This window comes from Glaesserella parasuis (assembly GCF_002015085.1).
GTDB lineage: Bacteria > Pseudomonadota > Gammaproteobacteria > Enterobacterales > Pasteurellaceae > Glaesserella > Glaesserella parasuis.
Genome location: NZ_MUXW01000018.1, coordinates 1 through 44,591, shown reverse-complemented (window position 1 = coordinate 44,591; position 44,591 = coordinate 1). Strand labels below are relative to the sequence as shown.

45 protein-coding genes, 1 tRNA gene and 4 pseudogenes are annotated in these 44,591 nt (G+C 40.2%); 36 read left to right on the top strand and 14 right to left on the bottom strand.

The window, feature by feature from the left end; all coding sequences use genetic code 11:
* Nucleotides 1-8: 8 nt before the first annotated feature.
* Together uvrC and pgsA are read right to left on the bottom strand one after the other, a co-directional pair.
* A complete protein-coding gene (gene uvrC / locus B0183_RS06180; RefSeq protein ID WP_078208522.1) occupies nt 9-1,847 on the bottom strand; it encodes an excinuclease ABC subunit UvrC in 1,839 nt (612 codons plus the stop codon).
* Between the two features lie 95 nt (nt 1,848-1,942).
* The gene (pgsA, locus tag B0183_RS06175) at nt 1,943-2,491 is read right to left on the bottom strand and encodes a CDP-diacylglycerol--glycerol-3-phosphate 3-phosphatidyltransferase (RefSeq protein ID WP_078208521.1); all 549 of its coding nucleotides are present in this window, start codon (nt 2,489-2,491) and stop codon (nt 1,943-1,945) included.
* A 154-nt stretch (nt 2,492-2,645) separates the two neighbouring features.
* Here pgsA and modB point away from each other — a divergent pair, with 154 nt between their 5' ends.
* The 4 genes and pseudogenes from modB (at nt 2,646) to B0183_RS06150 (ending at nt 6,345) form a co-directional block, all read left to right on the top strand.
* Nucleotides 2,646-3,347: a molybdate ABC transporter permease subunit gene (modB, locus tag B0183_RS06170; RefSeq protein WP_078208524.1), complete on the top strand. Its 702-nt coding sequence runs from the start codon at nt 2,646-2,648 to the stop codon at nt 3,345-3,347.
* On the top strand, nt 3,347-4,408 hold the full coding sequence (modC, locus tag B0183_RS06165; protein ID WP_035494862.1) for a molybdenum ABC transporter ATP-binding protein ModC: 1,062 nt from the start codon (nt 3,347-3,349) through the stop codon (nt 4,406-4,408). The genes modB and modC overlap by 1 nt, the downstream gene beginning before the upstream one ends.
* Before the next feature lie 218 nt (nt 4,409-4,626).
* Nucleotides 4,627-5,247 (top strand): superoxide dismutase [Mn], encoded by a 621-nt coding sequence (sodA, locus tag B0183_RS06160; protein ID WP_021112527.1) that lies wholly within the window; start codon nt 4,627-4,629, stop codon nt 5,245-5,247.
* Between the two features lie 446 nt (nt 5,248-5,693).
* Nucleotides 5,694-6,345: pseudogene (locus B0183_RS06150) on the top strand (IS1595 family transposase).
* Between the two features lie 60 nt (nt 6,346-6,405).
* Here the strand turns inward: B0183_RS06150 and B0183_RS06145 are convergent.
* From B0183_RS06145 to potA, 7 genes and pseudogenes are all read right to left on the bottom strand, one after another.
* Nucleotides 6,406-7,553 (bottom strand): annotated as a pseudogene (locus B0183_RS06145) (3-phenylpropionate MFS transporter).
* On the bottom strand, nt 7,550-8,368 hold the full coding sequence (proC, locus tag B0183_RS06140; protein ID WP_078208520.1) for a pyrroline-5-carboxylate reductase: 819 nt from the start codon (nt 8,366-8,368) through the stop codon (nt 7,550-7,552). Before proC ends, B0183_RS06145 begins: the two are co-directional and overlap by 4 nt.
* 400 nt (nt 8,369-8,768) lie before the next feature.
* Complete coding sequence (locus B0183_RS06135; RefSeq protein ID WP_035494864.1) at nt 8,769-9,389, bottom strand: YfgM family protein; 621 nt, start codon at nt 9,387-9,389, stop codon at nt 8,769-8,771.
* Between the two features lie 9 nt (nt 9,390-9,398).
* Nucleotides 9,399-10,688: a histidine--tRNA ligase gene (gene hisS / locus B0183_RS06130; RefSeq protein WP_038513671.1), complete on the bottom strand. Its 1,290-nt coding sequence runs from the start codon at nt 10,686-10,688 to the stop codon at nt 9,399-9,401.
* Between the two features lie 265 nt (nt 10,689-10,953).
* On the bottom strand, nt 10,954-11,721 hold the full coding sequence (gene potC / locus B0183_RS06125) for a spermidine/putrescine ABC transporter permease PotC (RefSeq protein ID WP_035496314.1): 768 nt from the start codon (nt 11,719-11,721) through the stop codon (nt 10,954-10,956).
* Complete coding sequence (gene potB, locus B0183_RS06120; protein ID WP_021113687.1) at nt 11,721-12,581, bottom strand: spermidine/putrescine ABC transporter permease PotB; 861 nt, start codon at nt 12,579-12,581, stop codon at nt 11,721-11,723. Before potB ends, potC begins: the two co-directional genes overlap by 1 nt.
* The gene (gene potA / locus B0183_RS06115; RefSeq protein WP_078208523.1) at nt 12,568-13,680 is read right to left on the bottom strand and encodes a spermidine/putrescine ABC transporter ATP-binding protein PotA; all 1,113 of its coding nucleotides are present in this window, start codon (nt 13,678-13,680) and stop codon (nt 12,568-12,570) included. The genes potB and potA overlap by 14 nt, the downstream gene beginning before the upstream one ends.
* 408 nt (nt 13,681-14,088) lie before the next feature.
* On the opposite strand from potA, the gene argH reads away from it, so the two are divergent.
* The 29 genes from argH (at nt 14,089) to B0183_RS05965 (ending at nt 37,319) form a co-directional block, all read left to right on the top strand.
* Nucleotides 14,089-15,465 (top strand): argininosuccinate lyase, encoded by a 1,377-nt coding sequence (argH, locus tag B0183_RS06110; protein WP_035494867.1) that lies wholly within the window; start codon nt 14,089-14,091, stop codon nt 15,463-15,465.
* A gap of 53 nt (nt 15,466-15,518) precedes the next feature.
* Entirely contained in the window at nt 15,519-16,322 is an 804-nt protein-coding gene (locus B0183_RS06105; protein ID WP_075604473.1) for a D-hexose-6-phosphate mutarotase, read from the top strand.
* Nucleotides 16,323-16,381: 59 nt separating this feature from the next.
* Nucleotides 16,382-17,446, top strand: coding sequence for a uroporphyrinogen decarboxylase (gene hemE / locus B0183_RS06100; protein WP_078208519.1), 1,065 nt, complete (start codon nt 16,382-16,384; stop codon nt 17,444-17,446).
* 9 nt (nt 17,447-17,455) lie between these two features.
* Nucleotides 17,456-18,052, top strand: a complete 597-nt coding sequence (locus tag B0183_RS06095; protein WP_062924364.1) for a YjaG family protein — start codon at nt 17,456-17,458, stop codon at nt 18,050-18,052.
* A gap of 131 nt (nt 18,053-18,183) precedes the next feature.
* On the top strand, nt 18,184-18,456 hold the full coding sequence (locus B0183_RS06090; protein ID WP_005713002.1) for an HU family DNA-binding protein: 273 nt from the start codon (nt 18,184-18,186) through the stop codon (nt 18,454-18,456).
* A 117-nt stretch (nt 18,457-18,573) separates the two neighbouring features.
* Nucleotides 18,574-19,656 (top strand): peptide chain release factor 1, encoded by a 1,083-nt coding sequence (gene prfA, locus B0183_RS06085; protein ID WP_035496317.1) that lies wholly within the window; start codon nt 18,574-18,576, stop codon nt 19,654-19,656.
* Between the two features lie 43 nt (nt 19,657-19,699).
* Nucleotides 19,700-20,950: a peptide chain release factor N(5)-glutamine methyltransferase gene (gene prmC, locus B0183_RS06080; protein WP_075630420.1), complete on the top strand. Its 1,251-nt coding sequence runs from the start codon at nt 19,700-19,702 to the stop codon at nt 20,948-20,950.
* On the top strand, nt 20,938-21,804 hold the full coding sequence (locus tag B0183_RS06075) for a SirB1 family protein (protein ID WP_021113680.1): 867 nt from the start codon (nt 20,938-20,940) through the stop codon (nt 21,802-21,804). The genes prmC and B0183_RS06075 overlap by 13 nt, the downstream gene beginning before the upstream one ends.
* 207 nt (nt 21,805-22,011) lie before the next feature.
* Entirely contained in the window at nt 22,012-22,866 is an 855-nt protein-coding gene (kdsA, locus tag B0183_RS06070; RefSeq protein WP_078208518.1) for a 3-deoxy-8-phosphooctulonate synthase, read from the top strand.
* Nucleotides 22,867-22,942: 76 nt separating this feature from the next.
* Nucleotides 22,943-23,707 (top strand): DeoR/GlpR family transcriptional regulator, encoded by a 765-nt coding sequence (locus B0183_RS06065; protein WP_078208517.1) that lies wholly within the window; start codon nt 22,943-22,945, stop codon nt 23,705-23,707.
* A gap of 2 nt (nt 23,708-23,709) precedes the next feature.
* Nucleotides 23,710-24,582, top strand: coding sequence for a 4-hydroxybenzoate octaprenyltransferase (ubiA, locus tag B0183_RS06060; protein WP_021112526.1), 873 nt, complete (start codon nt 23,710-23,712; stop codon nt 24,580-24,582).
* A 98-nt stretch (nt 24,583-24,680) separates the two neighbouring features.
* Nucleotides 24,681-24,766, top strand: a tRNA-Leu gene (locus tag B0183_RS06055).
* Between the two features lie 254 nt (nt 24,767-25,020).
* A complete protein-coding gene (locus B0183_RS06050; RefSeq protein WP_021109725.1) occupies nt 25,021-26,268 on the top strand; it encodes a tyrosine-type recombinase/integrase in 1,248 nt (415 codons plus the stop codon).
* 44 nt (nt 26,269-26,312) lie between these two features.
* Nucleotides 26,313-27,206: a hypothetical protein gene (locus tag B0183_RS06045; RefSeq protein WP_021109724.1), complete on the top strand. Its 894-nt coding sequence runs from the start codon at nt 26,313-26,315 to the stop codon at nt 27,204-27,206.
* 148 nt (nt 27,207-27,354) lie between these two features.
* Nucleotides 27,355-27,549: a helix-turn-helix transcriptional regulator gene (locus tag B0183_RS06040; RefSeq protein WP_005713020.1), complete on the top strand. Its 195-nt coding sequence runs from the start codon at nt 27,355-27,357 to the stop codon at nt 27,547-27,549.
* Nucleotides 27,550-27,573: 24 nt separating this feature from the next.
* Nucleotides 27,574-27,921, top strand: a complete 348-nt coding sequence (locus B0183_RS06035) for a hypothetical protein (RefSeq protein ID WP_035491146.1) — start codon at nt 27,574-27,576, stop codon at nt 27,919-27,921.
* Nucleotides 27,912-28,118 carry a hypothetical protein gene (locus B0183_RS06030; protein ID WP_035491143.1) on the top strand — a complete coding sequence of 69 codons (207 nt, stop codon included), beginning with the start codon at nt 27,912-27,914 and terminating at the stop codon, nt 28,116-28,118. Before B0183_RS06035 ends, B0183_RS06030 begins: the two co-directional genes overlap by 10 nt.
* The gene (locus tag B0183_RS06025; protein WP_078208516.1) at nt 28,102-28,404 is read left to right on the top strand and encodes a hypothetical protein; all 303 of its coding nucleotides are present in this window, start codon (nt 28,102-28,104) and stop codon (nt 28,402-28,404) included. Before B0183_RS06030 ends, B0183_RS06025 begins: the two co-directional genes overlap by 17 nt.
* On the top strand, nt 28,394-28,867 hold the full coding sequence (locus B0183_RS06020; RefSeq protein ID WP_026916866.1) for a hypothetical protein: 474 nt from the start codon (nt 28,394-28,396) through the stop codon (nt 28,865-28,867). The genes B0183_RS06025 and B0183_RS06020 overlap by 11 nt, the downstream gene beginning before the upstream one ends.
* Nucleotides 28,855-29,268 (top strand): terminase small subunit, encoded by a 414-nt coding sequence (locus B0183_RS06015; protein WP_016527745.1) that lies wholly within the window; start codon nt 28,855-28,857, stop codon nt 29,266-29,268. Before B0183_RS06020 ends, B0183_RS06015 begins: the two co-directional genes overlap by 13 nt.
* A 214-nt stretch (nt 29,269-29,482) precedes the next feature.
* Complete coding sequence (locus B0183_RS12710) at nt 29,483-30,445, top strand: host cell division inhibitor Icd-like protein (RefSeq protein WP_234802039.1); 963 nt, start codon at nt 29,483-29,485, stop codon at nt 30,443-30,445.
* Complete coding sequence (locus B0183_RS06005) at nt 30,438-30,710, top strand: hypothetical protein (protein ID WP_078208515.1); 273 nt, start codon at nt 30,438-30,440, stop codon at nt 30,708-30,710. Before B0183_RS12710 ends, B0183_RS06005 begins: the two co-directional genes overlap by 8 nt.
* Nucleotides 30,703-31,011: a hypothetical protein gene (locus B0183_RS06000; protein ID WP_035494882.1), complete on the top strand. Its 309-nt coding sequence runs from the start codon at nt 30,703-30,705 to the stop codon at nt 31,009-31,011. The genes B0183_RS06005 and B0183_RS06000 overlap by 8 nt, the downstream gene beginning before the upstream one ends.
* Nucleotides 31,004-31,339 carry a hypothetical protein gene (locus tag B0183_RS05995; RefSeq protein WP_078208514.1) on the top strand — a complete coding sequence of 112 codons (336 nt, stop codon included), beginning with the start codon at nt 31,004-31,006 and terminating at the stop codon, nt 31,337-31,339. Before B0183_RS06000 ends, B0183_RS05995 begins: the two co-directional genes overlap by 8 nt.
* Nucleotides 31,336-31,743 (top strand): hypothetical protein, encoded by a 408-nt coding sequence (locus tag B0183_RS05990; RefSeq protein WP_078208513.1) that lies wholly within the window; start codon nt 31,336-31,338, stop codon nt 31,741-31,743. Before B0183_RS05995 ends, B0183_RS05990 begins: the two co-directional genes overlap by 4 nt.
* Nucleotides 31,727-33,913 (top strand): DUF927 domain-containing protein, encoded by a 2,187-nt coding sequence (locus B0183_RS05985; RefSeq protein WP_078208512.1) that lies wholly within the window; start codon nt 31,727-31,729, stop codon nt 33,911-33,913. Before B0183_RS05990 ends, B0183_RS05985 begins: the two co-directional genes overlap by 17 nt.
* A 722-nt stretch (nt 33,914-34,635) precedes the next feature.
* Nucleotides 34,636-34,914, top strand: a complete 279-nt coding sequence (locus B0183_RS05980; RefSeq protein ID WP_012621903.1) for a BrnT family toxin — start codon at nt 34,636-34,638, stop codon at nt 34,912-34,914.
* Nucleotides 34,889-35,197, top strand: a complete 309-nt coding sequence (locus tag B0183_RS05975; RefSeq protein ID WP_010787288.1) for a BrnA antitoxin family protein — start codon at nt 34,889-34,891, stop codon at nt 35,195-35,197. Before B0183_RS05980 ends, B0183_RS05975 begins: the two co-directional genes overlap by 26 nt.
* 1,009 nt (nt 35,198-36,206) lie before the next feature.
* Complete coding sequence (locus B0183_RS05965) at nt 36,207-37,319, top strand: AAA family ATPase (protein WP_078208511.1); 1,113 nt, start codon at nt 36,207-36,209, stop codon at nt 37,317-37,319.
* Nucleotides 37,320-37,494: 175 nt separating this feature from the next.
* Here B0183_RS05965 and yczE read toward each other — a convergent pair whose 3' ends face one another.
* The 5 genes and pseudogenes from yczE to purB form a co-directional block, all read right to left on the bottom strand.
* Complete coding sequence (gene yczE, locus B0183_RS05960; protein WP_043896519.1) at nt 37,495-38,163, bottom strand: membrane protein YczE; 669 nt, start codon at nt 38,161-38,163, stop codon at nt 37,495-37,497.
* Nucleotides 38,156-39,337: a lipoprotein-releasing ABC transporter permease subunit gene (locus tag B0183_RS05955; protein ID WP_021112556.1), complete on the bottom strand. Its 1,182-nt coding sequence runs from the start codon at nt 39,335-39,337 to the stop codon at nt 38,156-38,158. The genes yczE and B0183_RS05955 overlap by 8 nt, the downstream gene beginning before the upstream one ends.
* Before the next feature lie 84 nt (nt 39,338-39,421).
* The gene (gene sodC / locus B0183_RS05950) at nt 39,422-39,964 is read right to left on the bottom strand and encodes a superoxide dismutase family protein (RefSeq protein WP_021111642.1); all 543 of its coding nucleotides are present in this window, start codon (nt 39,962-39,964) and stop codon (nt 39,422-39,424) included.
* A gap of 24 nt (nt 39,965-39,988) precedes the next feature.
* A pseudogene (locus B0183_RS05945) lies at nt 39,989-40,935 on the bottom strand (2-hydroxyacid dehydrogenase).
* A 147-nt stretch (nt 40,936-41,082) separates the two neighbouring features.
* Nucleotides 41,083-42,450, bottom strand: a complete 1,368-nt coding sequence (purB, locus tag B0183_RS05940; RefSeq protein ID WP_071610340.1) for an adenylosuccinate lyase — start codon at nt 42,448-42,450, stop codon at nt 41,083-41,085.
* A gap of 230 nt (nt 42,451-42,680) precedes the next feature.
* On the opposite strand from purB, the gene B0183_RS05935 reads away from it, so the two are divergent.
* From B0183_RS05935 to B0183_RS05925, 3 genes and pseudogenes are all read left to right on the top strand, one after another.
* Nucleotides 42,681-42,863, top strand: coding sequence for a hypothetical protein (locus B0183_RS05935; protein WP_005710756.1), 183 nt, complete (start codon nt 42,681-42,683; stop codon nt 42,861-42,863).
* Nucleotides 42,864-42,997: 134 nt separating this feature from the next.
* Entirely contained in the window at nt 42,998-43,672 is a 675-nt protein-coding gene (locus B0183_RS05930) for a hypothetical protein (RefSeq protein ID WP_075630430.1), read from the top strand.
* A pseudogene (locus tag B0183_RS05925) lies at nt 43,657-44,187 on the top strand (Rossmann-fold NAD(P)-binding domain-containing protein); the annotation flags it as partial. The gene B0183_RS05930 and the pseudogene B0183_RS05925, both read left to right, overlap by 16 nt.
* Nucleotides 44,188-44,591 lie beyond the last annotated feature (404 nt).

The window sequence follows — 44,591 nt, the reverse complement described above, 5'->3', positions numbered from 1 at the left end:
TACCAATATTATTCACTATAATTTAGGGTATCGAAAATAATCTCAGCCAAAGATACTGAAATTCCAGGAACCGATTTAATTTCATCAAGTGTTGCTGATTTGACGCCTTGCATACCACCGAGATATTTTAGCAACAAATGGCGGCGTTTGGCTCCAACGCCAGCGATTGCCTCTAAACCGCTTTCGGTAAAGGCTTTTTGCCGTTTTTTACGGTGTCCGCTAATGGCGTGGTTATGGGATTCATCACGGATATGCTGAATTAAATGTAACGCTGGGCTGTCGGGCGGTAAGTGGATTTCCTTGTCCCATTTGCTGATCAGCAAGGTTTCTAACCCTGCCTTGCGTTCTACGCCTTTTGCTACGCCGATAAGTAATGGTTTGGATTTATCCCATTCCACTTTGAGATTGGCAAAGGTTTCTAAGGCTCGGTTTAACTGCCCTTTTCCGCCGTCAATGAAGATAATATCAGGGATTTTTTCAGGCGGAAGCGGTTTATCGTAACGCTTGATCAGAGCTTGTTCCATTGCGGCATAATCATCGCCCCCTGTAATACCTTCAATGTTAAAACGGCGATAGTCAGATTTTAACGGGCCGTTTTCATCAAATACAACACAAGAAGCGACTGTTTGTTCGCCCATCGTGTGACTGATGTCAAAGCATTCCATTCTTGCAATTTTTGGCAAAGAAAGCACCGCTTGTAAGGCTTCATAACGGGTTTGGATACGAGCATCTTGCTTGAGTTGCAAAGTCAGTGCTGCCATTGCGTTGGTTTTAGCAAGAGCAAGATAACGGCTTTTTTCGCCTCGCACCTTATCGGTAATACTCACTTTATGTCCTGTTTGTTCCGACAATACCTTTTCTAAGGCTTCCACTTCGCTCACGGGGTGATCGATAATGATTTGGTGCGGAATGGTGCGATGTTGGTTCATCTGCAAATAAAACTGCCCGATAAAAGTGTCGCTCAATTCAGCAAGTTCCGTATGGTTCGGCACTTTGGGGAAATAACTTCGGCTACCCAACACTTTCCCTTGTCGTACAAACAGAATATGCACGCAAGCAATACCGTGTTGATAGGCAATCGAGATAATATCGAGATCATCTAGACGTTCATTCGATACAAATTGCTTTTCAGTGACCGCTCGCACTTGCTGAATTTGATCTCGAAAACGAGCAGCTGCTTCAAAATCCAGATCTTCCGCGGCTTTTTCCATTTTGCTAATCAAATGTTCGATTACTTGCTGATCTTTACCTTGTAAGAATAAGCGAACATACTCCACCTGTTGATCGTATTCTCGTTGGGAATAAACGCCTTCCACGCAAGGGGCAAGGCAACGCCCGATTTGATATTGTAAACAAGGGCGAGAACGGTTTTTGTAGTAGTTGTCTTCACACTGGCGGATCGGAAACAGTTTTTGTAGCAGATTTAAGGTTTCCCGCACCGCCCCTGCATTTGGGTAAGGTCCAAAATATTCCCCTGCGATTTTTTTACTTCCCCGAAAGCTGGCTAAACGTGGGTGCTGGTGTTTGGTAAGCAAAATATAAGGGTAAGATTTGTCGTCACGAAGCAACACATTGTATTTCGGTTGATTTTCCTTAATGTAATTGTGTTCCAACAGTAAGGCTTCGGTTTCCGAATGGGTAATGGTGGTATCAATATGAGCAATTTGCGATACTAAGGCTTCAGTTTTTCGGCTGGCAAGAGTGCTACGAAAATAGCTCGATAGACGCTTTTTTAAATCTTTTGCTTTGCCGACATAAATGATCGTGCCTTTATCGTCATACATACGATAAACACCAGGGTTATGTGGCGTATCGGCAAGAAATTGTTTGGAATTGAATTTTGACATAGGATTGTAGGGACACACTGCGTGTATCCGCTGAATATCGTTTTTGCGTAAAATAAAGATTAGACGGACACACGCAGTGTGTCCCTACAAAGTATTTAAGATTTTAATAAACTGCCTTTAGATGCTTTCAAGTATTGCAACATCGACCAAATGGTTAAAATCGCGGCGATATAGAGCAAAGCAAAGGCGGAATATTCCATCCACGGTGCTTGTCGCCATAACAAACCACCCAACGCCAACATTTGTGCAGTCGTTTTCACTTTCCCCCAAATAGACACCGCAACACTTGCACGTTCACCTAATTCCGCCATCCACTCACGCAACGCCGAAATAATAATCTCACGGGCAATCATAATGCCTGCAGGAATAGTGATCCACCAAGTATGGTAGTATTCGACCACAGACACCAATGCAATCGCAACTAAGACTTTATCTGCCACAGGATCTAAAAATGCACCTAGGCGGGTGGTTTGGTTCCATTTGCGAGCCAAATAGCCGTCAAACCAGTCGGTGATTGAAGCAATAAAAAAAATCAACGTGGTAATTTCAGCAGAATATTGAATAGGTAAGTAAAACCAAACAATAAACAGCGGAATTAACGCCACACGAAATAAAGTCAGATAGGTCGGAATGTTGAGTTTCATACGTTACAGGTCGAATAAGATATTCTCTATATTCTATTATAAAGTAGATTAAAGAAGAAAGCGATAATGCCATAACTCTTATTATTTTTCTAAATAGATAGATAAAAAGAATAAATATTGTAGAATACGGACTATGATAGTGAATGAAATGTTAATATTTTCTTTTTCCCAACAAGAACTTAATGCTATTTATTTAAGCCTAAAAATTGCCAGTATAGCGGTCTTATTTGCGTTGCCTTTTGCAATTGGAGCTGCGTGGTTGTTGGCTCGAAAAGAGTTTTGGGGGAAGCACTTATTTAATGGCATTATTCATTTGCCACTAGTATTGCCTCCTGTGGTGATCGGCTATCTTTTGCTGATTTTAATGGCAAAGAAAGGGGCGATTGGGCAATATTTGTGGCAGTGGTTTGAGTTTTCGTTAAGTTTTTCTTGGAAAGGGGCGGTGCTTGCTTCAATGGTAATGGCTTTTCCGTTGATGGTTCGCTCTATTCGGTTAGCCTTTGATGCTATTGATCCCAAATTGGAGCAGGCGGCGAGAACCTTAGGGGCAAGTCCATTAAGAGTGTTTTTTACACTTCATCTTCCGCTCTCTTTTCCGGGGATTATTGCAGGGGCGGTGTTAGGTTTTGCTCGTTCGTTAGGGGAATTTGGGGCGACCATTACTTTTGTGTCCAATATCCCTAATCAAACCCAAACTATTCCTGCCGCACTTTATACGTTTATTGAAACCCCTGACGGTGAAATGGCGGCTGCTCGGCTTTGTGTGATTGCGATTGTGATTTCGTTAGTTGCGTTATTTTTTTCTGAGTTATTGGCACAACGTCAGCAACGTTTCCAACAAATTAAGGGACAGTAATGGCACAATCTTTGCAACTTAAAGTTAAACATCGTTTAGGAAACTTGGATTTAGCTGTTGATGTGGCGTTAAATGCTAAAGGGGTGACGGCAATTTTTGGTCGCTCAGGGGCAGGGAAGTCGAGTTTAATTAACCTTATCGCAGGGCTAGTCACACCAACGGAAGGGCGAATTGTGTTAAATGGGCGAGTGTTGTTTGATGATCGTCAGAAGATAAATTTGCCCCCTGAAAAACGTAAGGTGGGCTATGTTTTCCAAGAACATCGCTTATTTCCGCATTATCGAGTTGAGGCGAATTTAAAATATGGCTGTAAGCGGTTTGATGAGGCGAATTTTTCACAATTAGTTAAATTGTTGGGGATTGAACATCTGTTAGATCGTTTCCCGATCAGCTTGTCTGGTGGTGAAAAACAACGTGTGGCGATTGGGCGTGTGTTGTTGAGCGAGCCAGATATTTTGTTGATGGACGAGCCTCTTTCAGCTTTAGATTTACCGCGTAAGAATGAGTTGATGGACTATTTGGGGCGGTTGGCAAAAACGGTGGATATTCCGATTTTGTATGTAAGCCATAGCCTTGATGAGGTTATTCGTTTGGCGGATAATTTGTTGTTGTTGGAAGAGGGGAAGGTGGTTGCTTTTGATAAAACGTTGAATGTTTGGCATAGCCCAGCCTTTTCTGCGTGGCAGCCTGAAGCTCAACGGTTGAGTTTACTTGAGTTGCCTGTGGTTGCACAAAATCCTTACCGTATGCAAGGGCTGACATTGGGACAACAGTTGATTTGGGTTACGGAACAGCCTCGCTATCAATTAGGGGATTTAATGCGAATTAGCATTGGTAGCCAAAATGTTTCTATTACCCTGTCCAAACCTGAGCAAAGTTCTATTCGGAATATTTTGCAAGGGCGAATTTGTAAAATCGAGCCTCAATCTGACCGCTATGATATTGCCGTTGAGGTGGAAGCTCAAGAAATTTGGGCGAGTATCAGTTTGTGGGCGTTTGATGATCTGTGCTTGCAAATAGGGCAGATGGCGTATTTGCAGATTAAGAGTGTGGTGATTTAGATTAGATTCTTAATTTTTCTATATATTTGAATGGTATTTTTTATTTACCAAGCTATAAAGGAGTTTGATAATCAAACAAAGCTACATTTAAAAATAGCTATTACGAGGTCGCTGTAATTTGCGATAGATCAAAAAAATATATATTATCTTCTTATTATTTGTTACTATAGTTGAGAGTTTACACTCAATTGTTACTGATTATTTTTGAGGAACATAATATGGCATACACATTACCTGAGTTAGATTATACCTATGATGCATTAGAACCGTATTTTGATGCAAGAACAATGGAGATTCATCACTCCAAACACCATCAAACCTATATTAATAATGCAAATATCGCATTAGAGGCATATCCTGATTTACTAGGACAATGTCCAGGAAAGCTGATCTCAAATCTTGAGCAAGTTCCTGTAGAAAAACAAGTAGCTGTGCGTAATAATGTAGGAGGACATGTTAATCACACGTTGTTTTGGAAAGGGTTAAAAACTGGTACGACCTTACAAGGAAAACTCAAAGAGACCATAATACGGGATTTTGGTTCTGTTGAAACATTCCAAGAACAATTTGAGCTGGCTGCTACCACTCGTTTTGGTTCTGGATGGGCGTGGCTAGTACTAGAAGATGGAAAGTTATCTGTAGTATCGACAGCTAACCAAGATTCTCCGTTAATGGGTAAAGATGTAGCTGGTGTGTCTGGTTATCCAATTTTAGGTTTAGATGTATGGGAACACGCATATTACTTAAGTTACCAGAACCGTCGTCCTGATTATATTAAAGCATTTTGGAATGTGGTGAATTGGGACGAAGCAGCCAGACGTTTTGAATCCCAAGCATAACGCAACTGTGAGTAGTGTATAGATGTAGCAGATAAAGGTACTGGTAATTTTTATAACCGGATTTTGGGGCATGGTAGACAAAATGGTTGCTAATGAATATTTTAAATTATTCTTAGCAACTCTTTTTATTTAAAAAATCCTTTATAAACATAACATTATGTCTTTTCGTTAATCCTGCATGATGCGATAATTTCTCTTTAAGTTGTCCGAATAAATTTTCAAGTCTATTTGTCGTTTTTTCGATATTTAAATCACTATACTTTTCATAGGTAAATAATCCATATAATGTTTAAAACTATGATAAGCACTTCTTACATTCCGATGTTTATAAGGATAATAACTCTTTTTGTTCGATTTATCTGACCGTTCTTCTAAAACGCTTTATGTTTTAAATACCAATAATGTAAGGGAGCGTATTAGATTAGCAAGTATGTTAGTCTATAAAAATGAAAATAACTCATTGTAAATTAAAGAAATCTATACAAAAAAGCTCCTTGAATTTTTTGTATTAGAAGTCACTGTCCGTTCTGCGGCAAATTTGTTAGAGATAAATGCTAACTCTGCTGCGCTGTTTTACCGCAAAATCCGCGAGGTTATCAGCCATCATTTAGCACTTGAAGCGGATGAAGTATTTGACGGACAAATTGAGTTGGATGAAAGCTATTTTGGTGGACCTTGTGAAGGAAAACGAGGTCGTGGGCGGTAGGAAAAGTGGCTGTTTTGGGGATATTGAAACGGCAAGGAAAAGTATTTACTGTGGTCGTCAATGATACGAAGACAACAACGCTAATGCCTGTTATAGCAAGGAAGATCAAGCCTGACAGCTGGGTTTATACTGATACTTATCGGAGCTATGATGCCCTTGATGTAAGCAAATTTCACCACGAACGAATTAGCCATTCGGAGCTGTTTGCAGTGAAACAAAATCACATCAACGGCATTGAAAATTTTTGGAGTCAAGCCAAGCGGATACTCCGAAAATATAATGGGATTGACCGAAAAAGTTTTCCTTTATTCTTGAAAGAATGTGAATTTCGGTTTAACTTTGGGACACCAAAAGAGCAGTTAAAAACATTGCGAAAATGGTGTGAAATTTAGGGCTAATCTAATACAGTCCCTTAAATTATTATTGAATTGATATGTTAGGTATTCATTCATCTAAACCCTCACTCCAAACCGCTTCGGCACAATAAAAATCGCAGGCAGTGCAAACAACACCATTAACCAGAGGCTACCTGTCGGCGAAACTTGATAGACTAAGCCAGCGATAAAGGTGAACAACGCCATAAAAATACAGCTCGCAAAGCTGAAATAGAGAGCCTGTAGTTTTGCCATTTGTTCCGTTGGTTGGGTGGAAAGGTAGCGGATCATTGCATAATGTCCTGCTCCATAAGAGATCGAATGGAACATTTGGATTGCCATTAAAATAGCGATATTTGTGGTCGAAGCCAGTAAGATCCAACGCATCATTGAGCCAACGGCAGATAAAATCATTAAATGGTTGATTTTCCACGTTTTAAATAAACGGTTGGCAAAGAAGAAAAACAGAATTTCTGAAACAACTGCCAATCCCCATAATAAACTTGCACTTTGGGTCGAAATCCCTGCTGATGCCCAGTAAATCGTGCTATAAGCATAATAAGCGGCGTGAGAAGATTGAATTAAGGAAATGGCAATCAACATTTTGAATGTGGTTGGCACTTTCATTAATTGCAGATAGCTTAACTCTGATTCGGCTTTTTCTTCTGTCTGTACAAAGGCTTGGGTCGGTTAACTGTTAAGCCTGTGCCTAGAAAGACCAGCCAGCCAATTAAAATGCCGATAATCGCACTTTCCTCTAGCCAGCCGATTAAATAACCTGCGCTGACTGAGCCTACAACAAAGGCAATCGAGCCAAATAAACGTGTTCTGCCATAATCAATCCCGACTTGCTGTTGCCAAGTGGAAGCTATGGTATCAGCTATCGGCATTGCTCCGCCGTTGAAGATATGGAACAGTGCGATTGCAGGGAATAAAATCCAAATTGTTTGTACCCCAAAGGCAACTAAAAACAGAGTGGCAATGGCGAGCCACGTTAGCCAACGAGCAAGAGAAAGTAGCTGGTTGGGGTGGGTAATGCGTTTAGAAAAGGTCATTGCCCCTAAAAAGCGGAACAGATAACCTGAAGCGATTAACAAGCCAATCATTCCCGAATCGTAGCCGTGATGGTTCAACCAAACAGGTAGAAACGGCAACAGCACGCCATAGGCACAATAAAAGCCGAAGAAGTTAAACGACGACCATTGAAAAGGGGTAAATTTTATCATAGGGATTTTTCCATCTCTTCTGCACGCTTAATTGCCGCATTCATCGCTTGTTCAACGGTTGCATTTAGCTCACGTTGTTCAAATACCGCCAATGCTTGAGCCGTTGTGCCGCCTTTTGAAGTGACATTTTCGCGTAAAGTTGCTAAGGCAACTTCTGGATTTTCTACCACCATTTTTGCTGCCCCTAATGCTGCCGATTGCACTAAATAACGAGCATTTTGTTCGCTAAAGCCCATTTTAATTGCCGCTTCTTGCATTGCTTCCATAAACTTAAAGAAGTAAGCAGGGCTAGAACCTGTGATAGCAATAATTTGGTTGATCTCCGCTTCCGTATCCACCCAATAACATTTGCCTACCGCAGACAGTAGCTGTTCTGCAAATTGACAAGCGGTCTGATCTACCGATTTTTTTGCAAATAATCCTGCAATGCCTTCACCGATGAGCGATGGCGTATTCGGCATTGTCCGAACAATGTTGCTTGCTGTTGGTAACAGTTGCTCAAGACGGGCAACAGAAATTCCAGCCGCAACGGAAATCACCCATTTTGCACTAAAATCCACTTGAGAAAACTCACTGCATACTTCCGCCATCATCTGCGGTTTAACCGCTAAAATCACCACGTCAGCTTGGGTCACAGCATCAAGGTTAGACAAATCCACCTGAACGCCCATTGCTCTTAACTGCGAGCGGCGAGTTTCATTGCTTTTATTACGAGCGATAATTTGCTCGGCAGGATAACCGCTTTTGATTAATCCTGAAATGATCGCAATCGCCATATTACCAGCACCGATAAAGGCGATTTTTTTGTGTTGCATTTGTTCCTCCAATCATCAAAATCTTCCAGATTTATTGACGTGAAATATCCACATACCATATAAATAGATAGCAATATTATTGCTTTATAACATTTTCCATACTCTGTTCATAGAAGGTAATTTCTTGCGAAGAAAATCAAGCATTACTTGTTTAATTTATATATAAAAATATAATTTATTAATAGAGAAGAAAGAGAGAGTATGTTAGAACTTAATTCAACTATAAAAGGTTATTATCATTTAAAAATCACATGGCATTGACTACCAGAAGATACAAATAGCATTCAGTAACACCTTAACTTTAATTCCGTGAAATATCTGCCTCTAGGAGCTATTTTCTTTAATTACCAAGAAGCAGATAACCTTAACATTCATTAAGGATTTCTCTACTATTACCTTTTTACAGATTATTTAAACGCACATCAATTAGCATTTGATTTGCATCACCTGCTTTTTCTTTAGCTTGTTCATAAGCACTTTTCGCAGCCGCCTTGTCGCCTTTTGCGGTTAACAGATCACCTGTTAATAACTGCTTACGGAAATCCCAAGCGGTGTCTTTGATTTGAGAAAGTGTTGCTAATGCTGCATCAAACTCTTTTAGCTGATAATCCACTGTAGCAAGACGAAAACGGATCACGTTTTGTAATGTTGCATCGGTTGTCGAACCTAAAGACTGTGTTAATAACGTTTTTGTTGTCGCAAAATCGCCTTTATCTGCCGCTTGTTTTGCTTCTTCGAGTTGAGCAAATACCGCATAGCTTGAGTCTTTATTCTCCGCAATAAATTTTTGTATAAGCGGTGCGTTTTTCTCAGGATTTTGCAAATAGCTTTCCATCACTTGTTGATAGCTTGCTGATGTGGTTTGAGCTACTTCAATTTGGTGTTTTTGCCAGTAGTTCCAGCCAAATGTTGCAACTGCAACTAGAAAAATTGCCACAACAATCGGTGTGCCATTTTCTTTAAACCAGCTTTTTGCTTCTTCAAACTGCTGTTCTTCGGTTTTATTAAGATAATCGCTCATTTCTGCTCCCTATGCAAAACGCGTTGTTAATTCGTTGATTAAATCAGCTTGGGCAATGGTCATTTGCTCCGCTTCACCAAATAGGTCTTTTACTACCACTTTCTGCTCGGCGACTTCACTTTCACCTAACACCAAAGCGATTTTCGCCCCTGATTTATCGGCACGTTTGAATTGTTTTTTGAAATTCCCACCGCTTGTATGTAACATTGTGCGAAGTTGTGGGAACGCATTACGTAAGGTTTCAGCCAAACGGAATGCAACTGCCGTTGTGCCTTCACCTGAATGAACTACATAAATATCAACGGCTCTTGGTAATTGCACATTCGGGTTTACTTCTTGCACTAGCAAGACTAAACGCTCCAAGCCCATAGCAAAGCCAACACCTTCCGTTGCGTGTCCGCCTAGTTGTGCGACTAAGCCATCATAACGACCACCGCCACAAACTGTGCCTTGTGCACCTAATGCTGTGGTGACCCACTCAAATACGGTTTTATTGTAGTAATCCAAACCACGCACTAACTTTTGATTGACTTCGTAGGCAATACCCATTTCATCAAGGATTGCACAAAGTCTGGCAAAATGTGCTTTCGATTCATCATCTAAGAAATCGTGAAGTTTTGGTGCATCGTTTAATACTGCTTGTAACGCTTGATTTTTGGTATCCAAAATGCGTAATGGGTTGGTTGTTAAACGGCGTTCGCTGTCAGGATCTTGCTTTAATACGTCTAAATGATTTTGCAAGAAAGCAACTAGAGCTTCACGGTATCGAGTACGCACTTCCAATCCGCCGATTGAGTTAAGCTGTAAAGTGACGTGTTCACGGATACCTAATTTTTCCCATAAGCGAGCGGTTAGCACAATTAATTCCGCATCCGCTTCAGCATTTTGGATCCCGAAAATTTCAACGCCAGCTTGGTGGAATTGACGATAACGACCTTTTTGCGGACGCTCATAGCGGAACATCGGACCGATATACCATAGGCGTTGTTCTTGGTTGTAAATCCAACCGTGTTCAATCGCCGCACGCACGCAACCTGCCGTACCTTCAGGGCGAAGGGTAAAACTTTCGCCCGCTTCTTCGCTACGGGTAAAGGTAAACATCTCTTTCTCGACAATATCTGTCGCTTCACCGACACCACGTTTGAATAAGTCGGTAGATTCCATAATCGGACTACGCATTTCTGTGTAGCCATAACTTGCGAAAATATCACGGATATTACTTTCAACCCACTGCCATAATGGTGTTTCAGTTGGGGAAAGATCATTCATTCCGCGTAAAGCTTGAATTGTTTTTGACACGTTATTATTCCTAAATTCTCAAATAAATAGATTTTACATCAATAATTTTATGTGGATTTTAACACTATCATTTTAGAACAGTATATTTTCAGGCGCAATCATTATCTCCCTAAACATACCGTAAGCTCTAAAGGTTAGCTTCCTTTATTTGATGGCACCACTCAATAATACAAAACGACGATATTTAGAAAAAATAAAGAGATCCTACATAGGATCTCTTTTGTATGAAAATTAAGCTTTTGCTTTAGTGTACTTGTGAATAGTATTAATCTTTCTTACGCAGAACTAACTGACTTAATACCACTAACGCAAGTGAGAATACAATCATAATAGTCGCTAACGCATTAACTTCTGGGGTTACCCCTGTTTTAACCAGTGAGAAAATCTTCAATGGTAACACTTCATAGCTTGCACTTGTTACGAAAGAAGAAACCACAACGTCATCTAACGAGATGGTAAAACTCAATAACCAGCCTGAAACAATCGCAGGAAGCAACAATGGGAATAAGATTTTACGCAAAATGGTAAATTCATTCGCCCCTAAGTCTTTTGCCGCTTCTAACATTTTCGCATTGAAGTCGTTTAAACGTGAGGATACCGTCACAACCACATAAGGTAAGCAGAACGTAATATGTGCAAATAATAAAGACCAGAAGCCCAACGCTACACCGACTAACATAAATAAGGCAAGTAAAGATACTGCCATTACAATATCAGGTGACATCATTACCACAAACAACATACCACCAACAAATTGTTTTCCACGGAAACGATAGCGATAGAGTGCAATCGCCGTTAATGCACCGATTAATGTTGCAAAAGTCGCTGAGAAAAAGGCTATGGTAATTGAGTTTGTTGCCGCTTGAGTTAGCGTATCATTGTTAAATAAACGCTCATACCAGTTCCAGCTAAAACCTTTCCAGCTTAAACCATAACGATCAGCATTAAAGGAATTGATGATTAAAATGATGATTGGAATGTACAAGAATGCGTACACGACAAACATAAAAAAGCTTTTCAATACGCGATTCATTATTCTAACTCCATTTTCTTATTCATCAGTTTATTTGCACGGTAGTACACATAAATCATTAATGCCATCAAGACAGTTAATGCAATACTGATTGCAGAGCCAAATGGCCAGTTACGCGTGACAAGGAACTCACTTTTAATGATATTACCTACAAGCAATACTTTCGCACCGCCTAATAAGTCTGCCACATAGAACATACCCATTGCAGGAAGCAAAACTAATAAGCAACCCGCCACAATTCCCGGCATTGTTAATGGAATAATTACTTTAACAAAGCGTTGGAACGCATTTGCACCCAAATCTTTTGCTGCTTCTAATAAACGTCCATCAATTTTTTCAATCGAAGAATAGAGTGGCAAAATCATAAAAGGCAATAATATGTAAACCAAACCGATAATCACCGCAATTTCGGTATTTAATATACGGATTGGCTCGCTAATCATACCCAAAGATAGCAAGGTTTTGTTTAGAACGCCTTTAACGCCAAGGAAAATCTTCATTCCGTAAATACGGATAAGCGAGTTCGTCCAGAATGGCAACACCACCAAAAAGAGCAAAAATGGACGATATTTCGCAGGCAATTTCGCAATCATAAAGGCAAACGGATAGCCCACCACCAAACAAATAATGGTTGCAATCCCAGCCATACAGAGCGAGTTCCACAATACTTGTGAGTAAAGTGGATCAATCAAACGACCATAGCTTTCAAGGGAAAACGTAAATTCAATCAGATTACTACTGTCTTTGGTCATAAAACTGGTGAATAACACCAGTAAGTTCGGGATTAATACAAAGAAAATTAACCAACCGAAGATAACCGCTACAGTAATATTTTGAAATTTCTTACTAGCAGTCTTCATCGTCGAGTACAACCTCCCAGCCTTCGTGCCACGTTAATGCCACTTTTTGTCCTACAGAGTGATCCATATGCGGATCGTCTTCATTGAAGAACTCGCTCACTAACACTCTCATTTGGTTATGATCTAACACCACATTAGACTCAAGGGTCATACCTTTATAAGTACGGTCGCTAACGTGTCCAATCACCGCTTTTGCACTTTCGTTTTCATCAAGCTCTTCAATTACAATATCTTCTGGACGAAGCAATACTTTCAGTTTTTGATTTGGATGAACAGGTAATTCCGTATGAATTTCGCAAATACGACCTTTCACATTGGCTCTTACCGTTTTTTCTGTCACACGCTCAATCACCGTTGCATCAAACACATTGATTTCGCCGATAAAACGCGCTACGAACAAGTTACTTGGTTCTTCATAGATCTCACGAGGCGAGCCATCTTGTTGGATCTTACCTTTGTTCATTACGATAATACGATCCGACATTGTTAATGCCTCTTCTTGATCGTGGGTAACGAAAATAAAGGTAATACCTAATTGACGTTGCAACTGTTTTAATTCGTGTTGCATTTCTTTACGCAATTTATAGTCAAGAGCAGAAAGCGACTCATCTAATAACAACACTTTCGGCTGATTAACCACCGCACGAGCAATCGCAATACGTTGTTGCTGACCTCCTGAAAGCTGTGACGGCTTACGCGGTGCCATTTCTTCCAAACGCACCATACGTAACGCTTCCATTACACGAGGCTTGATTTCCGCTTCTGGCACTTTTTGCATACGCAAACCGAAAGCGACATTATCAAAAATGGTCATATGAGGGAAAAGTGCATAACTTTGGAAAACCGTATTTACTGGACGTTGCTCTGCATCAACATTCGATACATCTTGTCCGTCAAGAATAATTGAACCATCAGTTAAATCTTCAAAACCTGCAATTAAACGCAATACCGTTGTTTTACCACAGCCAGACGGACCAAGAATGGTTAAAAACTCACCGTCATTAATTGTAAGATCTAAGCCATCAATAATTGTTTTTTCACCATAACGTTTCGTTATAGAACGAAGCTCAATAATTGGTTTTTGCTCTAACTTTTCCATTGATTTTTGTTTTCCCCCTAGGGCATAAATTGAGAAAATGCAAAAAAAGCTGACTAAAAATTCAGCACCTAGCAACATAATAAATATGTTCTTGAAATAGCTTGCAATGATATAGCGAATGGGGGGGGGAATGAAAGCAAAAATTTGCAATTTTAAGGAAATTATTGAAGTATTTTCTCATAATTTCAGACCAACTTTGTCTAAAGTTTTCCATAGTAAGTTTAATATTAGGCTTAGATGCATTACAAAATCGCTAGATTGTTGCATAATATTATTACAAGATGGAAGTATAGAAACTTAATATAAATAATTATTGAGTTTAATTGCATAATTATGCATAATAATCACCAAGACAAGCGGTGAGAAACCGCCTTTTATTTGCAATTTAATTTATAAAGGATACTGGATATGGCACTTTGGGGTGGACGTTTCACACAACAAGCAGATCAACAATTCAAATATTTCAACGATTCATTACGTTTTGACTACCGCTTGGCGTTACAAGATATTGACGGCTCAATTGGTTGGGCAAAAGCCATTCATTCCGTAGGGATCATCAATCAAGCGGAATTAGTCGAATTAATTGCGGCGTTAAAGCAGTTGCGTGCAGAAGTTGCCCCTAATTTAGCCATTGTGCTACAAGAAGATGCGGAAGATATTCATAGCTGGGTTGAGCTACAACTGATTAAAAAAGTCGGCGATCTCGGTAAAAAACTGCACACAGGACGTAGCCGTAACGACCAAGTTGCCGTAGATATGAAATTATGGTGTAAAGCCCAAGTGCTTTCACTACAAGAGTCTATCCGTGCGTTACAAGAAAAATTGGTGGAAACCGCAGAAGCTAACCAACTTTCTGTCATGCCGGGTTATACCCATTTACAACGTGCTCAGCCGATCACCTTTGCCCATTGGTGTATGGCATATTACGAGATGTTAGAACGAGATTACAGCCGTTTAACCGATGCTTATAAACGAATGAATACTTGCCCACTAGGTTCAGGGGCGTTAGCGGGTACGGCTTATGCAATCGACCGTGATTTACTCGCACAAGATCTTGGATTTGAAACCGCTACTCGCAACAGCTTAGACAGTGTATCTGACCGTGATCACGTTTTAGAACTTTTAGCTGCGGCTTCTATTAGTATGATGCACCTTTCTCGTTTTGCCGAAGATCTCATCATCTTTAACAGTGGTGAATCTCACTTTGTCGAACTCTCAGATCGTGTGACTTCAGGTTCATCATTAATGCCACAGAAGAAAAACCCTGATGCCTGTGAGCTTGTGCGTGGTAAAACTGGGCGTGTGTTTGGTGCGTTAAGCGGTTTATTAGCAACTTTAAAAGGCTTGCCGTTGGCTTACAACAAAGATATGCAGGAAGATAAAGAAGGGATTTTCGATGCGATTGAAACATGGCAAGCGTGTGTCAATATTTCAGCATTAGTGTTAGAAGATATTAAAGTCGATACTGAGCGTACCAAAGAAGCTGCACAGCAAGGTTATGCAAATGCAACAGAACTTGCAGATTACTTGGTTGCAAAAGGTATTCCGTTCCGTGAGGCACACCACATTGTTGGTGAAGCAGTCGTTTATGCAATTAGCCAGAAGAAAGCATTAGAAGAGCTAAATTTAGATAAGTTTAAACAATTCCATTCTGCGATTAATGATGATGTTTATCCGATTTTATCGTTAGACTCTTGTTTGACAAAACGCTGTGCCAAAGGTGGCGTGAACTTAGAGCGTGTAGCTGAAGCGATTGCCGCAGCAAAACAAAATCTAAATCAATAATAAGAATAGGGATGTATCGTTACATCCCTTTTGTCTATATAAAAGGAGCAAATATGACAAAACAACTTACCCCAGAGCTTGTATTGGTCGATTACAACCAAATTCCAGTACTTGAAATTGCTCACCCGAAAGTGAAAGCGAAGGTGGCTTTACAAGGTGCGCATTTATTGAGCTGGCAACCTGTTCACTCTGAGCAAGATGTTTTTTGGCTCAGTGAAGTTGAGCCGTTTGAGCAAGGCAATGCTATTCGTGGTGGCGTGCCGATTTGTTATCCGTGGTTTGGTGGTGTAAAACAACCCCCACACGGTACCGCTCGTAATCGCTTGTGGGAGCTATCTCACTATCAAGTCCAAACGGATCAGGTCAAACTTGAGTTCAGTTTGTTTGATGAAAACCAGCAATTAGAAGCAAAAATGGAGATGGAATTAGGGCTAACTTGTCAGTTGCGTTTTACCCATTTAGCTCAAGGCGAAGCACAAGTGGCATTACATAGTTATTTTAATGTCAAAAACATTGAGCAGGTGGAACTGTTTGGCTTACCAGAACAGACCTTTAATTCCCTTATTCAGCAACAGCAAGCGGTTAGTTCGCCACGCAAAATTGCAGAATTAGTTGATGAGATTTATCGTGCTAACCAACAACCAACGCTGATCCAAGATCTTGGCTATTCCCGTCAAATGATGGTTGAACATCAAAATGCCAGCGAAGTAGTGGTTTGGAACCCGTGGCATAAGGCAATGAGCGGAATGAGTGAAACGGGATATCGAACGATGGTTTGCGTTGAAACTGCACGGATTTATCAATTAGTGCAATCAGGCGAACAAGTTAGTGTGAAGATTAGCGTCAAATCCCTGTAATTTATGATATGATTTACCCTATCAAGCCCGATAGGGCATTTTTATTTTGAGAGAATAGTATGACAATGTTAAAAAATGATCGTTATTTAAAAGCATTATTGCGTGAACCTGTTGATACGACACCTGTTTGGATGATGCGTCAAGCAGGGCGTTATTTGCCTGAATATAAGGCGACCCGTGCAGAAGCAGGGGATTTTATGTCGTTATGTCGCAATGCGGATTTAGCGTGCGAAGTGACTATTCAGCCTTTACGTCGTTATGCGTTAGATGCGGCAATTTTATTCTCTGATATTTTAACTATTCCAGATGCAATGGGATTAGGCTTAAGTTTTGGAGCAGGGGAAGGCCCTAAATTTGCTCGTCCGATTGAGCGTAAAGCCGATGTCGATCATCTGCCTATTCCTGATCCTGAACAAGAACTGCAATATGTGATGAATGCGGTGCGTACCATTCGCCGTGAGTTGAAAGGCGAAGTGCCATTGATTGGTTTTTCGGGCAGCCCGTGGACATTAGCGACTTATATGGTTGAAGGTGGAAGTAGCAAAGCCTTTACCAAAATCAAAAAAATGATGTATGCCGAGCCTGCATTGCTACACGCTCTGTTAGACAAACTGGCTGACAGCGTTATTCTTTACCTGAATGCACAAATTAAAGCTGGTGCTCAGTCGGTAATGGTCTTTGACACTTGGGGTGGCGTATTGGCACACCGTGATTACAACGAATTTTCCTTACGCTATATGCACAAAATCGTCGATGGCTTAATCCGTGAAAACGACGGAAGAAAAGTGCCTGTGACCTTATTTACAAAAGGCGGTGGTCTATGGTTGGAAGCTATCGCTGACACAGGTTGTGACGCAGTAGGATTAGACTGGACGGTAGATATTGCTGATGCTCGTCGTCGTGTCGGACACAAAGTTGCATTGCAAGGCAATATGGATCCAAGCGTACTTTATGCAAGCCCTGAACGTATCGAACAAGAAGTCAAAGCGATTTTAGCTGGCTTTGGGCAAGGCTCAGGACACGTCTTCAATCTGGGACACGGTATCCATCAAGATGTTCCGATAGAAAGTCCGAAAGTGTTTGTGGATAGCGTTCATGCCTTTTCACAGCAGTATCACAAATAAGGATAACGAATGAGAAACCCTATTCATAAACGTATCGAGCGTTTTGAAACTTGGCAACATCTTACCTTTATGGCGTGTTTATGCGAACGTATGTTGCCTAACTTTCAACTCTTTTGCGAGGTCAGTAAGCGGTCAGATGATGCTAAAACTTTTCAAAATATTCTCAATTTAGTTTGGGAACATCTGACTGTCAAAGGGGCAAAAATCAATTTTGAGGACCAACTCGAAAAATTGGAAGCCATTATTCCTGATGTGAATGAATTTGATTTTTACGGCGTATTCCCTGCTGAAGATGCCTGCCACGCCTTAGCGGAAGTTTTACATAGCATTATCGCGGGAGAAACGTTGGAGCAGGCAATCAAGATTAGCCAAATTTCACTTTCGACAGTGGCAGCCTACTTAGAAACACAAGCAGATCGCAGTTTAAACGAACAAGAGCTTAAAAATGCCCCTGAAATTCAAGATGAATTAGATGTGCAATGGCAAGTTTATCGTTTGCTTAACGAGTGTGAAGAAAGGGACGTTGAACTCATTTTAGGGCTAAAAAATGAGATTAGAACGAGTGGGATTAGTAACATTGGGTTAAATTTTAATCAAAAAATGTGATTTAGCTAACAAATTTTGCATTATTTGCTTTGAGAAATGGGCTGTTTGAATTAAGCTACACATTGCATTTTGCAATTTTATTTGGCAATTAACGCCATCTTAACTGATACACATCTTTAGAGGATAAAACTATGAACAAAACTGAGTTAGTCGATGCAATCGCAGCAGGTGCAGATTTAAGCAAGAAAGATGCTAAAGCAGCATTAGAAGCAACTTTAAACGCAATTTCTGAAAGCCTTAAAAAAGGTGATTCTGTTCAACTTATCGGTTTCGGTACTTTCAAAGTAAATCACCGTAAAGCTCGTACAGGTCGTAATCCAAAAACTAACGAAGCAATCGAAATCCCAGCAGCTAACGTTCCAGCATTCGTTGCAGGTAAAGCATTAAAAGACTTAGTAAAATAATTCTTTTACAAAGTGTTTTGCTAGAAGCCTAGAGAATATTTAGGCTTTTTTGCGTTTATCAGATTGTGATTTTCCGTTACAATAGCGATATTTGAAATACAGATAAACAAGACAACAATGAAAGCATCTATTATTAATAAACTAGACAGCCTAAGCGAACGCTACGAAGAGCTACAAGCCTTACTTGGCGATGCAACTATCATCAGCGATCAAGAAAAATTCCGTGCTTATTCCAAAGAGTACTCTCAGCTGGAAGAAGTGGTTGGCACTTTTAATCGTTGGAAAAAATTATATAGCGACATAGAAGAAGCACAAATCTTACTTGATGATCCCGATATGAAAGAGATGGCAGCAGAAGAGATCGAGGCAAACAAAGCTGAAATCGAACAACTTGAACAACATCTGCAAATCTTATTGTTACCAAAAGATCCGAATGATGAATATAACTGCTTCCTTGAAATCCGTGCTGGAACAGGCGGTGATGAAGCAGGTATTTTCGCAGGCGATTTATACCGTATGTATAGCCGTTATGCAGAAAGCAAACGCTGGAGAATTGAAGAATTAAGTGCTAACGAAAGTGAACAAGGCGGATATAAAGAGATTATCGTCAAAATCAGCGGTGAAGGCGTTTACGGACAGCTCAAATTTGAGTCGGGCGGTCACCGTGTACAACGTGTACCGAAAACCGAATCGCAAGGGCGTATTCACACTTCCGCTTGTACGGTCGCAGTAATGCCTGAATTACCAGAAAGCGAAATGCCAGAAATCAACCCTGCGGATCTGCGTATTGACACCTACCGTTCATCAGGTGCGGGTGGTCAGCACGTTAATACCACCGACTCTGCGGTGCGTATTACCCACATTCCAACAGGTATTGTGGTGGAGTGTCAAGACGAACGTTCACAACACAAAAACAAAGCTAAAGCACTTGCGGTACTTGCATCACGCATTGTCCAAGTTGAGAAAGAAAAACAAGCGCAAGAGCAGGCAGATACTCGCCGTAACCTACTTGGCTCAGGCGATCGTTCAGACAAGATCCGCACTTACAACTACCCACAAGGGCGTGTAACCGATCACCGCATTAACTTGACCGTTTACCGTTTAGACGAAGTGATGAATGGTAAAATTGATGAGTTAATTCAGCCGATTATTACCGAATATCAAGCGGATCAGTTGGCGGCGTTGTCGGATCAGAATTAATCTATTCTTAGGGGGAGAAATCCCCCATATTGAGATATTCTCTATGGCTCAAATTCACTCGCAATGGCAATTCGGCATCACACCAAATTATTTAGCCACATTAGTTCTGGCTGGTAAAAAAACAGCGACTTGCTCTGGCAAAATGTTCTATTCCCTTGAAAATGGAGATAAATATCCTGTTCAAGATGAATTGCATACTATTTTAGATAGCCAAAATCAGCCTTTAGTGACAATAAAATTGACGGAAGTGACTTTTAATACCTTAGGCAAAGTATCTGAAGCCTTTGCAATTGCAGAAGGCGAAGGCTCTTTGGATGAATGGAAATCGTTACATCAACATTTTTTTAGTCAACAATTAAATCAACCGATTAGCGATGAATTTGAGCTCGTATGTGAACGTTTTGAAGTGGTGAAGATTTTTAGTAAAACCTACCAACAATGGCTCACTTTTGCCGAACAAACCCTGCTTGAAAACGGATCACAGGATCCGTTTTTAAACGCCAAAGCCGATGCCAACATTCTGCTACAAGCGGTAACAAAACGTTCAAAATCTGCAATTTTTGCTTTTGCCGAAACAGAACTGAACGAAAGCGAACTACGCCAACTTGCCGAGCTACTTGCTCGCCGATCCAAAGGTGAGCCGATGGCATACATCTTGGGCGAAAAAGAGTTTTGGTCGTTGCCTTTGGCGGTATCAATGGCAACTTTAATCCCCCGTCCTGATACGGAACGTTTGGTCGAAGTTGCGTTGGAATGGGCATACAAGCGGTTAGCGACTCAAGAAAAATTGCATATTTTAGATTTAGGCACTGGCACAGGGGCGATTGCTTTAGCGTTAGCAAGTGAACTAGGCAAAAAAGCGGATATTATTGGGATAGATAAACAGCCTGATGCAGTAGAACTTGCAGAAAAAAATCGTCAGAAATTAGAATTTGACAATGTCCGCTTTTTACCAAGTGATTGGTTTGAAGCCTTGAAAAATCAACGCTTTGATCTTATTGTGAGTAACCCGCCCTACATTGATAAAGATGATGAAAGCTTAACACAAGGTGATGTTCGTTTTGAACCATTAACCGCACTGGTTGCCGAACAAAACGGGCTGAGTGATTTGCAAAAAATTATCCAAAACGCACCGCTTTATTTAACCCAAAACGGGGCGTTAATGTTAGAACACGGTTGGCAACAAGCTGCGAGTGTTCAAGATATTTTCCAACAAAATCAATGGAATGCAGTCACCACATTCCAAGATTATGGCGGTAATGATAGAGTAACAGTAGCAATATGGACAACATAATTAACGATATTTTCCAAGAGATTAAAAAGCCTAAAAGCGTGGTAAATAAAGTTCAGCTTCAGAAATTTCTTTACCGTGAGTTAGCTCGCTTAACCTTGATGATTGACGATAATCTGTCTGAATCTCAGGTGTTAGGCTTGATGTCAGTACTTGTCAAAAAAGCTCGCTATGATGTGAATGGGGAAAGTGATGAAGAACGTTTAAACCAACTATTAACTTTAGTTTATCAAGAATGGGGCTTTCATTGTCATCACGCCGAGTATTTCTATACAGATAACTTATTGATTAATAAAGTTATTCGCAAATTCCGTGGAATGCCTGTTTCTTTAGGGGCAGTGGTGCTTTATTTAGCAGCTTCACTGAATTTACCTCTATATCCGGTCAATTTCCCGACACAATTAATTTTGCGAGCTGAATTGAAAAATGAGCAAGGCAGAACGGAAGTGAAATTTATCAATCCGTGGGACGGCTCTGAGCTAAGCCGTGAAAAATTGGAAAAATGGCTCGAAGGGGAAATGGGCTACGGCGTAGAATTAAACCAAGAGTATTTGCGCATAGCGGAAGAAGATGAGCTATTAGAGCGGTTAGAAACGGTATTTAAAATGGCTTTAACTCGTGAAGGTAAATATGAAGAAGCACTGCGTTTAATCGAATATCGATTGGCTATTAGTCCTGAAGATCCGTATGAAATCCGTGATCGTGGAATGATTTTAGCGAGTATGGATTGCTATCAAGCAGCTTTTGATGATTTAAGCTATTTTATCGATCAATGCCCTGACGATCCTTCTGCAATGATGTTAAAACTTGAAATTGCAGGGCTTGAGAAACAGAGTAAGGCGAGTGTTTTACATTAAATACAAACATTCTCTCCCGCTTGCGGGAGAGAGACAGCTAAAAATAGCGTGAGGCTATTTTTAGCAGAGAGAGGGCGCAAGCGGTTAGATTTGGTGAAATATTTGCAAAGCCCTCTCCCTCCGCAAATTCTGCGAATTTGCTCCACCCTCTCCCGTAAACGGGAGAGGGAAATCATATTTAGTTTGCGAAATTATTAAGGATTTCTTATGCAACAAAAAACAATCTCTCTCGGCAATATCGACATTGCAAATAACAAACCTTTCGTATTATTTGGGGGAATGAACGTACTTGAAAGTCGTGATATGGCAATGCAAGTCTGTGAAAAATATGTCGAAGTTACGCAAAGATTAGGCGTGCCTTATGTCTTTAAAGCTTCATTCGACAAAGCAAACCGTTCATCTATTCGCTCTTATCGTGGGCCTGGTATGGAAGAAGGTTTAAAAATTTTCCAAGAGTTGAAAGACACATTCGGTGTCAAAATCATCACCGACGTACACGAAATCTATCAATGCCAGCCTGTTGCAGAGGTGGTTGATATTATCCAGCTACCTGCATTCCTTGCTCGTCAAACAGATTTAGTCGAAGCAATGGCTCGTACAGGTGCAGTTATCAACGTGAAAAAACCACAATTTTTAAGCCCAGGACAAATGGGAAATATCGTAGAAAAAATCGAAGAGTGCGGTAACGATAAAGTGATTTTATGTGACCGTGGTACAAACTTTGGTTACGATAACTTAGTCGTGGATATGCTTGGTTTTAACGTAATGAAAAAAGTGTCAAAAGGTTGCCCAGTGATCTTTGATGTCACCCACTCATTACAATGCCGTGACCCATTTGGCGCAGCGTCAGGCGGTCGTCGTGATCAAGTAACAGAACTTGCTCGTGCAGGTATGGCGATTGGTTTGGCAGGTTTATTCCTAGAAGCTCACTCAGATCCAAACAAAGCAAAATGCGACGGTCCATCAGCCCTTCCGTTGTCTAAGTTAGAAGCCTTTGTTTCACAAATGAAAGCGATCGATGATCTCGTGAAATCTTTTGAAGAGATTGATACGTCTAATTAAGTTTATCTGTAGGGGCACACTACATAAGCGGTCACTTTTAGGAAAAATTTTGCAAATGTGAATTGGGAGAATAAAAATGAAACAGTCCATTCGCCACAATAAAATTATCGAATTGGTTAATCAATTAGGCTATGCCAGCACGGAAGAGCTTGTTGCTCAATTGAATGTGAGCTCTCAAACAATCCGACGTGATCTGAATGAACTTGCCGAAAATAGCTTAATTCGCCGACATCACGGCGGTGCAGGTGCGCCTTCTACCAGCGAAAATAGCGATTACATTGAACGTAAACAGTTCTTCTCTCTGCAAAAAGAGTGTATCGGAATGAAAGTCGCTGAGATGATCCCTGATGGTGCTTCACTCTTTATTGACATTGGCACTACCCCTGAAGCAGTTGCCTTTGCACTACTTTCCCATAAAAACCTTCGAATTGTCACCAATAATTTAAACGCCGCTCATATCCTTAAAGAAAAAGAAGATTTTCAAATTACAATTGCAGGCGGTGGTTTACGCACCGATGGCGGTATTATTGGCGAAGCAACCGTCAATTTCATCAATCAATTTCGTTTAGATTACTGTATTTTAGGCATTAGTGCGGTAGAATCTGATGGTTCAATGATGGATTATGATTACCACGAAGTACAAGTTAAACGTGCGTTAATGCGAAATGCTCGCAATGTGGTTCTTGTTTCCGATCATTCCAAATTTGCTCGCAATGCGATTGTGCGTTTAGGCGATGTCAGAGAAGTGAATTATCTCTTTACTGATCGCCCATTGCCAATAGAATTGCAAAACCATCTTATTCACAGTGATGTCGCTGTGCATATTTGTAACGAAAAATAAGAATGAAATCACATTTTAGTCAAGACAAATGGTTGGCTTATATGCAATTAATGCGTTTAGATAAGCCAATCGGTACTTTTTTATTACTTTGGCCGACCTTATGGGCGTTATTTGCAGTGGCAGATGGCGTTCCGCCTTTACCTATTTTAATCATCTTTGTGCTTGGCGTAATTGTGATGCGTGCGGCAGGCTGTGTCATCAACGATTATGCCGATCGCCACATTGACGGTAACGTAAAACGAACATCACAACGTCCACTTGCCACAGGCAGAGCCACAGCAAAAGAAGCCAAAATACTCTTTGCCACACTGATTTTTATTGCCTTTCTGTTGGTATTACAATTAAACCTTTATACTCTTGGCTTATCTGTGATTGCCGTTGCTTTAGCCACTGTTTATCCTTTTATGAAACGTTACACACATTTACCCCAATTTGTACTGGGAATGGCGTTTGGTTGGTCAATTCCAATGGCATACGGAGCGGTAAGTGAAACCTTACCCCTAAAGTGTTGGCTACTCTTTTTTGCTAATCTTGCTTGGACGGTTGCCTACGACACCCAATATGCAATGGTGGATAGAGATGATGATTTACGAATCGGTGTAAAATCAACTGCAATTTTATTTGCTCAATACGACAATAAAATCATTGCCTTATTGCAAGCAACTGCATTAGTCCTACTCACGATTTTTGGAAAAATAAGCCACTATTCAACCGCTTACTTTATTGCATTAGGGCTAACTGCTACCTTATTTATCTACCAATGCAAACTCACCAAACAACGTGAACGAGAAGCCTGTTTCAAAGCCTTTTTAAATAATCACTATGTAGGAATGGGGATCTTTATTTCGATTTTAATCGGCATTTACACCGCTTAGTATTGAAATAGTGTTGAAAATAAAAACAACCGATTGAAACCACACGATTTTTACTTGCAACCTTAACCGAAGCCCCCTATAATGCACTCATTCAGCTTGCCAGTGTGGCGAAATCGGTAGACGCAGCGGATTCAAAATCCGCCGCCCATAAAGCGTGTCGGTTCGAGTCCGACCACTGGCACCAACACACAATTAAACCGCTTTTTAGCGGTTTTTCTGTTTCTTATTTTTTCGTTCATTTTAATACACTATCACCATATACCACAAGGCTTCAAGCTACTTTCTACTTTTCCTATTCCTTCGTGTTCGTTCGCATTTATACATTTACAACCGCAAATTTTAGGGGTATATTTAGGGGTATGAAATCCACTTTATACCCTTAAATCTTTTTTTAGGGGGAACGTACCCCTAAAAACACGTTAAAGCTAGGTAGAACGTATGGCAAGACCTGCTAAAGAGCTTCATAAAACCACAATACAAAATGCAAAACCTGCCGAAACTGATTATAAGATGATGGACGGAAAGGGACTTTTTCTATTGGTGAAAAAAAATGGTTCCAAAATATGGCGGTTTAGGTATGTTCGTCCAAATACAGGCAAGCAGACTGATTTAAGTTTAGGCGAGCTAAAAAACCTATCACTAGCACAAGCAAGAGCATTACGAGATGAATACCGCTTGCTTATTTCCAAAGGGATTGACCCACAAATTCACCGTAAAGAACAAGAGCAAGCGAAACAACTGCAGCAAGAAAACAGTTTTTTAAATGTGTGTGAGCGTTGGTTTAGAGATATTTACCCTTTAAAAGCCCACAATGAAGAAACGAGGCGGAAGAATTGGGAGCGGTTAGAAAGGCACGTTTTCCCTATCATTGGCAATTTACCGCTGGAAGAAATCAAACCTCGATTGTTGGTGGGGCTGTATTCTCAAATTGGGGCAAGTAATACGCTAGATAAATTACACCGCTTGATTAAAGCCACAATGGATCACGGCATTAAATTAGGCATTATCGAAAGCCACAATTGCAACATTGCAAAAGATGATTTTGTTGCACCGCTGGCAAAAAATCACCCTGCGATTATGCCCGATGAATTACCCGAGCTATTAACGGCAATGAATAACGCCTATTTAAGCAAGAGAATTAAGCCTAATACGTTACTAGCTTTTAACCTGACTATGCTTACAGGCTTAAGACAAACCGAGCTTACAAGGCTTGAATGGCGGTTTATTGATGAAAGTGAGCAGTATTTTATTATTCCAGCCAAGCGAATGAAGCAATCTAGGAAGATGAAAGAGCAACCGATAGATCACATTATCCCGATTTCGTCACAAATGGCACGGTTACTAGCCACAATCCGCCAAAGATACGGTTACAGCCGTTATATTTTCCCGAGTACAGAAAGCAACAGCGGAACCATTGGCAAGGACACCGTAGCAAAAGCATTAAGAGAAAACGGCTACGAGGGCAAGCAAGACGCACACGGTATCAGATCGATATTTAGAACCTATTTAACCAGTATAGGCGTTCCCGTGGTGGTTGCTGAGCTTGCTCTAGCTCACCATTCAATAGGTAAAGAGAAAACGCAAGCAGTCTATGACCGCTGGCAATTTATGGAAGAACGTAAGCAAGCATTACAAGCTGTAGGCGATTATTGCGAGCAATGCGGAATGATGTTTGAAATTGAGTAAATAACAGATTTTTGGCGGAAATTGACCGCTTGTAAGGGGAATGTATGAGTTATCTTCAAGATTTAAAAACTAAATATGTAAATTCAGGATCGCAATTTTCTGAACTTGCCTATTTTCTATTTGATGAAATAGATTATATATTTGATAAAACAACGAATGAGGAAACGTTAAGACTGTTAAACGGTAACGGATTTTCTAATTATATACATGAGATAGTTAAGAAAATCGAATTTAGAAAACAAATAGAATATATTGATAAACTAACAAAAAATGACCCTGTTTTTAGAGGTGTGTTTTTTAATGGTAATATACTTGATGTTACACAAGCACAAAAATACATAACAGACAATTCTAAAGAATTTAAAATTGAATTATCCGATATTGTATTATCAGTTATTGATGAAATGAGTTGTACGCCTTTTAACGAGACATTGAAGGGGTATGAATTAATAGGATTTATTGCTCTTTACTGGTTGCAAAAGGCAATAAAAATATCGAATAAAGAAGTTATTAAAATTCAAACAGGGAAACACTGCAAACAACTTCAAAAAACCATGATCCACAACAAAGGCGAGGCAATGAAATTTTGTTTATTGTCAGCAGAAGCAGTTATTCAAGCACATCACTTAAGACATTTAAAAATTTACAGAACCTTAATAGAAACAGCTAAGTATCTAATAGAAAAAGCTAAAATAGAGCACAATGACGAAATTGCAAGAAAGGCAATATCAGATAATGCAAAAAATGCAGTAAGCAAAAGGCATAGTAAAACTAATGAATTAAGGAAACAAGCAATTGAAGAATATAAAGCTGAAAGTGCACGATATATGGAGCAGAATATTAGGTTAAGTAAAAATCATTTTGCTGAACAGTTCGCTTTAAAACATAATCTAAACTACGGTACAGTTCGTAATAATTGGCTAAAAGGAAAAGTATAAATAGTTTAGTTCCCTGTCTTTTACAAGTAATGCCCTAGCTTTTACAAGTAACGCCCTGACTTCTACAAGTACAGGGCATTTTTTTTGCCTAAAACACGCCCACAATACGCCCCGAATACAAAAACAACAACGCAAAGGAGCGTAAAAGATGGAAACATTAAACCCAACCCAAACCACCCACCAAAAACAATTGCTTGATGTTCAAGAAGTGAAAGCTATCACAGGGCATTCAGTCACCACTATTTACAAATACGTCAAGGAGGGCATTTTCCCACAACCTAAAAAATGTGGCCGTTCCACTCGTTGGAGATTGGCGGACATTATGGAATATGTAAACAGCTAAGGCACATTCACGAGGTAACATCTTATGAAACAGCTTATTTATCCAACCCGAAAAGCAAAATCTATCACCGCACTACTAGAACACCCACAAGGCATAAGTGGGCGAGAGATTGATTTTAAATACTTCATCAATAGCGGACGCAATGAGGTGACGGAATTACCAAGACTACACAATATTGCCATTCACAAAACCGAAAGACCAAACCAATACGGAACAGGGACTTACACCATTTACAGCTTCCCTAATGCAAAAGAAGCCTTGAAAGCTATCACCTTGCTAAATGGTGAGCGTGCTAAATGTGGTTTACCAATGCTGACTGAGTACGAAACACAACGCTATTTATCACAGTTTAAGGGGGAAGAATGCGAGTAAATAAAAACCTGCTCACTGAGCAACAGGAGCAAATCAACGAAGCGATTAAATTATTAGAAGCCTGTATCTACGGGGCAGTATTAGGTAGCGAGGGCGAGCCACTTACACAAACTGAAATCATTGAAGCAGTGATTGAAATGCTGAAAGGAGAAGATCGGTACTACGCTGAAGAGGTAGCAAATGACCGCAGTAATTAAATGCGTAATTGCCAAAATGAACCCTCTTGTAATGGATATGGCAATTAAGCACTACATTGAAAACGGCTCTAAAACGCCTCTATTCACGTTTAAGAGCTTGTATTCAGATGATGAACCTTACCCATTAGATGAATTGCTAATCGTGTTATCTGAGCGAATAGAAACGCTAGCGAGGGAATTTAAAGCAATGCCAAGCGATAGCCTATTACTTCAGTTATCGCCACTACGGAAGAAGTTTGATGCGTTGTACAAGATTTCAGTTAAGGAGCAAAACAATGACAAATAACGAACAAGAAAAAACACTTAAATATGACCTATCACCCCAAGGGATTGGCGAGCTAATGAAAGCACCGATTAAAGCAACGTTAAGCAGTTTAGATTTTCCCTATATTCGCATTGAGCAACAACAAGACGACAACGGCAAACCGTTTTATATCGGTATTTTGTGGTTAGAAATGGGCGATCAAATCATAATTGAAATGGCGGGAGCCACCGCATTTAAAGAAGCTCTAGCAATTATTGCTTATCAACAACAAGCCACCCAAACACCGTTACTGATTGATGATGAAGTGGCGGACAGTATCAGATATTTCTACGAGCATTCTCAATACGGTGACGGCGTAAATCCATTGATTGAACACTACACAGGTAATGAAATCACGTTGGAAATGATGGCTAAGGCTAATCGCAAACAAGTAGATTTGCTCTTTATGGAAAAACGCATTAAGGGGGAGCAATGCCAACCTTAGACAGACCAAAGCAAGAAAATTTTGCTCAGTATTTTGTTGAAACTGGCAACGCAAGCGAAGCCTATCGCAAGGCTTATAAAGCGGATGGAATGAAACCCGAAACGGTTCACCGCAAAGCAAAAGAGCTAATGGATAACGGCAAGATTACGGCAAGGATTGAGGAACTACAAGCTGAACACATAGAGCGACACAAACTGACAGTAGATGATTTACTAGATGAGCTAGAGGTAGCCAGAGAAAAGGCTTTAGAACGTGAGCAGTTAAGCGTTGCAGTATCAGCCACAATGGGAAAAGCAAAGTTACTAGGGTTAGATAAGCAAGTTATCAACCATACAAGCTCTGACGGCTCACTTCGCCCTACGGTTATTGAGTTGGTAGCACCAAATGAAAGTACAGCCTAGGGTTTTACTCAAAAATGAGAAAAACACTAGAACCTGAGAAAACCTGAGATTTAATGAACTTTCGCCACCTTAATTTTAAGGAGGCTAAATATATCGACGAACAAGGCAAAGCTAGAACAATCTGCCTTGTATTTCTTACGCAATCATTTGCCAATGGTGGCATAAAACAAAGCCCCTTAGCCTAAACACTAAGGGGCAATGGGGTAACATACTTATGAAAAACCATATTGTAAACATCAATAGAGATATTACTCTATTTCATTTAAAAATCAATCTTAATGAAAACATTTCACTTTACAAAATGCTAAGTGAGATTTATTCTGTTCACGTTGTAGCAAAATCTACAACCGAGCCTCAGAACTCGAACGATTTATACTTGGCGAATAGCACGCCCCAAGCGTGTTTTTTTATTCGTAGCACACGCACACCTAAAGAAAACACAGCCCCGAAAAATCGGGAGAGTGGTTTTCTCTCAATGGTAGCGTGTAATGGGAAAGGTTTCGCCCTTTGCTGTGTTCCAAGTATCGCAGTTTCTGAGCCCGTTACACGTTACCGCCCAAACCCTCAGAAGTTTAGCGGTAGCCTTCATAAATCATACTTGGAGCTATCAAAAATGATCTACAAATTCCTATGCTTAAACCGCACTAAGCACACCTACAACCAAGAAACCTTATACATTCAAGCCGACAGCGAAGAGCAAGCACGCTTACAGCTATCTGCGGACTATCGCCTATTGCTTGACCGTCCTATTGCAAAATTCAGAACAAATCAGACCGCTTGCCCAACCCCTGAACAAAATAACAGCTTGCCAAAAGTAAGCCGTTACGGGTATGATGATTGCACTACTACATACGAGGGCAACCGCAACCCTAATACAAGCGGTATTTTTTTATCTCAAATTTACACTTCTTTAGGCAAACACTGCCCGAAAAGTATCGAATTTGCGGTAAGGTTGATAAGCCGAGATAAGCCGAGTAATCGGACGAATAAGGCTAGCTATTCGTATGTAGCAGTTGAGACCTTATCGCACCCTATCAAACAGGGCGATATATCCTATTCATCACTAACTAAAACATACGACACTATGAAAAAACCAACCCAAACCCCAAGCGGAAACACCGCCCGAAATGTATCTATTGCCCTTTCATTTGCGACAAAAGGGGGCGTATATGCGTAATCAAAACAAAATCCCAACTCACTATGCTTTAGAGCAAGGCAAAGTAGGCAATATCCACCGTTACGCAGACTATGCTAAGTCAATTCTAACGCTTATTTCACACGATTATTCAGACGGAATGGACGGCGAAAGTGATGATTTTTTCACTAACCATAAAACCATTAGAACAGCCTTAGATGCAGTCAATCATTTCATTGAAGAAATCGAAGAAAACAGCAAAGACGGTGTATATATCAGCTTGAGAAAAGGGGGTGAAAATGAATAACCCATACCAACTCACAGGCTACACCGCCAACGGCAGAAGAACGCTACTAGGCACATTCGACAAGCACGGGCAAGCGGTGGCGGAAATGCAATCACGAAAAGCCGACCCTATGAATGTTTATATTGAATTTCGCATTGCTAAGGTTTACCAGTATCAAATCAACTGCTTCAACGACAAAGGCGAGCTAGTCAAATGTGGCATATACCAAGCCAAAGCACAGGCAGACCTAGCCTATCAAACGCTAAAGGCACAATACAAAGCCGTTGAAATGGTTTACATAGGAGGGCTAGGCGATGAGTAACATTCAGCACATCAAAATCCCTTTATCGTTGTTGGACCGAATGAACGTAGACCACGCGCGCATAAATGCCCAAATTAACGCAATGGCGGATAATCCGACCGCTTACACAGGTGAGGTATTAAAACACGCCCTAAGCGTTATTCAGTGGCATTTAAGCGAACAATCGGAGCAGTTGGAGGTTTTGCAAAGACACGCCCACAGAATTAATTGCTTGATTGATAAAACGGACGAGATTTTAAGCGAACAGGAAGCTAAACAAGCCTTTACAGCAAAATCTTATGAAACATTAAATCGACAAGATGAGCAGTTACTAAGGGGGAATGTATGAGCAAAGAATTAAACTGGGATAACTTCAGCGAAGCCGAAAAGGACGCTATCGCAATCGCTTACAAGAATATGCTAGACGGCACAGAGGAGCCGATATTTCCACGTTGCCATATTCTTTTTGACACACTCAGCGAGCTATTAGCCGATGTCTCAATAGTAAACCCTGAGCTATCGAGCCGTTTATGTGGTGAGTTGCAATGTATCGCTAAAGTGTTGCTAGAGCTTCCGCCAAGTCTGGCAAATCAAGAGGATATGAGCGACGAAGAAGTACAGAAAACGCTATTGCAAAACATTGTGGCTAGCTTTGTTGCTCGTCAATTTCATCAAATCATTGCTCAATGCAACACAGCTAGCCAAATGGCAGTAATGGGCTTAACAGGGGGCGAAAATGAAAGTATTCACTAAGCTAAAAAACGCCCCAAATATGAAACTGCAAAAACCTAATGCGGAGAATGCCTATATCATTATCGGCTCTCAAGCGTGGGATTTTGCCAAAGCTCCACCAGCTGAACGCACACAGGGAGAGATAGCACTTGATGATGTGTTACCACAGGGCGAGAAATCGCCCCCTATTGTGCTTACTGCTGAGGTTTTGGAAAACGTTCATCAATACCGCATAGCACCTAAAAAGGCTTATATCATCACGATACAGCGAGCTAATCACGGTGAAGATGTAAGCGGTGAGATCATGGATAAACTTTGCTTAAACCTTGCTAACAACACACAGGCTAAAATCATTCACTACATTGACGAAGCCGAGCAACACCTTGAAGATTTAAGCGGATATATCGAACGCATTCGACAAGGTGAAGCAATGGCGGAAAACGTGGCGGAAGTGACCGCTAGCGATGATGTGAATGCTGACATAGATAAACATAAGCCTTATGTAGAAAAACGCACAGAAAACGGCGTAGAGGGGCTTTATCGCATTACCCCGAAATATGACAAGGATACAGGCGAACTGCTATCAGAGCGTACAGAATGGCTTTCTGATGTGATTTCTGTAGTAGGTATAGGGCAAAGTGAAGCTGAACATTATCTCGTGCTAGAGTGGACGCCTGAGGGCAAATCGCAACCAGTCAAAGAGGCGTTATCCTTGGGGGATTTAGGCGAACGGGAGGGATGGCGACAGCTCAAAGCAAAAGGGCTACGCTTAACTACTCGCACCTACCTACGCAACGAGCTAGCGGACTATTTACAAAGTAGCGGTAAGCGTACCCTATGGCACATCACCAACGCTACAGGGTGGCATAATGGGGCTTATATTTTGCCAAATGGGGAAGTATTAGGCGAACCTGAAACACCCGTGCTATTTAATCGTCAATCCGCCACCGCCAGTGGATACGACACCAAAGGCACAATAGAGAGCTGGAGGCAAGAGATCGCCGATAACGTGCGAGTTAATCCCTCTATGATGTTAAGTATTGCTTGCGCTTTATCTGCCCCGATAATGAACATCATAGAGGCTGAGAGCTTTGGAGTTCACTTATTCGGTGGCTCAACCGCAGGCAAAACCACCACCGCTAACATTGCCAGCAGTCTATACGGACACCCTGACAAAATCCGTTTATCGTGGAACGCAACCGCTTTAGGGCTAATGAATGAGGCATCGGCAAGAAATGATAACTTTATGCCACTTGATGAAGTTGGGCAATCATCAACTTATAAGAGCGTTGAGCAAACCTCTTACGCTTTATTTAATGGCGTGGGGAAAATACAGGGAGCGAAAGACGGTGGTAATAGAGAGCTTCAACGGTGGCGGATTATGGTATTTTCTACGGGGGAGCTGGATATAGAGGGCTATTTATCTATGGGAGGCATTAAGATAAAAGCAGGGCAATTAGTCCGCTTGCTGAATGTGCCTATCACAAGGGCGAAAGTCTATCATTCATTCCCTGACGGCAAGGCACACGCCGACCACTTGAATTATGCGAGCAAGCAACACTACGGAGCCGTTGGCAGGGCGTGGATTGAGTGGCTAACAGTGGCGGACAATCAGAAAACACTGATTAGCGTTCATAGCCAAATAAAAGCCAAGTGGCTAGACCGCTTGCCAAGTGACGCAAGTCCACAGGTTCAACGAGTGGCCAGCCGTTTCGCTATCCTTGAAACCGCTTTACAGCTAGCGAGCTTTCTCACAGGGTGGGACACTTCCGCCAACGGTGAAGCCTTACTACACTGCTTCAATGAATGGATTAATATATTCGGGCTACATAGCCAAGAAGAGAAACAAATCATTGAGCAGGTGAACGGCTGGCTATTAGCAAATGCTGAGGGGCGGTTTATCGAATACCCAAACAACCCCGAACAGCGAGCCATCTCGAATATCGCAGGCTATAAAATCATTCCTCAACGAGATAATGAGATAGAGCACTTTTATCTGTATCCATTAGCCTTTGAGGAAGCGATAAAGGGACACGCAAAGGAGCAGGCTTGTAAAATCCTATCAGATAAAGGAATGCTATCTAAGGGCGAAAATGGCTATAGATACTTAGTAAGAATACCAAGCAGGATAGATCCGAAACGTACAAGATGTTATCTCGTTTTCCCACTTGTTGAAAGTGATGAAGCATAAAAACCATAACAAACCATATCATTAAGTGCTTTTTGTGGTCTGTATGCTACATTGATGATTTAAGAGCTTTCCAGAGATGGTTAGCTCTTTTTTTATCTTTGCAAAAAAAATTTTTTTTCATGCGCGTAGTTTTTTAGTAGTCCAATTAGTCCAAAATACCTATTAAAAAAATAATATCTTTATTTATCAATATATTACATAAAATTCATTGGACTAATTTGGGGTCGTTTTGGACTAATTTTGGGGCATTTTGGACTAATTTTGGGGCATTTTGGACTACTCAAAAAATGAACAATAAGAGTATTTTGTTAGTTTTGGACTAATTTTGGACTACATTGGACTACTCGATTAGTCCAAAAAATGCCACTTAAGTGTTTGATTTTAAAGGATTGGACTAATTGGACTAATTGGACTACTGTTTTTTACTAAATATAAAAAAATTTTTTTGAAACAGTAAAAGTGGCGGAGGGGTGGCGTTTTGGTTTCTGCGGATAATATCCCTTTTTATGCTACACATTTTGGCGGAATTTCGGAGCAGTACGTGCGTGTGAGGAGTAACGCAAGTAAGGCTGTTTTGACTGAGTGAATGGAAAGCTACTATTAACTACTACTAACTACTCAATACTAACAACGCTGATAAAGTCTACAAATGACTACAAAAGATTGAAATTATATTATAATGTAGTTACAATAAAATAACTTTAACCCCATAAATAGCCGTTATGCTGATTAATTATGACCCTAACAAAAGCAATAAGAACATCACTGAAAGAGGATTATCTTTTGATGAAGTGGCTTTTTTTGAATGGAAAACGGCAATCATCAAACAAGACGAACGTTTTCATTATCCAGAGCCTAGATTTGTGGCTGTTGGCTTTTTAAAAGGGCGGTTACACGTTCTTTGTTTTACGCCAATTCAGAACGGCGTAAGGGTTATTAGTTTTCGCAAAGCAAACAAAAGAGAGGTAAAACACTATGAAGCAATACAATCATCTAACTGATTTTGACGGGGAAGTAAGAGAGTTACAGGCTGACGACCTCCATCAATTCAAACCAATCAAAGATGTATTACCCTTAGATTTTGTGAATTTAGTCACCACACATCAAAACGAAATGGAACGGCAAGGAAAAATTAAAACAGGCAGAGGGAAGCAAAAGAAACCGACAAAACAAGCTATCACATTGAGGCTATCACCTGAAGTTATAGAAGCGTTTAAATCAACGGGGCAAGGTTGGCAAACAAGGATTAATGAAGTCTTATTGAAGCATATTCAAACAGTGTAGATGGCAATTTAAAATATATCAGAGATAACAGAGGTAAACCTTACATTTTTTGAATGTAGGGCTTTTTTGTGGGCTTTAAGAATTAGGGGCTTTATACAAAATTATACATAGGAAATATAATTATATATTTGCTCCAAATAAAAAGGTACTCCCGACGGGGTGGGGCTTTCCACGGGGTTACGGGCTCGTGGTTTTCGGCAATTTTTCGGGGTTCTAGCCATCATCATCTTTTGATTAAAAGTGAATAGTTATGCCTAGAATGATGGCGGTAGATGTTGAATTTGCTGATACTGGTTTTCTTCAGTCTCTTAAAATTGCAAGGCGTGTTATTTTAAGTAAATGGATTATCCTAAAATTAAATCATTTCCTCAATTTTGAGGAGATGACACCGAAGCATAGTTATATCACCATAGTAAAAAGTGAACTTTCTTCACCTGATCCGCCAATTTTAAAAACAACCCTATACAAGTGATAAACTTCAAAATGCTGTAGTGTTTAGCCGCTAAAAAATGATTAAATAATAATCTATTTATAGGCGTTTTTTTATTATAGGGGTACGTTTAGGGGTATGATTTAGGGTTTAAATATAAAATAACCTTTTATTTCAATATGTTACATTGCTTGAATGTATCCGACCACTGCACCAACATTCAATTAAACCGCTCTTTAGCGGTTTTTTATTTCTTATTTTTTCTTACATTTTCATACAATAGCACCTTACCGCACAAGGCTTCAAGCTACTTTCTAATTTTTGAAATTGCAAAAGTGTGGACAGGTAGTGTTTTGGTTTTGGCTGATAAATTCCCTTTTTAACTGCAGGTTTTGGTGAAGTGAATGAAAACCTACTATTAACCACTACTAACTACTCAATACTAGCAGGACTGATAAAGTCTATAAATGACTATAAACAGTTGAGATTGTTACAGCCGTTTATTTAGGTTTATGTTGATTTATACAAAATTATACATAGAATGTATAATTATACTTTCATCATATAATTCTATCTAAAATGAAAAGAACAGACCCTTTATATTTCCCAAGAAGTGAACTTGCTCAACGCCTTTTGACTAGCTTAAAAGATGGCATTACACACGCATTGACACTTTTCGCCCCTCGAAGAATGGGCAAAACTCAGTTTTTACTAAATGACATTCAACCCAAAGCAGAAGATATGGGCTTTAATGTTTTCTATTTCAGCTTTATGGATCAGGCAAATGACAGCAAAATACAACAAGCCTTTGTTTATGCCTTGCTTGATTTTCTAAACGACATCACACAGGGAAAAAGCAAGCTAATAGATACGCTGAAAAACATCAAAAGCCTTGATATTTTGGGCGTAGGCGTAGAATTAAATGATAAGGAAGAACAAGCACAAATCAACCTTAGCAGACTGTTAAACGAGATCGCAGAGAAGAGCGAAAAGCCAGTATTAATGTTGCTCGATGAAGTCCAAGAATTAGCACGAAGCAAAGGGAATGATGGGCTTATTCGTTCATTAAGAACAGGGCTAGATGTAAACCAGTCAAAAATTAAAGTGATTTTTACGGGAAGCAGTACAAACGGATTAAAGGCAATGTTTAACGATAACAAAGCCCCATTCTTTCATTTTGCCCACGTCTTGAATTTTCCGCATTTAGATAAAGCCTTTACGGACTTTTTGGCAGATATTTATTATCAACGCACGGGAAAACAGCTAGATAAAATCGCATTCTATCAAGCCTTTGAACGCCTTCATTTTACCCCGTTATATATGCGTGCTATTGCTCAAGATATGATTATTAACCCTGATTTAACGCTAGATGAAGCGATAAAGTACCGCCTATCACAAATGGAAGAACAAGGCGGAATTGCTAGCCAATGGCAACGTTTATCAGAGATAGAACGCCAATTATTGAAGCTAATCGCCAACGGTAACGGCACACCATACAGCAGGGAAACCCGTTTAATGTTGGCGGATGTAATCGGCATTGAAGACCTGACGGCAAGCACAATTCAAGGCAAGATCAAAAAACTAGAACGCAATGAGCTAATCACACGAAACATAGATAAAACGTTACAGATTAATAACCCACATTTTAAAACGTGGATAAAGGAAATGGATAGCCTTGAGCCTATCAAATAGGCTTTATCTGTTCCTGATAATTAAAAAGGTACTCCCAACGGGGTGGGGCTTTCCACGGGGTTGCGGCGGCGTGGTTTTCGGCAATTTTTGAATTTCTAAGCATCATCATCTTTGATTAAAAGTGAATGGTGACCCATAAAAGAATGGAGTACAAAAGTGCTAGTTTAGCTATTTTTTAATTATGATTAACACTTTTGCGTATTATGCCTGTTTTTTTTACACCCAAAACCATTGCCGTATATTGAATAATCCAACCCACACACAAGGCAAAAAACAAGGTGCTAATGCCGACTGTTCCGCCTAAGATAAAACCAAGCACACATACTGTCACTTCAATTGTCGTGCGAACTATCCCTACTTTCCAGCCGTATTTCTGACACATTCCGACCATTAAGCCATCTCTAGGCCCTGCACCTAAGTGGCACGAAAGGTAGAAGGTTGTGCTAATGCCAAACAGTAAAATAGCCCCTATCATTAGGATGAAGCGTGATAATAGGCTTTCGGGGGCTGGCACATATTGTACGGTTAAATCAATAAAGAGAGCGATCCAAAAAATATTGAGTAGTGTGCCTAGCCCGAAACGTAGTTGAAGTGGGATCCAAAGTAGCAGTACGATAACGCTGATAATGGCAACCACTGTGCCGATAGACAATCCCGTTTGTAACGCTACGCCTTGTGAGAAAACCGTCCACGGGCTTGAACCTAAATTTGCCAACACTAATAATCCATCAGCAATTCCCATTAGAATGGTTGCCATAGAGATCACACAGAGTGAACTGGGTTTAAGTTGCCATTGATGTTTTGCCGTCCAAGGCATTTCGGGAATAGGTGATTTTCTACTCATAGCGTAATGCTTCCGCAGGTTCGATTTTTGACGCTCGATAGGCTGGATACAGTGTGCAAACCAACGATAATACAATCGAAGAAAGTACAATCACCATGACTTGTTTTGAAACAATCTCTGTCGGCAACATCATTCCCGTAGGGTTAATTAAGCGAATAAAATCTCCTAAGTAAACCGTTGCTAACACACCAAATACTCCCCCGACTAATGCACCTATTACCCCAACAATTGCACCTTGAGCCACAAAAATTTGTGTTATTTGTCCTTTGGTTAATCCTTGGGTTTGCAAAATCGCAATTTCCCCTTGTTTATCAACCACCATTAAACTTAATGATGTCACAATATTTGAAATAGCCACGATAATAATCAGGCTAATCAATAAGCCCATCATATTTTTTTCCATTCTCACCGCTTGGAAAAATTCTCCTTTCTGTTCACGCCAATCATTAACCAGCCATTTATCAGAAGGAAATGCCGAAGGTAACTCCGTGACTAAAAAAGGATCAGTTAAAAATAAACGAACACCTTGGCTCTTGCCTTCTTCAATGCGTAACAAACGTCCAAAGTCAGCCAAATTTGCAAATAAGGTATAAGCACTCGCTTCATTATTTGAATAATAAATATCTGAAACAGTAAAAAGACGCTGAACAGGCACACGACCAAATGGAGTATATTGGCTATTTTCTGTAATCATCAAACGGATTTTATCACCCACATTTAGATCTAACTGATTGGCTAGGCGTGAACCGATCAACACATTAAAATCGCCTGCTGGTAACCGTTCTGATAAATCACTTACTTCCGTTAATAACGGATCATCACTATTTTTCTCAACGCCAATTAATTGCCCCGCATTCATGCCATGCTGACTTTGAATCATCACATTGGCACGGCTAATAGGAACAGATTTTTCCACATAAGTAGGTAAATTTAACGTCTGTTCTTTGTGCCAAGCTTCATTTATGGGTGAAATAATCGCATGGGGTAAGGTAGAAAGCAGATTGCGTTTCTGCATATTTTCTAAGCCATTCATCACAGACAGGACGATCACAAGTGCCATCACACCCAACACAATGCCTAGACTTGCAAGGTTTGTGACCAATTGACCAAAACGGTCGCCACTTTTAGAACGCCAATAGCGAAAGGCAATAAATAAAGGAGTTATTAAGTTCATAAAAATTAATACGAGTAGAAATTGGTAAAATTCTACCAAAATCTACCCGCTTGTCTTAGAGATTTCTGTTATATCAACAAAAAATTAGTTAATAACACCGCAAGCCATTCTTGCTCCGCCACCGCCAAGTGGTGCTGGGTGGTCTGAATGGTTATCACCACCTGCGTGGATCATCAGCGAGCGACCTTTAACTTCATCAAGCTCTTTCAAGCGTGGTGCAAGTACAGGGTTAGTTGCATTACCATCATGATCAACCGCTAAAGCAGGTAAATCACCTAAATGGGCTTCATCAGACCAAGGATAACCGTGTTTTTTCGCCCCTTTAGGATCCCAGTGACCGCCTGCACCTAAGCCTGCAACTAATTTTCCATCTTTCTCTTTTGGTTCACAGCTTGGGTTTTCATGAATATGGAAACCGTGTAAGCCGTGTGATAATCCTTTAAGATTTGGGGTAAATACTAAACCGTAAGGCGATTTGGTAATCGTCACTGTTCCCACATCTTTGTTGCCATTTTGTGGATCAAGCTGCTGAACTTTCACTTCAATTTGAGCAGCTGAATTTGCCATAGCTGAAGTTGAAAATCCGAAAAGTGCGGTTAAAGCAAGGGTTAAAACTGTTTTTTTCATAGGAACTCCTAAGTTAATCACAAATTATTTGCCTGTTTTGACAAATTCTTCAATATTATACGCCACTTTATTAACTAAAGTTGTGACGGCTGAATCACTCGCCCACGCAACATGTGGCGTAATCAATAAATTCGGTAAACGTTTTGCCGCTTGAATAAGCGGATTATCAATCGCTGGTGGTTCTTTGACTAACACATCTAACGCTGCCCCTGCAATTGTGCCATTTTCTAGGGCATCAAGTAAAGCAGCTTCATCGACCAAAGGGCCACGACCTGTGTTAATCAAATACGCAGTCGGTTTCATTAATGCCAAGGTCTCTGCATTAATCAGGTTTTGGGTCGTTTCAGTTAATGGGCAATGTAAAGTAACAATATCTGCTTGTTTTAACACCTCTTCAAAAGGGGTATAGCCGTCACGAATAGTCGTTGCCCCTTATGTTCTGCATAAAGCACATTCATACCAACTAACTCTGCCAAACGCCCGACTTCTGTCCCTAAACAACCTTTGCCGAACACGCCAAGGGTGGAGCCACGCACATCGGTAATCGGATAATCGACATAGCAGAACTGCCCACAAGTTGCCCAACGGTCGCTGGTGACTTGATCACGATGGTAGCTCATTAAACTGTGTTTTAATGAAAAAATCATCCCTAAAACGTGTTCTGGCACTGTCACACTGGAATAACCCGTTACATTTTTCACCGCAATGCCTAGTTCTTTTGCTGCAACGAGATCAATATTATTTGTACCTGTCGCAGTAATTGCAATAAGCTTCAGTTTAGGCAATTTCGCTAACAACTCTCGTCCAAATAATACTTTGCTAGTAATCACAATATCGGCATCTTTTGCTCGCTCGTAGGTTTCTTCAGCAGAAGTACGATCATATTCAATCCAATTATGCGGAAAAGATGGACGTGGAATGTTGTGAGTGGCAGGAATGCCTGTACGGTCAAGAAAAACGATATTCAGCATATTAGCTCCTTGTTTGAAAATAGAAAGTAAAAGTGAATATACAACAAGCGGTGCGTTTTAACAAAAAATTTACGAAACGAATAGAATATACAGTTTGAAAAGCGAAAATGTAGGACACACGCAGTGTGTCCCTACCATTAAGAAACTTTACAGCTTTTCAACAAGTTCCACCGCATAGCCAATATAGCTTGCAGGGGTCATCTGTTTTAAGCGATCTTTCTCTGCTTGTGGCAATGCCAATCCATCAATAAATTGACGCATCGCTTCACCATCTACACGTTTGCCACGGGTTAGCTCTTTAAGTTTTTCATACGGTTTTTCAATACCATAACGACGCATTACCGTTTGAATTGGCTCAGCTAACACTTCCCAGTTTTGAGCCAATTCATCTCGCAAGTGTTGTTCATTCACTTCTAACTTGCTAATTCCTTTTAAAGTAGCTGCATAAGCAATCAAAGCATAACCTAAACCTACGCCCAAATTACGCAATACGGTTGAGTCGGTTAAATCACGTTGCCAACGAGAAATCGGCAATTTTTGCCCTAAATGGTTCATCACCGCATTGGCTAAACCCAAGTTGCCTTCGGAGTTTTCAAAGTCAATTGGATTAACTTTATGTGGCATTGTAGAAGAACCAATTTCGCCTGCAATGGTGCGTTGTTTAAAGTGATTTAACGCAATATAGCCCCACATATCACGGTCAAAATCAATCACAATCGTATTAAAGCGAGAGACGCAATCAAAAAATTCTGCAATGTAATCGTGCGGTTCAATTTGAGTGGTGTATGGGTTCCAAGTTACCCCTAAAGATTGAATAAACTCTTGGCTAAAGGTGTGCCAATCAACTTCAGGGTAAGCGGATAGATGCGCATTATAATTTCCCACTGCACCGTTAATTTTTGCCAAAATCCCTAGGTTTTCTAACTGTTTATACTGACGTTTCAAACGATATGCCACGTTTGCCATCTCTTTACCAATCGTGGTTGGGCTTGCCGGCTGACCGTGCGTACGAGAAAGTAACGGAATATCTTTGTAACGATGAGCCAATTCCACAACAGCATCAATCACTTTTTTCCATTCAGGCAATAAAACTTCTTCACGAGCCGTTTTAAGCATCAAGGCGTGAGAAGTATTGTTAATGTCTTCAGAAGTACAAGCAAAGTGAATAAACTCATTGATTTTTTGCAGTTCAGGCAAGGCTTTGCACTTCTCTTTTAAGAAATACTCCACCGCTTTGACATCGTGGTTGGTCGTACGCTCAATCGTTTTAATACGCTCGGCATCTTCAATCGAAAAATGTTCGACAATTTGATTTAAGTGATCGTTTGCGTCTTTAGATAAAACTGAAACTTCGTTGATTTGTGCGTGAGAAGCCAGTTTTTGTAACCAACGAACTTCCACGGTAACACGAAATTTAAGCAAGCCAAATTCACTGAAAATAGGGCGAAGTGCAGTCGCTTTATCTTGATAACGACCATCAATAGGAGATAACGCTGTTAAAGCGGTCAGTTTCATTCAGATTTCTCCGTACATAAATAAAAATCAACTTGAGAAATGTAGCATTTTTTGCAAGGAATTTCATTAGTTAGTTGTGGTTTTATCAATTTTATATCGTATTTTGATAGTTTTCATACATAGCAAAAATAGTGAAAAGTATAATTTCTAGTCACTATACTGCTTTACTCTCTCAGTAAAACTCATTAGAACTAATAATTTCATTTTTTATATCTTTATAAGGATCGTCTATGTATTTCCGAAAATCCTCGTTAGCGTTGGCTATCTTATTATGTTTATCCCCTATTCCTGAAATGAATTATGCGAATGCTCAGACTTACACGGTTTCGGGCAACTCAGCAGATAATCGTGGCGAACACTTTCGAGCATTGCTTAATCAAGCTAATGATGGGATGGCGATATTATTCGTTTAGAAGGCGATACTCGGTTAATACGAGGTAGTGGTTTTTTTAGTTTTAATAAACAAGTCACAATTGAGGGACAAGGAAATCGCCTACATTTTGAAGGTTATGATTTATCATTAGGAAAAGATGTAACTTTTTCCAATATGAATTTATCGTTAAAGCCTAGTCGAGGTTTAGACAGTATTTTCACTTCAATAGGTTCTAAAAATTTAGAAGCGGTTCCAACTTTAATTGTAACAAATGGAAATAAATTAACCCTAGATAACGTTAGAACAAATGTTGAAAGCGAACCTACGGACACTCGCCCAATTATTTTGCTTGGGAATGGCGATACTACAAAAAGTAATAATGGACATGATACCCTGATAGTAAGAAATGCTGATCCAACAGAAACTAAACTATACTCGGTAATTATTGCTGATAGTAAAGATAGTGGCGCTAGTTCTTTTCACAGCACTACCCCAGTGACGATTGAGTTAGGGGAAAATGTGAAGTTAGTGGAAGATTTGTATTTAGCAGGGGTAGATAACGATCAATCTTATAGCCGTGAGATCAATGTAACGAGCGCCTCAAATTCAGTAACAAAAATCCTTACAGGTGAAGCAACAAATGTTTCAGTAACATTAAATAATGTAAAACCAAGTTTTAGCGGTATTTTATCCCTAGAAAATGTTAAAAATTTAACCGTGACGGGGAATAGCCAAATTACGTTAAATAAAAATTTATCTGTTGCAGACAATTTAGTTTTAGCTGATCAGGCTCAAATTAATACTGTCGCAGGTAGTGATGGGTTTGATGGTTCAATTTCGCTTACTTAGGTGATGCGCGTAACAATATGGGAAATTCCTTTGTTGAGGGGGCTGCATTAATGGGGGTGGATTTACGTTTAGTTGCACCTAAACAGTTCTTTCCTGAACAAACATTATTAGACGAAGTCGCAGAAATGGCTACGAAAACAGGGGCGAAAATTACCTGTACAGAAGATGTTGCAGAAGGGGTTAAAGGTGTTGACTTTGTCTATACGGACGTTTGGGTATCAATGGGCGAACCAAAATCCGCTTGGGAATCTCGTATCAATTTAATGAAGCCTTATCAAGTGAATGCTGAATTGATGAAATTAACGGGTAATCCAAATGTAAAATTCTTACATTGTCTACCCGCTTTCCACGATGACCAAACCCTTGTGGGTAAAGAAATTGCAGAAAAATATGGAATGAACGGATTAGAAGTAACGGATGAAGTATTTGAATCCGAAGCCTCTATTGTTTTTGATGAAGCAGAAAATCGTATGCATACGATTAAAGCGGTGATGGTGGCGACATTGGTAGGGTAGAGTAGGTGCAAAAGGGTGTTTTAATGCTAACGCATGCATGGTTTCGTGTAAAAGGGTAGAAATTCCTTGGTTTTCTGGGGTGAGCTTGTCAGAAAATTTCAGGGCATTCAAATGCACGTTACCGCCGTGACTCGCAAATCCGAGTAGGGATTCTTTCATTTCAGAAAATACAAAGTTAATGCCTGTTCCGTCTGCTAGGAATTCCTCGCTACTTTCTTGGAAGGTAATTTTAGTTTTATCTGAAATCAGTTTGAGTGAGTCTCGAATAACTTGCTTATTGTACTCATTAACGGCAACACCATTTTTATATTCAAAACCTGGAGTTTGCGCTTTTCTAGCCTCTGAGCATCATTAGCTAATAATTGATGAGTAAAGTGAGCATCCTCAATTGCGGTTATATCTTT

Coding starts and splice junctions, on each gene's coding strand:
- B0183_RS06095 (WP_062924364.1), top strand. CDS start 17,456: ATGAGAAACCCTATTCATAAACGTATCGAGCGTTTTGAAACTTGGCAA.
- B0183_RS06045 (WP_021109724.1), top strand. CDS start 26,313: ATGAGTTATCTTCAAGATTTAAAAACTAAATATGTAAATTCAGGATCG.
- B0183_RS06025 (WP_078208516.1), top strand. CDS start 28,102: ATGACCGCAGTAATTAAATGCGTAATTGCCAAAATGAACCCTCTTGTA.
- yczE (WP_043896519.1), bottom strand. CDS start 38,163: ATGAGTAGAAAATCACCTATTCCCGAAATGCCTTGGACGGCAAAACAT.
- B0183_RS06035 (WP_035491146.1), top strand. CDS start 27,574: ATGAAACAGCTTATTTATCCAACCCGAAAAGCAAAATCTATCACCGCA.
- B0183_RS06030 (WP_035491143.1), top strand. CDS start 27,912: ATGCGAGTAAATAAAAACCTGCTCACTGAGCAACAGGAGCAAATCAAC.
- B0183_RS05965 (WP_078208511.1), top strand. CDS start 36,207: ATGAAAAGAACAGACCCTTTATATTTCCCAAGAAGTGAACTTGCTCAA.
- kdsA (WP_078208518.1), top strand. CDS start 22,012: ATGCAACAAAAAACAATCTCTCTCGGCAATATCGACATTGCAAATAAC.
- B0183_RS05980 (WP_012621903.1), top strand. CDS start 34,636: ATGCTGATTAATTATGACCCTAACAAAAGCAATAAGAACATCACTGAA.
- B0183_RS06065 (WP_078208517.1), top strand. CDS start 22,943: ATGAAACAGTCCATTCGCCACAATAAAATTATCGAATTGGTTAATCAA.
- B0183_RS06040 (WP_005713020.1), top strand. CDS start 27,355: ATGGAAACATTAAACCCAACCCAAACCACCCACCAAAAACAATTGCTT.
- argH (WP_035494867.1), top strand. CDS start 14,089: ATGGCACTTTGGGGTGGACGTTTCACACAACAAGCAGATCAACAATTC.
- potC (WP_035496314.1), bottom strand. CDS start 11,721: ATGAATCGCGTATTGAAAAGCTTTTTTATGTTTGTCGTGTACGCATTC.
- B0183_RS06015 (WP_016527745.1), top strand. CDS start 28,855: ATGCCAACCTTAGACAGACCAAAGCAAGAAAATTTTGCTCAGTATTTT.
- sodC (WP_021111642.1), bottom strand. CDS start 39,964: ATGAAAAAAACAGTTTTAACCCTTGCTTTAACCGCACTTTTCGGATTT.
- uvrC (WP_078208522.1), bottom strand. CDS start 1,847: ATGTCAAAATTCAATTCCAAACAATTTCTTGCCGATACGCCACATAAC.
- B0183_RS05995 (WP_078208514.1), top strand. CDS start 31,004: ATGAGTAACATTCAGCACATCAAAATCCCTTTATCGTTGTTGGACCGA.
- B0183_RS06000 (WP_035494882.1), top strand. CDS start 30,703: ATGAATAACCCATACCAACTCACAGGCTACACCGCCAACGGCAGAAGA.
- ubiA (WP_021112526.1), top strand. CDS start 23,710: ATGAAATCACATTTTAGTCAAGACAAATGGTTGGCTTATATGCAATTA.
- B0183_RS05935 (WP_005710756.1), top strand. CDS start 42,681: ATGTATTTCCGAAAATCCTCGTTAGCGTTGGCTATCTTATTATGTTTA.
- B0183_RS06020 (WP_026916866.1), top strand. CDS start 28,394: ATGACAAATAACGAACAAGAAAAAACACTTAAATATGACCTATCACCC.
- B0183_RS12710 (WP_234802039.1), top strand. CDS start 29,483: ATGAAAAACCATATTGTAAACATCAATAGAGATATTACTCTATTTCAT.
- potA (WP_078208523.1), bottom strand. CDS start 13,680: ATGGAAAAGTTAGAGCAAAAACCAATTATTGAGCTTCGTTCTATAACG.
- potB (WP_021113687.1), bottom strand. CDS start 12,581: ATGAAGACTGCTAGTAAGAAATTTCAAAATATTACTGTAGCGGTTATC.
- B0183_RS06075 (WP_021113680.1), top strand. CDS start 20,938: ATGGACAACATAATTAACGATATTTTCCAAGAGATTAAAAAGCCTAAA.
- B0183_RS06005 (WP_078208515.1), top strand. CDS start 30,438: ATGCGTAATCAAAACAAAATCCCAACTCACTATGCTTTAGAGCAAGGC.
- proC (WP_078208520.1), bottom strand. CDS start 8,368: ATGCAACACAAAAAAATCGCCTTTATCGGTGCTGGTAATATGGCGATT.
- B0183_RS05975 (WP_010787288.1), top strand. CDS start 34,889: ATGAAGCAATACAATCATCTAACTGATTTTGACGGGGAAGTAAGAGAG.
- B0183_RS06090 (WP_005713002.1), top strand. CDS start 18,184: ATGAACAAAACTGAGTTAGTCGATGCAATCGCAGCAGGTGCAGATTTA.
- B0183_RS06105 (WP_075604473.1), top strand. CDS start 15,519: ATGACAAAACAACTTACCCCAGAGCTTGTATTGGTCGATTACAACCAA.
- B0183_RS05955 (WP_021112556.1), bottom strand. CDS start 39,337: ATGAACTTAATAACTCCTTTATTTATTGCCTTTCGCTATTGGCGTTCT.
- B0183_RS06135 (WP_035494864.1), bottom strand. CDS start 9,389: ATGAGCGATTATCTTAATAAAACCGAAGAACAGCAGTTTGAAGAAGCA.
- purB (WP_071610340.1), bottom strand. CDS start 42,450: ATGAAACTGACCGCTTTAACAGCGTTATCTCCTATTGATGGTCGTTAT.
- sodA (WP_021112527.1), top strand. CDS start 4,627: ATGGCATACACATTACCTGAGTTAGATTATACCTATGATGCATTAGAA.
- B0183_RS05930 (WP_075630430.1), top strand. CDS start 42,998: ATGAATTTATCGTTAAAGCCTAGTCGAGGTTTAGACAGTATTTTCACT.
- B0183_RS05985 (WP_078208512.1), top strand. CDS start 31,727: ATGAAAGTATTCACTAAGCTAAAAAACGCCCCAAATATGAAACTGCAA.
- prfA (WP_035496317.1), top strand. CDS start 18,574: ATGAAAGCATCTATTATTAATAAACTAGACAGCCTAAGCGAACGCTAC.
- hemE (WP_078208519.1), top strand. CDS start 16,382: ATGACAATGTTAAAAAATGATCGTTATTTAAAAGCATTATTGCGTGAA.
- pgsA (WP_078208521.1), bottom strand. CDS start 2,491: ATGAAACTCAACATTCCGACCTATCTGACTTTATTTCGTGTGGCGTTA.
- modC (WP_035494862.1), top strand. CDS start 3,347: ATGGCACAATCTTTGCAACTTAAAGTTAAACATCGTTTAGGAAACTTG.
- B0183_RS06050 (WP_021109725.1), top strand. CDS start 25,021: ATGGCAAGACCTGCTAAAGAGCTTCATAAAACCACAATACAAAATGCA.
- prmC (WP_075630420.1), top strand. CDS start 19,700: ATGGCTCAAATTCACTCGCAATGGCAATTCGGCATCACACCAAATTAT.
- B0183_RS05990 (WP_078208513.1), top strand. CDS start 31,336: ATGAGCAAAGAATTAAACTGGGATAACTTCAGCGAAGCCGAAAAGGAC.